55 protein-coding genes and 1 pseudogene (2 of these 56 running past the window's edge) are annotated in these 57,117 nt (G+C 52.4%); 35 read left to right on the forward strand and 21 right to left on the reverse strand.

Annotated elements, in window-relative coordinates; translation table 11 throughout:
• Positions 1-1,839: the 5' portion of a hypothetical protein gene (locus ACXAGD_RS22795; RefSeq protein WP_475214395.1), read on the reverse strand. Its footprint begins 168 nt before the window's first position; 1,839 of the gene's 2,007 nt are visible here — the first part of the coding sequence; the start codon lies at positions 1,837-1,839; its stop codon lies off the left edge, out of view.
• Between the two features lie 749 nt (positions 1,840-2,588).
• Here ACXAGD_RS22795 and ACXAGD_RS22800 point away from each other — a divergent pair.
• The 14 genes from ACXAGD_RS22800 (at position 2,589) to ACXAGD_RS22865 (ending at position 12,178) form a co-directional block, all read left to right on the forward strand.
• Positions 2,589-3,368 carry a DUF4198 domain-containing protein gene (locus tag ACXAGD_RS22800; RefSeq protein WP_475214397.1) on the forward strand — a complete coding sequence of 260 codons (780 nt, stop codon included), beginning with the start codon at positions 2,589-2,591 and terminating at the stop codon, positions 3,366-3,368.
• An 81-nt stretch (positions 3,369-3,449) separates the two neighbouring features.
• Positions 3,450-3,845 carry a hypothetical protein gene (locus ACXAGD_RS22805; RefSeq protein WP_475214399.1) on the forward strand — a complete coding sequence of 132 codons (396 nt, stop codon included), beginning with the start codon at positions 3,450-3,452 and terminating at the stop codon, positions 3,843-3,845.
• A gap of 833 nt (positions 3,846-4,678) precedes the next feature.
• A complete protein-coding gene (gene radC, locus ACXAGD_RS22810; protein WP_475214402.1) occupies positions 4,679-5,593 on the forward strand; it encodes a RadC family protein in 915 nt (304 codons plus the stop codon).
• Between the two features lie 48 nt (positions 5,594-5,641).
• On the forward strand, positions 5,642-6,037 hold the full coding sequence (locus ACXAGD_RS22815; RefSeq protein WP_475214404.1) for a thermonuclease family protein: 396 nt from the start codon (positions 5,642-5,644) through the stop codon (positions 6,035-6,037).
• 272 nt (positions 6,038-6,309) lie between these two features.
• Complete coding sequence (locus ACXAGD_RS22820) at positions 6,310-6,579, forward strand: hypothetical protein (RefSeq protein ID WP_475214406.1); 270 nt, start codon at positions 6,310-6,312, stop codon at positions 6,577-6,579.
• A 12-nt stretch (positions 6,580-6,591) separates the two neighbouring features.
• The gene (locus ACXAGD_RS22825) at positions 6,592-6,900 is read left to right on the forward strand and encodes a hypothetical protein (protein WP_475214408.1); all 309 of its coding nucleotides are present in this window, start codon (positions 6,592-6,594) and stop codon (positions 6,898-6,900) included.
• Between the two features lie 183 nt (positions 6,901-7,083).
• Entirely contained in the window at positions 7,084-7,707 is a 624-nt protein-coding gene (locus tag ACXAGD_RS22830) for a hypothetical protein (RefSeq protein WP_475214412.1), read from the forward strand.
• A gap of 326 nt (positions 7,708-8,033) precedes the next feature.
• A complete protein-coding gene (locus ACXAGD_RS22835; RefSeq protein ID WP_475214414.1) occupies positions 8,034-8,174 on the forward strand; it encodes a hypothetical protein in 141 nt (46 codons plus the stop codon).
• Positions 8,175-8,256: 82 nt separating this feature from the next.
• Positions 8,257-9,417 carry an IS30 family transposase gene (locus tag ACXAGD_RS22840; RefSeq protein WP_475214416.1) on the forward strand — a complete coding sequence of 387 codons (1,161 nt, stop codon included), beginning with the start codon at positions 8,257-8,259 and terminating at the stop codon, positions 9,415-9,417.
• Positions 9,418-9,517: 100 nt separating this feature from the next.
• Positions 9,518-9,970, forward strand: a complete 453-nt coding sequence (locus ACXAGD_RS22845) for a DUF2267 domain-containing protein (protein WP_475214418.1) — start codon at positions 9,518-9,520, stop codon at positions 9,968-9,970.
• A gap of 472 nt (positions 9,971-10,442) precedes the next feature.
• Positions 10,443-10,757, forward strand: coding sequence for a hypothetical protein (locus ACXAGD_RS22850; RefSeq protein WP_475214420.1), 315 nt, complete (start codon positions 10,443-10,445; stop codon positions 10,755-10,757).
• A gap of 321 nt (positions 10,758-11,078) precedes the next feature.
• Positions 11,079-11,399, forward strand: coding sequence for an ArsR/SmtB family transcription factor (locus tag ACXAGD_RS22855; RefSeq protein WP_475214422.1), 321 nt, complete (start codon positions 11,079-11,081; stop codon positions 11,397-11,399).
• Positions 11,396-11,836, forward strand: coding sequence for an SRPBCC family protein (locus ACXAGD_RS22860; protein ID WP_475214423.1), 441 nt, complete (start codon positions 11,396-11,398; stop codon positions 11,834-11,836). The genes ACXAGD_RS22855 and ACXAGD_RS22860 overlap by 4 nt, the downstream gene beginning before the upstream one ends.
• Before the next feature lie 27 nt (positions 11,837-11,863).
• A complete protein-coding gene (locus ACXAGD_RS22865; RefSeq protein WP_475214425.1) occupies positions 11,864-12,178 on the forward strand; it encodes a YciI family protein in 315 nt (104 codons plus the stop codon).
• A 95-nt stretch (positions 12,179-12,273) separates the two neighbouring features.
• Here ACXAGD_RS22865 and ACXAGD_RS22870 read toward each other — a convergent pair whose 3' ends face one another.
• Positions 12,274-12,504 (reverse strand): hypothetical protein, encoded by a 231-nt coding sequence (locus ACXAGD_RS22870; RefSeq protein ID WP_475214427.1) that lies wholly within the window; start codon positions 12,502-12,504, stop codon positions 12,274-12,276.
• A gap of 419 nt (positions 12,505-12,923) precedes the next feature.
• Positions 12,924-13,112 carry a hypothetical protein gene (locus ACXAGD_RS22875; protein ID WP_475214429.1) on the reverse strand — a complete coding sequence of 63 codons (189 nt, stop codon included), beginning with the start codon at positions 13,110-13,112 and terminating at the stop codon, positions 12,924-12,926.
• A gap of 1,200 nt (positions 13,113-14,312) precedes the next feature.
• On the opposite strand from ACXAGD_RS22875, the gene ACXAGD_RS22880 reads away from it, so the two are divergent.
• Positions 14,313-14,834, forward strand: a complete 522-nt coding sequence (locus ACXAGD_RS22880; RefSeq protein ID WP_475214431.1) for a hypothetical protein — start codon at positions 14,313-14,315, stop codon at positions 14,832-14,834.
• A 216-nt stretch (positions 14,835-15,050) separates the two neighbouring features.
• Here ACXAGD_RS22880 and ACXAGD_RS22885 read toward each other — a convergent pair whose 3' ends face one another.
• Both ACXAGD_RS22885 and ACXAGD_RS22890 read right to left on the reverse strand, forming a co-directional pair.
• Complete coding sequence (locus tag ACXAGD_RS22885; protein WP_475214433.1) at positions 15,051-16,259, reverse strand: mandelate racemase/muconate lactonizing enzyme family protein; 1,209 nt, start codon at positions 16,257-16,259, stop codon at positions 15,051-15,053.
• A gap of 23 nt (positions 16,260-16,282) precedes the next feature.
• Complete coding sequence (locus ACXAGD_RS22890) at positions 16,283-17,893, reverse strand: GMC family oxidoreductase (protein ID WP_475214435.1); 1,611 nt, start codon at positions 17,891-17,893, stop codon at positions 16,283-16,285.
• A gap of 121 nt (positions 17,894-18,014) precedes the next feature.
• Between ACXAGD_RS22890 and ACXAGD_RS22895 the strand changes: the two genes are divergently transcribed.
• Positions 18,015-18,905, forward strand: coding sequence for a LysR family transcriptional regulator (locus ACXAGD_RS22895; protein WP_475214437.1), 891 nt, complete (start codon positions 18,015-18,017; stop codon positions 18,903-18,905).
• A gap of 74 nt (positions 18,906-18,979) precedes the next feature.
• Here ACXAGD_RS22895 and ACXAGD_RS22900 read toward each other — a convergent pair whose 3' ends face one another.
• Both ACXAGD_RS22900 and ACXAGD_RS22905 read right to left on the reverse strand, forming a co-directional pair.
• Positions 18,980-19,399, reverse strand: a complete 420-nt coding sequence (locus ACXAGD_RS22900) for a putative quinol monooxygenase (protein WP_475214438.1) — start codon at positions 19,397-19,399, stop codon at positions 18,980-18,982.
• Between the two features lie 384 nt (positions 19,400-19,783).
• A complete protein-coding gene (locus tag ACXAGD_RS22905) occupies positions 19,784-20,206 on the reverse strand; it encodes a TIGR03067 domain-containing protein (RefSeq protein ID WP_475214440.1) in 423 nt (140 codons plus the stop codon).
• 230 nt (positions 20,207-20,436) lie between these two features.
• Here ACXAGD_RS22905 and ACXAGD_RS22910 point away from each other — a divergent pair, with 230 nt between their 5' ends.
• Both ACXAGD_RS22910 and ACXAGD_RS22915 read left to right on the forward strand, forming a co-directional pair.
• Complete coding sequence (locus tag ACXAGD_RS22910) at positions 20,437-20,973, forward strand: hypothetical protein (protein WP_475214442.1); 537 nt, start codon at positions 20,437-20,439, stop codon at positions 20,971-20,973.
• A gap of 167 nt (positions 20,974-21,140) precedes the next feature.
• Positions 21,141-21,884 carry a metallophosphoesterase family protein gene (locus ACXAGD_RS22915; RefSeq protein ID WP_475214444.1) on the forward strand — a complete coding sequence of 248 codons (744 nt, stop codon included), beginning with the start codon at positions 21,141-21,143 and terminating at the stop codon, positions 21,882-21,884.
• A 366-nt stretch (positions 21,885-22,250) separates the two neighbouring features.
• Here the strand turns inward: ACXAGD_RS22915 and ACXAGD_RS22920 are convergent, their stop codons facing one another.
• On the reverse strand, positions 22,251-22,472 hold the full coding sequence (locus tag ACXAGD_RS22920) for a hypothetical protein (protein ID WP_475214446.1): 222 nt from the start codon (positions 22,470-22,472) through the stop codon (positions 22,251-22,253).
• 522 nt (positions 22,473-22,994) lie between these two features.
• Between ACXAGD_RS22920 and ACXAGD_RS22925 the strand changes: the two genes are divergently transcribed.
• Positions 22,995-23,579 (forward strand): rhomboid family intramembrane serine protease, encoded by a 585-nt coding sequence (locus tag ACXAGD_RS22925; protein WP_475214448.1) that lies wholly within the window; start codon positions 22,995-22,997, stop codon positions 23,577-23,579.
• Between the two features lie 165 nt (positions 23,580-23,744).
• On the opposite strand, the gene ACXAGD_RS22930 is transcribed toward ACXAGD_RS22925, so the two are convergent.
• The 3 genes from ACXAGD_RS22930 to ACXAGD_RS22940 all read right to left on the reverse strand — a co-directional run bounded on the left by ACXAGD_RS22930 (position 23,745) and on the right by ACXAGD_RS22940 (position 25,912).
• Positions 23,745-24,176: a hypothetical protein gene (locus ACXAGD_RS22930; RefSeq protein ID WP_475214450.1), complete on the reverse strand. Its 432-nt coding sequence runs from the start codon at positions 24,174-24,176 to the stop codon at positions 23,745-23,747.
• A gap of 300 nt (positions 24,177-24,476) precedes the next feature.
• Positions 24,477-25,118: a hypothetical protein gene (locus ACXAGD_RS22935; RefSeq protein ID WP_475214452.1), complete on the reverse strand. Its 642-nt coding sequence runs from the start codon at positions 25,116-25,118 to the stop codon at positions 24,477-24,479.
• Between the two features lie 278 nt (positions 25,119-25,396).
• On the reverse strand, positions 25,397-25,912 hold the full coding sequence (locus tag ACXAGD_RS22940; protein ID WP_475214454.1) for a YHS domain-containing (seleno)protein: 516 nt from the start codon (positions 25,910-25,912) through the stop codon (positions 25,397-25,399).
• Positions 25,913-26,245: 333 nt separating this feature from the next.
• On the opposite strand from ACXAGD_RS22940, the gene ACXAGD_RS22945 reads away from it, so the two are divergent.
• The 3 genes from ACXAGD_RS22945 to ACXAGD_RS22955 all read left to right on the forward strand — a co-directional run bounded on the left by ACXAGD_RS22945 (position 26,246) and on the right by ACXAGD_RS22955 (position 31,868).
• Positions 26,246-28,810, forward strand: a complete 2,565-nt coding sequence (locus tag ACXAGD_RS22945; protein WP_475214456.1) for an Ig-like domain-containing protein — start codon at positions 26,246-26,248, stop codon at positions 28,808-28,810.
• Positions 28,811-30,281: 1,471 nt separating this feature from the next.
• Entirely contained in the window at positions 30,282-30,611 is a 330-nt protein-coding gene (locus ACXAGD_RS22950) for an Ig-like domain-containing protein (RefSeq protein ID WP_475214458.1), read from the forward strand.
• 114 nt (positions 30,612-30,725) lie between these two features.
• Positions 30,726-31,868 (forward strand): DUF3095 domain-containing protein, encoded by a 1,143-nt coding sequence (locus ACXAGD_RS22955; protein ID WP_475214460.1) that lies wholly within the window; start codon positions 30,726-30,728, stop codon positions 31,866-31,868.
• Positions 31,869-32,381: 513 nt separating this feature from the next.
• On the opposite strand, the gene ACXAGD_RS22960 is transcribed toward ACXAGD_RS22955, so the two are convergent.
• Positions 32,382-33,392, reverse strand: a complete 1,011-nt coding sequence (locus ACXAGD_RS22960; protein ID WP_475214462.1) for a DMT family transporter — start codon at positions 33,390-33,392, stop codon at positions 32,382-32,384.
• A gap of 470 nt (positions 33,393-33,862) precedes the next feature.
• Here ACXAGD_RS22960 and ACXAGD_RS22965 point away from each other — a divergent pair, with 470 nt between their 5' ends.
• Positions 33,863-34,228, forward strand: coding sequence for a hypothetical protein (locus ACXAGD_RS22965; RefSeq protein ID WP_475214464.1), 366 nt, complete (start codon positions 33,863-33,865; stop codon positions 34,226-34,228).
• A 799-nt stretch (positions 34,229-35,027) separates the two neighbouring features.
• Here ACXAGD_RS22965 and ACXAGD_RS22970 read toward each other — a convergent pair.
• The 7 genes and pseudogenes from ACXAGD_RS22970 to ACXAGD_RS23000 form a co-directional block, all read right to left on the reverse strand.
• Positions 35,028-36,440 carry a M20/M25/M40 family metallo-hydrolase gene (locus ACXAGD_RS22970; protein WP_475214466.1) on the reverse strand — a complete coding sequence of 471 codons (1,413 nt, stop codon included), beginning with the start codon at positions 36,438-36,440 and terminating at the stop codon, positions 35,028-35,030.
• 549 nt (positions 36,441-36,989) lie between these two features.
• Positions 36,990-37,522: pseudogene (locus ACXAGD_RS22975) on the reverse strand (Fic family protein); the annotation flags it as partial.
• A 327-nt stretch (positions 37,523-37,849) separates the two neighbouring features.
• Positions 37,850-39,013: an S-(hydroxymethyl)glutathione dehydrogenase/class III alcohol dehydrogenase gene (locus ACXAGD_RS22980; RefSeq protein ID WP_475214468.1), complete on the reverse strand. Its 1,164-nt coding sequence runs from the start codon at positions 39,011-39,013 to the stop codon at positions 37,850-37,852.
• Positions 39,014-39,038: 25 nt separating this feature from the next.
• Positions 39,039-39,692 (reverse strand): DUF1826 domain-containing protein, encoded by a 654-nt coding sequence (locus tag ACXAGD_RS22985; protein WP_475214470.1) that lies wholly within the window; start codon positions 39,690-39,692, stop codon positions 39,039-39,041.
• A 50-nt stretch (positions 39,693-39,742) separates the two neighbouring features.
• The gene (locus ACXAGD_RS22990) at positions 39,743-40,213 is read right to left on the reverse strand and encodes a phosphoribosyl-AMP cyclohydrolase (RefSeq protein WP_475214472.1); all 471 of its coding nucleotides are present in this window, start codon (positions 40,211-40,213) and stop codon (positions 39,743-39,745) included.
• Positions 40,214-40,272: 59 nt separating this feature from the next.
• Entirely contained in the window at positions 40,273-40,539 is a 267-nt protein-coding gene (yidD, locus tag ACXAGD_RS22995; RefSeq protein ID WP_475214474.1) for a membrane protein insertion efficiency factor YidD, read from the reverse strand.
• A 112-nt stretch (positions 40,540-40,651) separates the two neighbouring features.
• Positions 40,652-41,791: a CobW family GTP-binding protein gene (locus ACXAGD_RS23000; protein WP_475214476.1), complete on the reverse strand. Its 1,140-nt coding sequence runs from the start codon at positions 41,789-41,791 to the stop codon at positions 40,652-40,654.
• 76 nt (positions 41,792-41,867) lie between these two features.
• On the opposite strand from ACXAGD_RS23000, the gene ACXAGD_RS23005 reads away from it, so the two are divergent.
• Positions 41,868-42,131, forward strand: a complete 264-nt coding sequence (locus ACXAGD_RS23005) for a phosphoribosyl-AMP cyclohydrolase (protein ID WP_475214479.1) — start codon at positions 41,868-41,870, stop codon at positions 42,129-42,131.
• Positions 42,132-42,341: 210 nt separating this feature from the next.
• On the opposite strand, the gene ACXAGD_RS23010 is transcribed toward ACXAGD_RS23005, so the two are convergent.
• Positions 42,342-43,040, reverse strand: a complete 699-nt coding sequence (locus tag ACXAGD_RS23010) for a DnaA N-terminal domain-containing protein (protein ID WP_475214481.1) — start codon at positions 43,038-43,040, stop codon at positions 42,342-42,344.
• A gap of 373 nt (positions 43,041-43,413) precedes the next feature.
• On the opposite strand from ACXAGD_RS23010, the gene ACXAGD_RS23015 reads away from it, so the two are divergent.
• Both ACXAGD_RS23015 and ACXAGD_RS23020 read left to right on the forward strand, forming a co-directional pair.
• Positions 43,414-44,724 (forward strand): AAA family ATPase, encoded by a 1,311-nt coding sequence (locus ACXAGD_RS23015; RefSeq protein ID WP_267362922.1) that lies wholly within the window; start codon positions 43,414-43,416, stop codon positions 44,722-44,724.
• Positions 44,721-45,776, forward strand: coding sequence for a ParB N-terminal domain-containing protein (locus ACXAGD_RS23020; protein ID WP_475214483.1), 1,056 nt, complete (start codon positions 44,721-44,723; stop codon positions 45,774-45,776). Before ACXAGD_RS23015 ends, ACXAGD_RS23020 begins: the two co-directional genes overlap by 4 nt.
• 35 nt (positions 45,777-45,811) lie before the next feature.
• Here ACXAGD_RS23020 and ACXAGD_RS23025 read toward each other — a convergent pair whose 3' ends face one another.
• Positions 45,812-46,867 carry a tyrosine-type recombinase/integrase gene (locus ACXAGD_RS23025; RefSeq protein ID WP_475214485.1) on the reverse strand — a complete coding sequence of 352 codons (1,056 nt, stop codon included), beginning with the start codon at positions 46,865-46,867 and terminating at the stop codon, positions 45,812-45,814.
• Between the two features lie 334 nt (positions 46,868-47,201).
• On the opposite strand from ACXAGD_RS23025, the gene ACXAGD_RS23030 reads away from it, so the two are divergent.
• The 9 genes from ACXAGD_RS23030 to ACXAGD_RS23070 all read left to right on the forward strand — a co-directional run.
• A complete protein-coding gene (locus ACXAGD_RS23030; RefSeq protein ID WP_475214487.1) occupies positions 47,202-48,158 on the forward strand; it encodes a GNAT family N-acetyltransferase in 957 nt (318 codons plus the stop codon).
• Positions 48,159-49,369: 1,211 nt separating this feature from the next.
• Positions 49,370-50,623: a ParB/RepB/Spo0J family partition protein gene (locus tag ACXAGD_RS23035; protein ID WP_475214490.1), complete on the forward strand. Its 1,254-nt coding sequence runs from the start codon at positions 49,370-49,372 to the stop codon at positions 50,621-50,623.
• Entirely contained in the window at positions 50,596-51,207 is a 612-nt protein-coding gene (locus tag ACXAGD_RS23040) for a hypothetical protein (RefSeq protein WP_475214493.1), read from the forward strand. The genes ACXAGD_RS23035 and ACXAGD_RS23040 overlap by 28 nt, the downstream gene beginning before the upstream one ends.
• A 170-nt stretch (positions 51,208-51,377) precedes the next feature.
• Complete coding sequence (locus ACXAGD_RS23045; RefSeq protein ID WP_475214494.1) at positions 51,378-51,611, forward strand: FitA-like ribbon-helix-helix domain-containing protein; 234 nt, start codon at positions 51,378-51,380, stop codon at positions 51,609-51,611.
• On the forward strand, positions 51,608-52,030 hold the full coding sequence (locus tag ACXAGD_RS23050) for a PIN domain-containing protein (protein WP_475214496.1): 423 nt from the start codon (positions 51,608-51,610) through the stop codon (positions 52,028-52,030). The genes ACXAGD_RS23045 and ACXAGD_RS23050 overlap by 4 nt, the downstream gene beginning before the upstream one ends.
• Positions 52,031-52,042: 12 nt before the next feature.
• Positions 52,043-52,585, forward strand: a complete 543-nt coding sequence (locus ACXAGD_RS23055; RefSeq protein WP_475214498.1) for a hypothetical protein — start codon at positions 52,043-52,045, stop codon at positions 52,583-52,585.
• Positions 52,586-52,687: 102 nt separating this feature from the next.
• A complete protein-coding gene (locus ACXAGD_RS23060) occupies positions 52,688-53,230 on the forward strand; it encodes a hypothetical protein (RefSeq protein ID WP_475214500.1) in 543 nt (180 codons plus the stop codon).
• Positions 53,231-53,691: 461 nt separating this feature from the next.
• A complete protein-coding gene (locus tag ACXAGD_RS23065; RefSeq protein WP_475214502.1) occupies positions 53,692-56,589 on the forward strand; it encodes a cold shock domain-containing protein in 2,898 nt (965 codons plus the stop codon).
• Between the two features lie 271 nt (positions 56,590-56,860).
• Positions 56,861-57,117 carry the start of an IS30 family transposase gene (locus ACXAGD_RS23070; RefSeq protein WP_475214416.1) on the forward strand. 904 nt of this gene lie beyond the right edge of the window, so the window shows 257 of its 1,161 coding nt (coding positions 1-257); its start codon is at positions 56,861-56,863; the stop codon falls past the right edge of the window.

Below are 57,117 nucleotides of genomic sequence, written 5' to 3' on the forward strand. Positions count from 1 at the left end.
CCCACAGAAGCTCATAGATCCACAAGCTCCGTCCTCGGGCACATAGTCTATGCGCCAATCGGTTACCACTACGACTAGCTTAAACCCCTGCCCTTCCTCCTGACCCCGCGGAAGCAAAAGGTGATGCGGCCAACCGCACGTGCAGTATCCATCATAATCTGCGGGGTCTGAGGGGGTGATGATGTCCGTAACGTTGCTTGGATCAATCACTCCGTTAGGAGCGTTCCGATCCTTTCTGATGACGGAAGATTCAGTATCCGCCCGATAAATCATTGAAGTTGTGCCACCTGCGAGTGTCGCCTTGAACTTATCCATCTCGATCCAGCGTCGCCGCATGGCGCGATCAATTCGACCATCTTCCGGCCCAAGGAATATTCGGACTGTTACGTCTCTTTCATCCGCATTTTCGTTACTAACCGCTAAGACGTAGCCAAATCTTTCGTGTTGTAAATACGGATACTTGAAGACTGTCTCTTTGCCATCTACGCCAAACATTTTGAAGCGGCCAAAATTCATATCGGTAAGGAGTTCAGATGTGGTGGTGACTTCATGGTTACTGCCATTATGCACGAACTTATGTGTCTTATCCTCGATTTTATTCGCATCACCGAAGGCAGAGGGCATCCATTCCTGCGGGTCTACATCTTGGAGTTCAGAAGGCATTCCACTTTCTCGGATCAAGGCAACATCCGTAACTGACACAGATCGCGGTGCATCTGAAAATTCATGCGGTTCAATCCGACGCTGATAAGCATAGTGAATATCATCAATATGCTTGTGCCAGCGCCAGAACATAGGGTCGCGCAAATTGGAATGTGTATGCCACACAACGCCTTCGTCCTGATTACCGGTAACGGCTGCTGCGATGATGTAGTGGCCGCCGCCGTGGTGAGAGTAGAACCGCAGGTCGACGGAGTCTTGATTAGGTTCGTTTGCAGCTCCCAAAAGGTCAGAACCTTTGTGGCCCTCTAACTCGATAAGGGTCGCTCCGTTCCTGAGAATACCGGACTCCGCGGCGTCTAGATTCCGATCGCGCCGGCGCTCCAGCGACATAATGTAGCTTAGATCATCGAAGGTTGCATCGGCTGGGCGCTTCACAAACATCTGACCGCCCACCACAAGCTGTCCCGGATCATACCCTTCTGTCATTGCACTGCGATAGTCATCATAGGGTTGCACAGGAGGCAACCCGACCGACGCTCGCTCACAATTGTATCGTGCGAGCATTTGCTGATGCATGTAAAAGAACATTTCGCCCTGTCGGTCCCGAACTTCACCTCCGGGCCATACGGGTCCATTCCCATTTCCGGCCGGAAACCCGTTGTAAACAATGTGCCAATGCTCATGGTGTTCATTCATGAGTGCATCTTCGCGCCACCAGTTAACGGCATTCTCCTCTTCAGGTGTTGCTTTGCTTCCGATTTCGAATTCTCCGTCTACAATCTTGGCGGCATCCGATGGTGCCATTCTGGAGAGCAAGCTGGGCATCGTGTACATTCGACCCTTGGGATGATGGGTCATAAATAATTTCAGTGCATGCCAGACCAAACCTTTGCCATGAAGAGCCGAGAGTTCATCAATCTTTTGGAACAGCCCATCCAGTTCGCCATCACCGTCCTTATCGGCCAAGAGCGCGAATTGGGCTGCCACCTCTGAGGCTTTTCTGTTCGCATCAAGATCGAAGACCGAAAAACTACCGATGCCAGCGCCCGATGCTGCATCGTTTTGTGACAAGGTATTTAATGTTTTTTCCCCGTGCGGTAAGCCTTCAATCTGTGGTGCCCCCACACCCAAAAAAGAGTTTATCTTCGCTTGAACGAGATCAGATTTGTTAGGCATTTGAGAGTCTCCTAATCTATCGAATTTTGAAAACCTTTGATGACGTTTCTACTGTGTTCGTGGATAAGGCATGCGCGTTAAACTATTGAACGCACACTCATGCGAGGTGATTAAGTGTAGTGCATCAGATGTATCTGATTTCGCTGTCTTGAATTTGCAGCGAACGGCTTGAATATCGGCATAAAATTGGATCATTATCCTCCATTTATTACAAAGATTTGTCAATAATACTTGCTGTCTAAAAAAGACATGAAAGTGACCGTATCGTCATTCACGCCGCAAAAAGGTGCGTGCGTGGGATAAGTACAATGACTTTAAGATACTCTCTTTTCCAACCGGTAGCGGGTGGTAGCATGAGGTTGGGTCAGAGGACGTGCATACAAACTGTCTCTGGATTTTCATTGTGACGATGAACTGGACATCCACTTAATTTGGAGTCCTGGAACTTCATAGCCAAAGACTGTTTTGTCTGATCCCTGCAATTTGCTTGCCTCGCAGATCAGGTCGAAGTCATAGCCGAGATCCAAGGATGTTGCAGGTTTTAGTGTGCTCTCTTTTTTAAACGACAAAGAAGCTGACAAAATCAAACTGAGTTTTGCCAGGGGATTGTAACACAAGAACTTTCTGTGAGTGCTAAGCCGTGCCTTCAGTGCCCAAAACGACCCTATTGGCAAAAATGCTGAGGCCTGGTTTCGAATACGAAAACCCGCCAGCGGCGTCGCAACTTTTGGAGCCGAGTCTTCGTATCTATGATTGTTGACTACGTTTCACATAGCTTCAAGTTTCAGGAGAAAAAAGTGCTGGGGAAGAATTCACTTCGAATGAGCCTACTCGCAGGCGCGCTAATATCCAACACTGCCGGCAATGTATCGGCCCATGGTGTATGGATGACAGAACGTTACGGTGCCTACACAATCGTGTACGGGCACGGTTCCGCGGACGACGCTTATGATCCCGCGAAGATCAAGACTCTGAAGCTGTACAGTCAAGGTATGACTGAGATGGGTGTAAAGCGAGTAGATCATTCGACACATGTTTCGTTCGAGCACTCGAACGAAATGGCAATCGCCGCATTTATGATGGACAACGGATATTGGAGCAAAGCTTCAAACGGGAAATCGGTGAATAAGCCTAAAACCGAGGTTGAGGGCGCAATTTCCGGTGGTCACTACCTCAAATACGGCGTTTCGCAATTCGAACCATTGAGTGATGCTCCGAAACCAGTCGGGCACTATTTGGAAGTCGTTCCTCTGTCGGATCCGATGTCCCTCCAGGCAGGAGATACTCTTGCCGTAAAAGTCCTACTTGCGGGCGCGCCTGCGGCCAATGTTCGTATCATCCCTGACTACCTAACAGATGGGCACAATCGTTCTATCAAAACTGACGAACAAGGCATCGCTGAATTCTCTATCAGAAACGACGGTCTGAACGTCGTATCCGCGGTTTTCAAGGAAGAACTCGTTGAGAAGACACTCGCCGACACGGCTGAACATCTCGCGACCTACTCCTTCAACCTATTCATCGAATAGTCCGGTCACGCTGCCTGCTCAATAAGGCTAAATATCTGTGTTCGCCCCTATAGATGGGCCATTTCAAAGAGGAGCGTGAATATGCCCTATTCGACCTCATGGCGACAATGGATTTATCCAAGTCTCAAAGCCTTTGCGGTGACATGTGTTGGCGGCATAGTTCCTCTTTTTAACCCAACCGCCGCGAATGCCCATGCGCTGAGTGTATTCGTTACTCTAGACTGTGCATCCATTGTAGTCGAAGCTAAGTATTCCAACGGGAAAAGAGCGCAAAAAGGAACAATCTCGCTGTTTGATGACAATGATATTCTCTTGAAAGAACTGCCGATAAGCTCAGGCAGCGCTACTCACATACAACTTGGGATACCACTTGCCAGTCGGGGTTTCAGGGTCGTAGTCGATACCGGTAGTCACGATGACTATTGGATCGTGACGCCCGACGACCTTAACGACAGCTGCGGACCGGGTGAGTTGTAAGCAAAACGGAAAGTGACCTGGGAAGCCACTCGCCCAGACTTTTATGAGTTCACACGGTCGGCGGGTATGACGGTTACACCAGAAATAGGAAGGGGGCTTGACCGCCGCAATCGCCGTTTCCGAGCTCTGTCAATCTGCCTGTAATATGAACACTAACGTGATGGGTGGAGCGAGGGGCTGGACGAGGGGGTAAAAGCCAGCCCCACAATCCTGGGGTTTGCGGAGTTGTGTGTGCTTACTCCGTTAACCTAAAAATACTGAACTATACGGGCTCACGAAATTGGGGTTTCCCCGTATTCCGTAGAATTAATCTTCCAGACACATTTCAGACAGAGCTGGAAGATACCAAGAGGACGCGGCGCGCCCTGAGGGGATTAGCGATTTCAACGAGGGGGTACGAGTTGGGCGCGTCGTGCAATATACCCGACCAGTGTTCGTTTCCTGTCGGCCTTACCTTTGGGGCGAGAAGTAGGAAAATTCTGAACAAGAAAGACCTGCTGATTTTGGCTGCAAATCAATGTTTGTGCCCTGCAATAGCAGAGCAGAAATCCGTCTTACAGGGATATTTTTCATAAGATCAGACTGCGATGTCTTGCCCATCCACGCCTTCAAAAAGAGTAAATCCGCTTTTGTTGGCTCTCATATTTTGAACAGTGTAAAAAACCGAAAAGATAGCCTCTTAGTATATATCAGCGACCAGTAAACCCGACTTTGCTGGATTAGTTTCTTTGTGTTCTTGGCGCTCTTTACTACTCGTTAACCAAACCGCCGTCATTGTCGTTCCAGACAGGAACGCAATCGGTGCGAAGATGAAAAACCAAATATTGGAGCGAATGAAAGGCGTGATAGCGGGGGATCCGAAGAGGTTCGGCAAACTGGTCAAATACGACGGGCAGGACGGGTTCTCAGAGGATGCGCTGAAAGGTTTGGAAGACTTGAACGCCCGGATGCCACCACCTGATGCAATAACTGAACCCGCGCACCAACCGTCCTATGTGTATCGTGACCGGTTATCGCCAAAGAACGCAGCGGGGGGCGGTTTAGTCAAAGATGATGATGGAGCAAAACGCCCGCATTACTGGGGGCACCGAGAGCGATTGCGGCAACGGTTCATCAAAGGTGGGCATGACCCGATGCCCGAATACGAATTGCTGGAACTGCTGCTATTCAATGCAATTCCGAGGATCGACGTTAAACCGCTGGCTAAGCGACTTCTGGCGGAGTTCGGTGACTTGAACGGTGTTATTGCAGCCTCAAAGCACCGGATTCTGAAAGTTGAGGGGGCTAACGATTGGGTCTACTACCACCTACGTGTTGTTGAAGCCTTCGGACACCGGATGGCGCAAGCCCAAGTGATGAAGCGGGATGTGGTGTCGTCATGGGACGCTTTAGTGAACTACTGCCGCACCGCAATGGCGCATCGTGAAATCGAGCAATTCCGCGTTTTGTATCTCGACCGAAAAAACGTTCTTATTGCTGACGAGGAACAATCGAAGGGTACCGTCGACCACGTGCCGGTGTATCCGCGCGAAGTTGTCAAACGGGCCCTGGAACTGAACGCTAGCTCGTTGATCCTGGTTCACAACCACCCTTCGGGTGATCCGACCCCAAGCAACTCAGATATTCTCATGACCGAACGCATTCAGGATGCCTGTAATACAATGGGCATTCTTATCCACGACCACGTTATTGTCGGGAAGAAGGAAGAATACTCTTTCAGCGCAAATGGGTTGCTAACGCGAGTTTAGAGGCCTAGCTCAATAGTGAGCCTTTCTTATTGAGCTATGCCCTAATTGATGAAGCACATTCTTGCCGCTGTAACTTTTGTCCTCGCCACATCCTCCGCTGCCGGCACCCTTCATGTTCGTGATGCTGACACCATTGTTGTTGATGGTACGCCTGTTCGCCTAAACGGTGTCGATGCCCCCAAGTTAGGGTCCAGACCCGGCCAGAATGCGAAGCGCTGGATGGTCAATTTCCTCCGAGGCAAGTCCATCGCCTGCGAACTGAACGGAGAGCGCACCTATGACCGATGGGTCGGGATCTGCTACGCAGATGGTCAAGACGTAGGGGCGGCTGTAATTGCTGCGGGACACGCGTTAGACTGCGCGCGGTACAGTGGGGGCAGGTACAGGCATTTGGAGACCCCAGCGGCGCGGTCCCGGCTCAAGCGAGCAAAGTACTGTAAATGATAAATAGGGCAGTCATGAAGAATCAAAGGTTGGCTGTTTGGACTTGCCATTTCTTGGCTATATTAGCGGTCCTGATATTGGTCAGGTATTCCTTGCCACTAAGGTTTTTCGAAATCGAAGTCCTGGACGTCGATTTCTTGCCTAAGCCGTTTGTATCCCACGGGGATTACGTCCGTTATGTGTTGATAGCTCTAGTGATCGTTTTAATGCTGCTGCGGAACCAAATACAACGCGACGGCTAAGTTGAAGTCGACAAATAGGAGGATTTTGATTTGGAAGGTTCTTCAGGCACTCTCGGCCATGACATCATAGTCTTCGTGCTGGCTACGTCGGTTCCAATTGTCTTGTTTTTTGGGCTGAAAAACCGAAACCAAGGCGATGGCAAGGGGATCGGATGGAGTTTCATCCGTTTCATAGTAATCGCCTTGTCGCCGCCGATTGTCGCAATATTGGGGTTGAACAACGCTTTGGACGGTACGGCTTCAACACTTATCGCCGGTGCAATGGGTTATGCCTTCGGTAAGGGTGAGAATTCACAATAAGGAGGCGAGAAGATGTCATGTCGCAAGTCTTCGGACGCAAAGGTTCATCGCGCTGTCGTCACTGCTTCAATCGAGACCGTGGCGCTGTTCACATATCAAGATGAACGCGGAGAACCGGCGATTGATGTGCGGGTCAAACTCGGGTCCGACAATGGGAACTATGAGAGCGTATTGATTCCGATCTACGACTTAGATGTCGAGATAGAGGGCGCGATTTACGAGGAATCCTTTGAGCAACAGCGTGTGGCTGTGGCAGAGGCGCTGCGCGATCTGGCTGACAGTATTGAGCGGGGGCAGGCTGACAGAAAGTTCCCGGAATAGCGCGCGTTTAGCGCCAATAGTCCTGCAAAAAGTAGCCAAATCGGCTAACCACACTTTCACCTTCGACTTTACCGCCGGCTGTCTCTAACCGTTTTTCCAACACTCAGGATGAAACTTGAACAGAGCGGTTTTTTCATTATTCTGGCGTGCTCGATAGAGCAACCAAATGGAAAGTATTGCAAGATGACCGTGCGCTCGATTTCTGATCTCTCCGACTTTCTCCACGATTGGTATCATGACGATGAGCTGGGTTTGCCGTACCTGTCGGGCAGGGCTAGGAGATGCGCTGCGCCTCCACTCATTGAGCTCTGGCAAGCCGTCGGACGCTTGACATTACCTTATGAACACGGTCGGGTCGGCCCTTTGGCGAAGCAAAATCGGCTGGTTTCACCGGGCCGGCTTGAGCAGCAACATGGCTATATATTTTTCGCTTACGAGAACCAGCATGTTTCGCGTTGGGCCTATCGAGAAAATGACCAATCTGACAACCCAATCGTCTACTATGACAGCTTTCGGGGTGACTTTAAGACCGCCGGAATTAGGTTGTCAGAATTCCTTATTGAATTCGTTTTGGACGAGACGGTTTTTTTTAGTTGGGATGACGATTTGACCGGAGATGAACAGAAAAATCTGTACCAGTCATGTGACAAAAATTTACTCGATCGGAGTGACTTCTACCGCACCAATGCAGATCTGACGGCGCTCTTGTATGACCATTCGCCAGACGAATACCTCTTCATTGGGCAGTCCGAACGAGCGCGAAAACTCTGGAGCGTGATTGGAAGTCGTCTTTTACAGCAAAACTAAAGTCACCAATTCGATAGCCGGCGACCGGTTCTGTCGCAAATTCCTTGGCAGGCTGAGGAGATGGCGAATGTGGGTCTATTATCCTGCCAGTTCAACAAACTGCTGAAACGTAGAGAGACCAGGGTTCTACATGGCTCTGGGGGGCGCGAACATGTGCGCACGTTCTGGCGGTTTGTTCAGCACTTGCTGCACTTTACTTTTTCGTGCGCGGGATTGGGGCAGTCGCCGATTTAATTGACACCGCCACGACAATCGGAGGGGCCAACTGCCAAGGTCAAATCGGGGGATGGTGATTCTTCTGTCAAAGTTAACAATAGGGAGCAACGATGCGGTTTTTGGTGTTCATCATGGCGCTGGGACTGTTGGCAGAGTTCCGGGCGGACGTGAACGGCAAGCCTACCGTGATCGGCTGCTACTTCCGAAGCTTAGATGCGGTCGATGATGGCCTCTGCAAGAGTTCACAATAAGGAGCGCCAATGTCCGGTTTGCGGGGCGGTCTCAATGGATCGACGCAACACTTCACTTCGAGAGCAAAGATGGAGTGTTGGAATGGCCTATCGACGTCGAATTTATTTTACAGAGCAGCAAAGGGCGGAGATCTGGGATCGTTGGCAACGCGGAGAGTCGATGAGCTCGATTGGTCGACTGTTTGATCGGAACTCCTCGTCGATCTATCCGCTGCTGGCACGGACAGGTGGTATCCGCCCGCCGAAAAGGCGGCGTTCACGACTGGCGATGTCGCTGGCTGAACGTGAAGAAATCTCTCGGGGTCTGAAAGCCAGGCTATCTTTTCGTTCCATTGCCCGTCAGCTTCGTCGAGCGCCATCAACGATCAGCCGGGAGGTGCGTCGTAATGGCGGGCGACGCGTCTATCGTGCGGCCAGCGCAGACCTGGCGGCCTGGGATCGGGCTAAGCGGCCAAAGCTCTGCAAGCTGGCGGGGCAACCGCAGCTCTGTCACACAATAGCAAAGAAGCTCGAACGCAAATGGTCACCGCAGCAAATTGCAGGTTGGTTGAAGCGCGAGCATCCCAACGACGAAGGCGCGCGCGTGTCTCACGAAACGATTTACAGAAGCCTGTTCATCCAGGCCCGTGGTGTTTTGAAGAAGGAATTGCTTGCACATCTGCGCGCTACACGTGCCATCCGCCGATCCCGGCATGCGAGCCTGAAGCGCGATGGGCTCGGTCAAATCAAGGATGCGATCTCGATCCGGGAGCGTCCGGCCGCGGTCGAGGACCGCGCGATCCCCGGCCATTGGGAAGGCGATCTCATAGCGGGCTCAAAGAACAGCTTCATCGCGACGCTGGTAGAGCGGCGCACGCGCTATGTCATGCTCGCGAAGGTGGGTGGGAAAGAAACGCAGACTGTCGTGGCTGCGCTGACCGCTCAGGTCCAGCATCTGCCGAGAGAGCTTCGCCAGACTCTGACTTGGGACCGCGGCAAGGAACTGGCCGATCACAAGAGCCTGACCTTGGCCACCGATATCGACATCTACTTCTGCGACCCGCACAGCCCCTGGCAACGTGGCACCAACGAGAACACCAACCGGCTTCTGCGCCAGTACTTCCCGAAAGGTACTGACCTCTCCGTGCACACCCAACAACATCTCGATGCCATAGCTCGCGAACTCAACGAGCGGCCCAGAAAAACCTTGAATTACTTCTCACCGGCAGAGAAGTTCCAAGAGTGTGTTGCGTCCATCGGTTGAATCGGCAGGCAATGCCGCCGTGGGTTATTTCGACAAATCTTACAGCTTTCGATAAAGATGTCGGTATTAGCACTGCCAAAGGAACCAACTAGCCATGCCAATGCCGTGGACCTATCGGCACGCCTCTAAGGAATGGCGCGCTTTTCTCAACGATGTGAAAGACCGCATGTGCCTAGAGTCAGATAACATGGCTTACACGGCCGTTGATGCGGTGTTTCAAGTTTTTCGGCGTCGTTTGAACGCTCAAGAGGGTTTGGAATTCGCAAATGTCTTACCGAGCGTGCTTCGCGCGATTTTTGTTCACAACTGGGATGTTTCGGAGCCTCGCGCGGCATTTGAAAACCGAGAGAGGCTCATATCTGAGGCCAAAGCGGTACGTGTGAACCACAATTTAACACCGGACAATGCAATTGAGGCAACGGCGTGGGCAGTCCGTCGCTGTACCAATGGAAGGGACTTTGACCGCGTTTTGGCGAAACTCCCGGTTGAAGCACGCGACTTTTGGCGTGTCGATGTTGGCGATCCTACTGAGCTGGAGCAACGGATCGTCTAGCTAGGTTGCAGTATCGGGCTGTTCGGGCTCGAAGCAGTCATTAGAGTTAACGACGCTTGGCGAATATCGGCTTTGCGAAGTTTACTGCGTGGCCGTGAATGCTCAGAACTCTTCGTGGTCTCGCATTGGGTTGTCGAGTACACGGTAGCTAACCGTACAGGTTACGAACAACCCACCGCAAACCTCCATCTGATGATCACTCGGATGCGTCACGCTTAGCCGCATAAGATCATCAAATGCGCCTCTTGTAGGCTGTATTACGTTTGAGGAATAACTTGGGCTCATATTAGAATTAGCCGTTGGCAACGAGTTGATCGCTCTTTGCGCTAGCGTACATAACCCAACCCACTTATTTTTTTAAGTTTGGCTGAACCGGGCAACAATAGCACTAAAGTTTCGAGCCGCTGCAACCATAGATTGTCGGGCCCCGTATAGTGATCTGTGACACTGCAGCAATCAGAGCAACAGTTTGATGCCTGAGACAACGCTCAACGGCGAATCAAACTATTCCAATTGGAGAGCTGAAACAAAAAGAGGAAATATGAACGTCTTGTTTTGCATAAGCGGAAGTGTCGTTGCGAAAAGCGGGACAGGCATCGTGCCTTCAGTCGGCACGGAAGCCACCATACGGATGGAGACCTATAAAGAAGGGATGGAAGCGGGGACTGTTTTGAAATTTACCGTCAGTGAAGATTTTCCTCCGCACTACGATTACACGGCCGACGCGGTGTATGTTAACTTGATTGATTGGGATATTCATAAATTTCCCGAGGATGCCGACGATTGATCAAACGGAGGCGAAACGGGGCATTTATCCCTTTCGATAGCTATGCCGTTGAAGCGGTCTTGTTCGGTGGCGTTGGCAGGCAGCACTGATCTGCAAGCTACGCGCGTACCTTAGTCAGTTTGCTTCCCGAGAGTGTAAAAGCATCGTTTCCAGCCTTAGGATTCGCAATGACCTACGCTCGCTCTTGTTTGAAAGATTAGTGCGCAATCAACGTCCTTGTCTGGATGCTGTGAGGTAGCAGGTGAGATGAAACCAAAAGGCAGTCTTGGATCGGACGAAACAGGCTATCTTTCATTTAACGAATCTGCTAAATGAAAATTTATGAGCCATGTGTCATCCTTATTTGCAGCATTGAGCGATCGGTGTCGTCTTGAAGTGATCGAGGCGTTGATGCGCGACGGGGAAAAATCCGCCGGAGACATATGTAAGATGTTCGACATTTCCGGTCCCGCCATTTCGCGGCACTTGTCCGTGTTACATCGAAACGGCCTGGTTAATCGGAGAGTTGCAGGGAAGCACCGCTTCTACTCAGTCCGGCCGGAGGCAATACGGCGCGTGGCAGATTGGACACTCAACCATCGTCAATTCTGGGAGTCCAGTATGGATCGCATAGAGATTGCCCTGCGTGAGGACAACACATGACCGACGTTGTCCGACTTGAACGAGTCATGCCCGCTTCGGCTGTCCGGGTTTTCGAAATGGTCAGCCAGCCGCAAAACATGGTCCGGTGGTGGGGGCATGACGATATGATTGTTCCAGAGCACAATCTGGATTTTTCAAAACCTGGTCCGTGGTACGCGATCATGGAGGCATCGGACGGAACGCGTCGGCAAGTATCTGGAGAAGTGACCAAGATTGAACCACCGCGGTTGATCGCCTTTACCTGGGCGTGGCACGAAGGTGGCCCTGGTGGGCCGCGCGGGATCGAAACTCACGTAACCATCGAAATCGACGCCGTCGATGAAAACCGCGCAAAGATGGTGCTCTGCCATTATGACCTCGGGACAGATTCAGCGCGCGCCGGTCACACAAAAGGCTGGCTGTCCATTTTTGAAAAACTCGAAAAAGGGTTGGCATGACGCCGCCTACAATTAGGAGAACCTCAAATGCCCAACTTCGTATTTGCTTATCACGGCGGCGGAATGCCCGAAACGCCGGAAGAAGCTGAGAAAGTAATGGCAGCCTGGCATGCCTGGTACGGCAAGATGGACCAAGCTGTTGTCGATGGCGGCGCCCCGGTTGGCATGTCCAAAACCGTGACGGTGTCTGGCATCGAGAACAACGGCGGATCAAATCCATTGTCCGGATATACAATCGTTAAAGCTGACACGATTGAAGCGGCCTGTGAAATGGCTCAAGGCTGTCCGATCCTTGATGGTGGTAAAGGCACAGTGGAAGTGGCACCAATTCACGAGATGTAAGCTGCTGACATCATGACTGGGCCAGCGTCAAATCGCTGGCCCTATCATTGCGACGTTACTTTATTGAGGGCCCAGACGATAAGCGTGCTTGTTCACTAAACCCTGACTGATGCGGGTGAGCTAATATTGCCTTGTTCGTCGGTGTTTACAAAGGCGACACCGCGGCGATTCAAGAAGGTCCCGCCATCTTTTTCACCGGATTTGACGTTCAGTTTCAGAGATTGAGTTGCCAATGCTTGATCCTCGTTTTTGAGTGTTTCGATGAACATGGAAGAAACAGACATAGAGAATTTGTCCCTTGGCGAAGAATTAGTGGCCAAAGTCATGTTCCGCTTTCTCAGTCAGTTTCTGTTTTGTTAAGCGCACAAAGCGCGGGTTTCGGCGTTGCGCATTCCCTCTTGTGTGGAAGTATCAATCGCAGCCATTGCTACGTAAATCTGATCGGGAACAACTTCCAGCAGCAGACTCAGCATTCGCTAGACGCCAATCGCGGCAAGCCTCCACTGCTTGTTACTCGGCCTCATACCTAACACCCAAAAGTCAGCATGCTTCGCCTTTTTGTGGTGCAGGTTTCTGCATTGGTCATTCCCCCTACTTCGACTTTGGTTTCGGATCGGGGGGCAAGCCGGGCAGTTTCGTGCCCAGATCCAACACATTTTCGAATTCGTCAGGTTTGCGTCGTTTGAATTGCGAACAGTGCGGCGTATCAGGTGTTCGCCCCGCCAATCGTATGTGTCTTGGTTGTTTATTTACCGCCTGGTGTTTTCAAAGCTTCGGTCTGTTGCGCACTGTCCTCAAGTGAACTCAAACCCTTGTCGTTGCTCGCCATGTTAGCAGCCTCGTCCAATTTTGCGTCGTTAACACGGTCAATGTGTTGGCGCAAAGTGTCCGGATCTAAACCGGATAGCTGGGCGCTTTTGTCGATACCCTTCATGCTGTCTTCTCTTGCAGTGTTTCAGTAAAATGTCCGCACCTGGCTGCAAGCGAGCTTGGGCCGGGAAACGGTCAAGCCGTTTGGGGTTTCAACCAATTGGCTAAAAACGCTCATTTCATCCTCCGTTCAGTATCTTCTGAGTGAAGAAACACCGCTTCGTAGTCTTCTAGTTGAATTGGGATATACGGGAACCGGTCGCCGTGAGTTGCATGACTTGTTGGTCTATCTGCTTGATCGGCAAGTAAGGCGTTGAAAGCAAAAGCGCGTGCTGAAAACTGAAAAACAGGTTTTGAGACAGGCAACCAAAGATAGCGGCGGCTGGATTAGTCTCTCGCGGGGACACGGTCCTGGCCGAGTGGCGCAGGATTTGCCCTTACCGTCCATATTCAAGTTGAGAAGAAACAACCAGCAAGCGACGGGCAGAAACTAAACTCGACGTTCAAAAAAACCATCTTTTCTCAGCAAGCCTGAAGCTACGTCAGTTCCTGAAAGAAATGGAATAGTGAAAGTTGATTTTGGGTTTCAAGTGTTGGCAGTTGCTACAGCACATGCGCACAGGACGAGAGGTGGACGTTCTCTGGGACGAAGACGCAAGCGCTGTAGCAACTAACCTTGGTTGTCAGGCCACTCCCTGACACACGCATTAGTAGAGTTGTGAGCGAGTAAGCACAAGGTAACCGGGAGCACCGGTGCATAACGTCTTCGTGTGCGAAACTGCCCGGCCGTGAGCTAGAGCAAAAGAAAAGAGCGGCTTTCGCGGCCCTGCCCTTATTTACTCTGTGACGCCGTCGTTGTTCGCTGATGGCGCAAATGTCTTTGTAAAGCGCCTCGCCAAGGGAACAATCGGTCCGCGTTCGTTCATGGTGAACCTCCCGGTGTATTGGGAAAGAAGAGCGGAAACCACCGCTCGACTGCGTCCGGCGGAAAAGCAAGCCGGAGGGGAGCACGATGGCTCGGAGCCACGAGCATCCCCTGTTTCATGAGTGCGGATGTGACCTTGCGGGCAGCGCGCTCCTCAAAGTTCGTGAACATGGGGATCTGTGCGCGTTCCACTTGCCCGGCGAGTGCGGCCTTCCGAAATAGGTCATTTTGCAGAAAATAGAACTGACAACGGTGCCATTCGCAAAGAAGTCAGCTTGGCCAAGGTTTACGTTCTTAGCTCTGCTGCTTACAAAACACGGATAACTAAAAGCTGGTAAAATGAACCACCGTCTAACCACCGCGATCCGAATTGCCAAAGCTGCAAACGGCATCCTAGTCAAATCTCGAAAAATTCCAAGTCCTCATGAAACTGAGCATTGGGATAATGACGGCTTCGATCATAGCGGTGTCGAACCCATGCTCTTGGCTTTGGCGATGGAATTGGCTTTGAAGGCGTGGTTCGTCTTCGACCACAACAAACCAAAAGCCCCTAAGGTACATAACTTGGACAAGCTTTTCGAAAAGCTAAAGCCTGAAACGCAACATAGACTGAACCAAGAATTCAAACGGTCTGTAGCGCCATTGTATCCAGACTTTTCTTTCGTGGATTACGATCTTCGCAGCGTCCTCTTTCAGCACCAAGACGCTTTCATAGATTGGCGTTACATCTATGAGGTTGAAAAAAGCCTATCATTCAGAAACGGGACTTTTGATGCAGCGGTTGAGATGGTGCTGACAGAGTTTCGTAAGCTTTACGTTGAAGTACCAATACCGGTCCTTGGTAACCGAAGATCTAGGTAGCGTGGCCAGAATACAACGATAGTGAGCTGTTAGGCTGCATAATCAAGGCAAGTCGAGAGCCCACCTTGGTGCTGCTAGTTGCCTAATTCCCGGACAGCGTCCTAGTCGGACTGAATGGCGGCTCAGGGCTCTTTTGACCAATCGGGGGCACCGAAGAGGATGGCTGCATCGAGCCCATACTAGCGAACAATGCGCCAAGCGCGGATGTCGGTTCTTTCAGACAAGCATCGGCTCGCGAACCATGTTCAGGTGCAGTTCAGAGCTTGTATAGGGGTTGGTGCGGATGGCCTCGTCGTTGAGCTCAATGCCCAGACCCGGCGCGCTTGGTGGGATGACATATCCATCTTCCCAGCGGAAATCGGTTTTCACGATGGACATGTAAGGCCCGTCAAATGTGCCGATGCTTTCCAGTATCAGGAAATTGGGCGAACAGGCCGAGATCTGTATATTTGCAGCCGCAACAATCGGACCATTGTATAGATGTGGTGCGATCTGGGCCTGACGGGTTTCAGCCATGGACGCGATTTTCTTGGCTTCCAACAGGCCGCCGACGCGCCCCAGATTCATCTGCAGGATCGAGGCGGCTCCCACCTCAAGAACACGGGCAAATTCGTGTTTTGTACACAGGCGCTCACCGGTTGAGACGGGGATTGATGTGTAGCGGGCAATCTCGGCCATATCAGCAGGGTTTTCCGGCGTTGTCGGCTCCTCGAACCAGAGGGGCTCGTATTTCTCCAACCGCCTCGCCATCCGTTTGGCACCGGATACGGTGAATTGACCATGGGTGCCAAACAGAAGGTCAGCGCGGTTGCCCACGGCATCGCGCAGGGTACGGCAGAAGGCTTCGCTGCGGTCCAGATCCTTCAGGCTGGGCTGGTGGCCATCGTAAATCGTATACGGGCCTGCGGGGTCGAACTTGACTGCCGTGAACCCTTTTTCCAACGCCTCCAGCGCAATGTCGGCAGCGATATCGGGGTCATTATAAACATTGGGGGTGGTAGGATCGGGGTACACATCCCCCGATGTGGGATAGAGATAAGTATAGCTGCGCAGACGGTCGTGCACTTTGCCACCCATTAGCTCATAGACCGGTTTGTCCGCTGCTTTGCCGATAATATCCCAGCAGGCCATTTCCAACCCGCTCAGAACGCCCATGACCGTTACATCCGGGCGCAGAGTGTAGCCAGCACCATAAGTGCGGCGCCAGAGCTTTTCGATATGATGCGGATCTTCGCCCTGGAAATGCCGCTCAAATGCATCCAAGGCCATGGCAGCACAGAGATCCGGTCCGAAGGTGGCGTTGTAAACTTCACCAACGCCGGTGACACCGCAGGCGGTGGTCAGGCGCAGAAAGATGAAATAACGCCCGCCATGGCGCGGAGGAGGATTGCTGACAACGAAAGTTTCGATTTTGTCCAGATACATAGTATCAGCCCCTTGCTGCAGGATCAGAGTTGGCCTGCGTCTTCGAGAATGAGATCAGCGGCGCGCATCGCCAGCATGATGGTCGGCGCATTGGTGTTGCCCGAGGTGATATTGGGAAAGGCCGAGGCATCCACGACTCGCAGGCCGGAAACCCGATGCACCCGCATCCGGGCGTCCAGCACGGAATCCGAGGCGTCATTGCCCATGCGGCAGGTGCAGCTTGGATGATAGTTCGTCGTGGCGCGTGCGCGAAAGTTTTCCAGCAACGCATCGTCATCCATCGGTGCGATATCCGGCGCAACGGGTGCCTTTGTGACCCGTGCAATCGATGGCGCGCGAGCCAGCTGCTGCAGCAGGCGTCCGGCGCGGATGACATCGGCCCGATCCTGTTCAGTTGCCAGTGAATTCGGTTGGATCAGCGGTGCGTCGTTTGGGTCAGCCGAGGTAATGGCAATGGAGCCGCGGCTGGTCGGGCGACAGGGCTGGATGCAGAGCAGAAAACCGGGATCTCGGTTCATCACCGGGGGCTTGCCTCTTGGGATTTCGTATTTGGCGGGGTTGCAGTAGATTTGCATGTCGGGAACAGGCTGATCGCTGCCGGACCGTACAAAACCGCCGACGTTGTTCAACGGCACGCTAAGCGGCCCCTTGCGCGCCAGAAAATACTGCAGGCCGGCCAGCCCCTGACCGATTTTCCAGCCCAAGGTCGCGTTCAGCGTAGGCTCGGTGGCCTCATAATAGTGACCGATTGTCAGGTGATCCTGCAGGCCCAGGCCCACATGGCCAAGATCCTGCACCACGGGGATACCATGAGATTTCAAGAGCTCGGCCGGGCCGAGGCCGGACAGCTGCAGCAGTTGCGGTGAATTGGTTGCCCCTGCGCTGACAATGACCTCTCGCCGGGCCATCGCGACAAACTGCTGATGCCCCTTGCGATACCTGACACCAGTTGCGCGCAGCCCATCGAAAGTCAGCCTTTCGACAAGGGCATTTTTTTCCAGCTTCACGTTGTTGCGTTTCAGCGCCGGGCGCAGAAATGCATCCGCCGCTGACCAGCGCCGCCCATCACGCACGGTGCTGCGAAAAAAGGATAGCCCCTCGCCGGTTGCGGCATTCATATCTTCGTTTACGGGCCAGCCCAGATCCTGCCCGGCTTTCAGGAAGTAGGTTCCAAAGGGGTGCATTCTGTCTGAGAGATCCGACACAAAAAGCGGGCCATCGCCAGTTTGGATCCCTTTTGATATTCTGGTCTCCACTCGCTCAAATGTCTTACGAGCACTTTTCCAGTTCCAGCCTGTTGCCCCGGCGGTTTCCCAGTCGTCAAAGTCATGGGGCAAGCCACGCACATAGGCCATCGCGTTAATCGAGCTGGAACCGCCAAGAGTGCGGCCGCGCGGCCAGTAGATGCTGCGCCCGTTCAGGCCGGGATCTGCCTGTGTGTAATACTGCCAGGTCACGCTTGGGTTGGAAAAGGTAAAGGCATAGCCAAGCGGCATCTTGATCCAGGGATTGTTGTCGGCCCCGCCGGCCTCGACGACCAGAACTCGAAAGGATGTGTTCTTGCTCAGCCTGTCGGCCAGAACGCTGCCGGCAGATCCTGCCCCTATGATGATATAGTCGAATTCCATCGCCATACTGGCTCCTCTTTACAGAGGACAGAGTGCAAGCAATTAAAGCATTAACTCAATTTATTGTTTTTAACCCAAAGGGCATAATATACTAAACTCTTATTGAGAAGACCAAGCGGAAGTCCTGATGACAAAAATGCCTCCAGTCTCGTGGCTGCGCACCTTTGATGCGGCGGCCCGCAACAGCAGTTTCGCTGCTGCGTCGGATGAATTGGGTCTGACGCCTGCTGCTGTCAGCCAACAGATCAAGGCTTTGGAACAGCACCTTAAAACGCCCCTGTTCATCCGGCAGCCGCGCGGCGTCGTGCTCACGGATGCAGGGCATGCCTATGCTCAACCGGTCGCCAAATCCTTTTCGGATTTGCAGGCCGCAACCAGCGGTTTGTTTGATATTGACCGCAAGCGGATCATACGGGTGCATTGTTCGATCAGTTACGCCGCATTGGTCCTCGCTCCTCGCTTGTCCGAGTTTCATCGCAATAACCCCGATCTGGAAATCCACATTACCACCGCAGTGTGGACCGATCAGGCCACATCCGACAGCCATGATCTTGAGATCCGCTTTGGACACGGCGACTGGCAGGAACAGAATATCTGCCATTTGGGCAACCGCTATGCCCATGTGGTCTGCCACCCGGAGTTCGCGGCGTCTTTCGGTGCGGATCTCAGCTTTGAGACACTGGCCAAACATGCGGTTTTGATTATTGGGTCCGAACCGGATTGGTCGCTCATGGCCGAGCAATACGGACTGGAACTACCACCGGTCATAAATGGGCCCAAAGCGGATTCAACACTGATTGCGCTTCAGATCCTTGCAGGTGGCAGCGGGGCCGCCATTGTGGCCGAAAGCTTTTCTCGAGGAAGCATCGACCAAGGTACGTTGATTTCGCCGTTGGACTTTAGGTTGCTGTTACCGCGCGGTTTCTTTTTAGTTGCGCGCGACAATGCGCTCCAAAAGAAAGAGGTCCGCAGAGTTCATGAGTGGCTGCAAGAGCATGATCGTCTACCACCAAGATGAACATTCGCGGAAATTTCAAAGCGCTCTACGTGCTTTTGAGGAACCACGAAACGGCATCGCACCAACCCTAGATCTTAGCGAGCGAAGCCGCTGATCTGCGGCATGTATGTAGGCGAAAACGGCGCAAGCACTTCCTTCAGATCCTCGCCTGCCGGCCCATACACAGTGACGGAAGTGATCGAGAAGGTCTGCAAAAACTCCTCTGCGAAGTTGGCACCAAAATTCTCCATATGCGCCATCGCTGCAGCGTTGTCGGCGTAGCGTTCAGAAATGTGCACCTGATCCCCGGAGCCCATGTAGTCGTAGATTAACGCACCCGGTTCGTTCTCCTGCGTTGCTGCAACCATCCGATCCAGAAGCGGCTTCACAGCATCGGCCTGGCCAGCATTAATTGTCATTGTAACGTGCCAATGCACGTCATCCGCACTTTGGTCTTCGGCCATTGCTGCTCCTGCGGCAACGGTTGCTACGGCGACAATAGTAAAAAATTTCATAGCAAGATCCTTAATTGTTGATCTAGCAAGCTTGGTTCATAAACCTAGACAATTCAACTTTTGCAGTTCGAGCTATTGGGCACCCAGCGCTCGCGGAGCTGTCGGCCGCTACAGCTCAACCCAATATGCCATGAGGAAGACACGGGAAGACGAAAACAGACTGCAGCGGCCTTTAGCAGTGTCATACTGCTAGCTCACAGGACATTGGGTAGAACAGTAAGTATTTGTAAACAAGTTGGTACAGGACACCAGTAGATAACGTGTTCGTGTGCGAAGATGCCAGCCGCGCCGACGCGTGGGGCTCAAGTCCGACCTAGAGAGCAAAGCTCCTCCCCCACGGCGCGTCTAACAAAAATGGCCTGCTCTGCGGACAAACCGGCCGACCTAGGATTCCATCTTATCCGACTGCCTCCCCGAGTAATCCACACGAAGGAACTCTCGCATTGTCAAACCTGCCACCGTTTTGAATTGCGTCGGACGTGGTTCACCTTCATCCGCAGCGATGAAGCGGAAAGTCTTGTCCGTCAGCTCGTAGATTGCGGGAAGTGCCTTGCCTGCATCTTCACCGATTGAATCCACCCATGTGATCGCTTTCGGTGTCGCTGTCGCATCCAGCTCAAAAGCGCCTTTGAGCAACAGTGTGTTATCAGGTGTAACGACCCTAAATTCATTGCCCTCAATAATGCACACCGCACCCGGTGCTGTGTGCTCGTCATTTGGTGGCTCGATGACACCGTCTGCCTCAAGATAGGTCTGTGACCACACCCCTTGGAGTTTATCAAAGTCAGCTTGGCTAATCGGATTCATGGAAGCTCCAGCGGGAAATTTACTACTCAGAAATGGGTTAGCACATTGCTGGCCGAATGTCGTTGATGGGCTCGCACCACACACTGCGCAACAACATGAGCGCTTGCAATTCTGCATCTGAGTTGAAGCCTAAAACGGTTGAGGAACCGTATATCTAATTCAGTAAGAAATTACCGAAAGAAAGTTGAATTGAGATGCGGAACTGGAATACGGGCGACCACGCGACAGACATGAACTTGCAAGCGCTTGAAAGAATGCGCCATTGCACGCAACACACCGACGCTAAAAGCGTAGTAGACCTGGTTATCACTTTGATTAATGTAAGTGAAATGATGCCTGAGCGTGTGAGGCAACATTTCAATTTCCCAAATCTATACAGTGGTTCCAGTGCCTACCATTGGTGCGCTGAACGGCGAGCCAGTTTTCTGAGGCAAGTGTCCGAAGCAATCACAGATGGTTTGGCCCGTGCGGAAGCTGATAGCAGTTTGACGAAAGGCGGCGGTGCTGACCTTAGCGATCGACCACAAAGCCTGGGCGAAGTAATCTTGAAGGCTTTAAAGGCCTATTCTAACACGAGATCAAAAGCTAACCTGGACAATCTCAAGATGGCTGTTGAAAGCACGCACCTGAGGCCCTGGGTGCACAGATTGGAAATGTTATCCAAGCGCTCTTATCCTATCGGAGACGAGACGCCCGAAGCGGCTTTTATGAACGATGTCATAATGCTTGAAATCGAGGCTTCCCGAATGCACTTCATCAAGGCTTGACGGTCGTTGATGCAGTGTCTCTTGGCTAACCCTCTCGGCACGGGCTTTCGCTGCAACTGGCACGAATGCCTATTTTGCGTACAAAGCCGCCGTTTGCGTTCTGGGCCAGAGGACGGTTGTCTCAATTACTCCTTGTGTTATCGATCCGTTGATGTGACGTTTTACGCATGAAATTCGCGGTGTTAGCTGACATTCATGGGAATTCGGATGCCTTGGAATCGGTCCTTGAAGACATGTCGAAACTTGAGGTTCAGACTGCTGTAAACCTCGGCGACTTTTTCAGCGGCCCTCTTAACTCGGCAAAAACCGCCGACTTACTTATGGAGCACGATTTTGTTTCGGTTAGAGGTAATCACGATCGCAACCTGATTGAACAAAATCGGTCAGAGATGGGGCCTTCCGACCAAGTTGCATTTGATCAGCTATCATCCAAACACTTAGCCTGGATAGGTAGTCTGCCGCCAACGCGCATCGTATTTGATGATGTTTTCATGTGTCATGGAACGCCGGCTAGCGATTCAACTTACTGGCTTGAGCATGTCCAAAAAGATGGGACAGTTCGAGCCTCTACTTTGAACGAGGTCAGGCAGTACGCGAACGGTATCACCCAGAAGCTTATTTTATGTGCTCACACTCATATTCCAAGATGTGTTCGGTTGCCGGATGGTCGCACAATACTAAATCCGGGCAGTGTTGGCTGCCCGGCTTACGACGATAAGGCGCCTGTCTACCATTATATGCAAACCGGATCACCAAACGCATCGTATGCTATAGTTGAAAAGTTGAATGATGAATGGGCCGCCACTTTCCGGTCCGTTCCTTACCCGGCACAGCAAGCCAGCGTATGCGCTAAAAGAAATCAGCGTGAAGATTGGGCGAGGGCTTTGGCGACGGGATGGTTCGAAAAATAGCCGACGGGTAGACGTTAGAGAATGGGGGTTTGATCCTCTTTCTTCTTTCAATACGGCAGTTCATCCGCTTTTAGCATCACAAAACAAGGGCTCGAACCAGACATTGATTAGTTGTCCCACGTCGGGAGACGTACGATCAGTATATGGCCGAAAATTCTGAAAAAGGGTGTCTTTAATACTAAAAGATTCTTCGGTCGATCAATGTGGATAGCATGAACAGGGGCAGGCAAACGCTGGGATGCAATCGATGGACAAGGAGCGTCAGTGGTGTTCGCACGATACCCGCGTTTAACTTTCCAATGAAAAGAGTTTTATTGCGGCCAATCCAAGATACGCCAAGAGCCTTAAACTAATTGTGCTCTCCGTTTAGGGGAACTGTTCTTTGAGTTGATCATCTGCCTCCCCGAGCGCAAACAACATGTCGGAAAAGGCTTGGATGTGCTGTCGACCAACTAAGTTCGAGGCGCCTTCCGCAATATCTTCTACAGTCAAGTCAGTCGCCACCCAAACAGCAACGACCAAGTTAAAATGATGCGCCATCAACTTTGGAACATCTTCCTCCGAAAGCGAGAAAAAACCTTCTGCCAAAACTCAACTCCCTGTCATGAACTCTTTAATTTCGTTTGAAGGCCCTCGAATGTATCAACGGGGCCTGCCACCTCTTGCTCCCGGTGATCCCTATCAACCCATGTTTGAGTGGATTGTTCCTCAACGCCAATCCTGGCCGCGAAAAAACCTGGCGCAGCAGGGGTTGGCACCACATAAACCCTCTTGTTGCTCAAATAAGTCGCTATGTACGATGGAGCCAACACGACCAGGGCCATCAAGTTGGCTGCTCTAGATTGAGTAAGACACAATAATTTTCTCCTATCCGTTATCATCTGTTTGATCGACCTTCGTGTCAGAGCGCTTTGTTTTATCCATGCTGTTTGTGAAGGATCGGCTGGCCTACGCAACATTAACACGATAGCAGCGCTTTGCTGCAACCATAGCGTGCACAGCTTCGTATTGTATACTGTAGCACCCCTCTCAAACGGGAATTATATGGTTGAGAATGAATAGCCTTGGCACTTTTTTAATCGTTTTCAGCTAAAGAAAGACTTTGTGTAGATGGGAGAACGAGCAAACAAGGGCGTTGTTGGTGATCGCATTAGAGCGTTGATCATCTTCATAGCTGTAATTTGGGTGATACAGGTCATCAACTGGCTGGTGGACTACCGTTTGAACGTGGCTTTCGGCCTGATCCCACGGCAAATAGGCGGAATTGATGGGCTGATCGGAATGCCAGTTTTGCATGCGAGCTTCTCTCACATCATATCGAATACGCCACCACTTGTGTTGATGGGCACATTGCTTGCTTTGACTGCAACGCGCGCGTTGCTATTGGTGAATGCTGTTATTGTTGCCTTGGGCGGCGCGCTTGTCTGGGTATTTGGCAGTAACGCGATCCATATCGGTGCGTCTGGTCTTGTATTTGGATGGTTCGGATTCCTTGTTGCGCGCGGTGTAGTCGACAGGTCACCAGTAACACTGGGGGCCGCACTGTTGGTGGCGCTCGTCTATGGATCAATCATTTGGGGCGTTTTGCCCGGCCAACCCGGCGTTTCGTGGGAGGCACATCTGTTTGGAGCCTTGGCTGGGGTCGTAGCGGCACTTTTAATCCGCACCCATGTGCACTTACCGCGTATTGTTTGACGTCCAACAACAGCTTTAGAAATCTTTCGACTTTGACCGTTTTCAGCATCTCAAACATGGCAGTGTGTCAAAAGACACCTCGACCCCAAGGCATGGGCGAGACAATTCCCATCACAACGGGCTATAATCTCTTACTACGAGAGGAAATAGGTTTCCGGGGAGCAATCAATTGCCATGGTCGTATCTAATTCTTGTGTCATAGACTTGAAACAGCATGTTTTTGGGGTCTGGCCACCTCCGTCTATCAAAATAGATTGGGCTGATTTCAGCGGTAGAAACATCCCGGGCACGATCATCATCACAAGACAACGCTACTGGAATTAGAACTCCTGTCATTTCGTTCTGCCACTTAAAGTCAGTCTGAAGCTCACAGCCGGTCAGGAACCCGTTCGTGAAATAGACAGTTCCAAAGTAGATGCTGCCAATGCGGCCTTCCTTCGACTCTGTCAGCAAACCACCTCGCGTCTCAACGATGCCGGGGGCAGTTTCAGGTGGCAGATTAGTAAACGAATCTTCTTCATCACTTGGCCAGAGAACCTTGAGGCACAGGAACAGCAACGCAGCGGTTGCGAAACCAGTCGTGAATATTTTTGTCATATCACCTCACGGTTTTTCGGCTCGCATGTGCCATACCCCTCATCGCTGTAATGGAATGACGAGAAAGCTAGTGCCCGGAGCGGTTTGCGGACCAAGCCAAACTCTGTCGCTAAAAAGCAGCTTATTTTCTTTTGTTTGAAACTCTTCTTTTTTCATGCTGAATACATTCTCAAGTCTATTGCTGCGAGCGGCACATTTTGTGAACATGTGGTAGTTTTTTATCATCACAATCAACGACTTAACTGAAAAACAGCTGAAAATCTGTTTCGTCTGACAATTGCATTGGGGTCGTTGCGTCCATCACTCGTCTACACCTGTGGTGGAGCGCGGCCTGCCACGCAAACGCAAGCCGATTCCTGCGCTGGAAAACGTGTCGGTGGTTAAACCGTTCTTGGCCAGCCTAATAGCATAAAGGTATGCGTCTTCTCGTATGCTAGGCAAACCATTGATCGAGGTGCTCTGCCCATCCTGTGTCGCAATAATGACTGTTATATTTTTCTCAGTATGCCCGGCTATGAAAGCAAGGTAGGTTTCACCTGGCTGAGTATCTTGTAGACCATTCATGTTGCGCACCCAGTAGCAACCATAAGTGCCACGGTTGAGCTCATCAAACACGAGTTGAAATTCATTGATGGGCACTATCGGGCTAATTGGACTATGCCATTCACCCTTCAAGTTGTAGCTTGCGTCAGGGCAATCATCGAGTGCCCAAGCGCTTGTTCCATTTCCAATCAGCACCAACAAAAAAACGGGTAGAGTACCCTTTTCAATTGATGTGAGCTTTGAAAACATACTTCTTGAGCCAATACTTCCCATGTTTTTCAGCCAGTTGTGATTTATTGGCAGTTCTGTTGTGAGGTAACGCGGATATTTGTGTTGAACTGGGCTGTAAAGCTCGGCGTCTCGCTCACTGGAATGCAGGAGCTCCCGCTTTTTGCTCAAAGGCTCCCAGTAAAGTCACCTAAGCCAAGGCGCTAGCCTTGTGGGCAGATTGCGAACAGGGCTGGCGGCTATGAAGTACTTGTCCCGGTCTACTGCGAAATCACTCGCGAATAGATGGAGGGACGTCTCACAGAAAGGCTGCACTAGCAGTGGTCCACCTGCCTGTCCCTCGACGATACATTCCAATGGTCTTCTTAGTTTAGGTTTAAGCGCTCAGATTGTGTATCCTAGGTAAAAGCCCGGCCATCCGAGACCGGGCTTTTGAGCGGCAAGTGTTTTCAGTTTTTTATCACGCCTTGCGAAGACCATTTAGGAATTACGCTAGTGGATGCTGCATCAGTCTCAATGCCCGGCCAATTGCCTTGCGCTAAGTTGATATTTCCAGGAACGTCTTCTTCCCAAAAACCGACAACGACATCAGTGATATTCAGATACAGCTTATCATCTACGATGCGCCACAGATTTGGATTTGCAGGAACCTTGCCCCCTTTGGCTACTCCATAAGAGCAATGACCGTCGTATTGTGGCGCGTAGTAGGCAGGGTTCGCAACAAATGCAGCACGGTTTTCTTCAGTGGCGAATGCCCAGGTGGCACCGTTATACTCTGCTGTTATATCTGCGCGGCCTCTTGAGGGCTCGGGCTGGGACGCGCCTACAGGAGCTTGATCTAAGCTGCGGTATGAAACCACGTCATATCCGGACACTGCGAAGCCTGTTCCGTCTACATATTGATCACCGGCAAAAGCAGGCGTTACAAAAGCCGCTGCGGCGATAGTCGTTGCTAAACGTTTCATTTTGTTTCCTTTTTTTCGGATCTAGATAACTGATCTTGGGCCTTCGCAGGAACTAGAAGACCTTTAGCTTCAAAGCGGCGATCACGTCTCTTCGACTTCAGGTGAGCCTGTGGCCGTACAGCGATCATTGGCTCAACGACAACACCTCCGTCTCGCTGAGTGGGATGGGCCTGCGGAAACTCTGCGCCGGAACGGGTATGGGTTGGGAGGGGCTGTGATGGTGACGGGGTGACTCGGTCGCAGGGCGGAATGGGAAACGCTGAAACTTTTTGAGGCAATGGGTCGTTTCCTGTTTTGGAAGAACTCTTTTGGTGACCGGGCAGGTGGATTGAGATGGTTGTGAAAGTTGTAGATCGCGCATCTGGCGCGGAGCTGGATGTTGTTCAGTCCGGAGGTGTCGTCGAGCTGTCCGGGCCGTCTGATGTCCAGCTGGGGCTCAATGTCGGTTCGGTCGAGAGCCTTGTGCGCAACGGTGATGACCTTGTTGTCACTTCCAGCGGTGGAGGCACAACTGTCCTTGGTGGGTTCTTCGGGGGCGGTGAAACCGGTCAGGGCAGCCGGATCTTTGTGAGTGGAATGACTGAGGTGACCAGCACGGTGCGCCGGGGCGACGACATGATCGTGCGCCTTGAGAATGGCGACACGCTGGTGATTGAGAACTACTACAATAAGAACACCAATACAGGCGAGGCTCCGGTGGCGGATGATGAAGCTCTGTTGGCCGGTGTCGGTGCACCAGTTCCACCCTGGTTGCTGCTTGCAGGAGGCGTGGCCGGGGTAACGGCGGTTGCGGTCGCGGCTTCTGGAGGTGGCTCCACTGGCGGGGGCGACGACACGCCGCCCCCGCTTCCGCGCATTGAACAGGCAAGCGGATCCTTGATCACCGGCACGGCGGAGCCTGGCTCCACGATTGAGGTGGATGTTAATGGGGACGGTGTGGCTGACTTCACCGCAGCGGCAGATCCGGTCACCGGGGAGTTCAGCGTTGTGATCGATCCCGAGCTTCAGAATGGTGACATGCCCACGGTGCGGGCGCGGGATGAGGCGGGCAACGTCAGTGAAGAAGTCCCGGTCACAGTGGATGTGTTTGACCAGGTTGTGATCAACCCGACAAATGGCACGGAGATCACCGGCACCGCAGAGCCCGGCGCCACGATCTTGATTGACGTTGAGAACGGCGATCAGATTATTACGATGGCGGATCCAGTCACCGGGGAGTTCCGTGTTGAGCCCATGCCTGCTCTTGATAATGGCGTCTCCTTCACTGCGACCGCGTCGGATGCTGCAGGCAACGTCCGTGTGAGTGAGACGATCACTGTGGATGCCACACCACCTCTGAATCCAACCATTACCCAAGCGAATGCCAACGAGATCGTTGGCACGGCGGAGGCTGGCTCCACGGTTGAGATTGACCTTAATCAGGACGGGACGATCGACTTAACCGCGACGGCAAATGCGGACGGAGAATTCAGAGCTGTTGCCGACGCCGACATGCCTCTCGGCGATGCTCAGCAATTCAGCGCGACCGCGAAAGACGCTGCAGGGAACGTCAGTGGGGAAGTGACGGAAGCTGTGGATGGGATCGCCCCGACGATGACGATCTTGGGCAATGGGGGAGGCACCGGGGATATCACGTTCCGCTTCAGCGAAGAGATTGATGCCTCTACGTTCACGGTCGAGGACATCAACGTCGAGAACGGGGAGATCGTCGCGGGCTCGTTTGCGCAGGATACCGACGACCCCACAGTCTTTACGATGCGCGTCGATTCTGACTTTGGCCCAGGCCTTCCTCACACCAATGTCGCCGTCTCCGTCGCACAAAACTCCTTCACTGATCTGGAGGGCAACGCTGGACGCGAAGGAAAGAACGAAACCACGTTGGACAATCTGTTCAGTAGCGGCAACACCCCCCCACCGGACATCCTCCCAGGTTGGGACACCTCGCAGGCGGCAAGTGCTGTAGGTATGTTTTTTGCCAATTTTACTTTCAACGAGGACATTAGCGGCTGGGACACCGGGAACATCACGGATATGAGCAACATGTTCCTTTTCGCAGGCGCGTTTAATCAGGACATCCGGAGTTGGGATACAAGCAATGTGACGAGCATGGTCAACATGTTTGATGGCGCAGAAGTGTTCGATCAAGACCTTGGGGCTTGGGATATCAGTAGCGTGACGGACATGGACAATTTTTTTGGGGGCAGCCTTAGCCCCCCGGGCATTTCCGTCGCGAACATGGACAGCACATTGAGGGGTTGGGCCAAGCTGGACAGAACCACTGGCGAAACAGCAATCCAGGATAGTGTGTTTTTGGATACTTCCAACTTCTCTGATATGACCGCAGCACAGTACCTGGTCGATACGTATCAATGGGTTATAAATACCGATGGTGTCCGCAACTTTGGCGTCGACCGTTTCGTTGGCGCGACGGCCGGAGACGCCGTGAACGGCGATACGCTGACCGTCGGCGACACAGATCCCACGATCGTCCATGGCCTGGGTGGAGATGACACTATCACTGGCGACGACAGAGACAACTTCCTGGTCGGGGGTGCTGGGGATGACAGGCTCACTGGCAGGGGCGGCAGCGATACATTCGACTACGGCTTCGAAAACGCAGGCAACGATATCATCACCGACTTCAATACAGCAGAGGGTGACATCATCGACATCAGTGATCTGCTGATCGGTTTTGGTACTGACAGCACCGATATCTCAAGCGATATCTCGGACTTTGTCACAGCTGAAGATGGTGGTGCCGGTAACACGATCCTGACCATCGATCATGATGGCACAGGCATGCTGGACCGGGAGGTCACAATCGACTTGCAAGGGGTGATTCACACCGATGGCCTGCTGGATACCCTTATGGCTACCGGTAACCTTGTAGCCATGTGAGGTGAGGGGCGGGTTTTTGGTGCGTGAAGGATAGCAGAGCGATGTTGGTTTGATTGGGAAAGGTGGAAGCGCCCTGCCCCACTCATGACCCTCTAATGACAAAACTTTTCAACTCCTTTTTAAAGTCGAAACCTGCGGCTGCTGAGCGACCTATTGAGCCGATTGGACGTGGTCGATAGTTGTGTCTACCCGTTCCCAGGGCTGAATGGCGCCATGGATTGAATGCTTTCCATGCCTTCAGTCTTGCGCGCGAGCGATAACTGAAATTCCATCCATCTCAAATTCGAACACAGGTGAGACCGCGAAATTCACAGATACCGCGTAGTCAAAATAGTTGCGCCGTAGCCATTCATCGATTGTGAAAGCATGCACCTTTTGTGTGAGCTGAGACTTCACACTGAGATTTAGCTTTATAGAGCCCTCAAGCTGCATGTTATCTTGCATTTAGCTATAGTGTATTACTTGGCTTTTGATGCGGAGGTGCTGTTTTGTTCATCGAAACCGGTGGTCGTCGTTTTGCTACTGGAACCAATTTATCGTGGGCTGAACATCCACCCAGCAGTGTTTAGAGCCTTTGACATGTCTGACAACGAGTTAGTGGGCACCTGACATATTCGGAATACTATGCATTTGTCAGTACGTAGTTCATTAGTATCCGCACTCACTCCTTCTTTTGGTGGATTTCATTCCCGAAAGAGTCTCCCCCGGCACCACAGCGCTGACAGCGATGAAAGGGAGTGCCCGCACCCCATCGAGCGCGCCACCTGTGGCCAAAAATTCGACAAATAAGTCTTTTCAAAACTGGTACCTTGCCTGTCAAACCCTCAGCAAGAGGTTGTAATGGAACCCACAATGATTAAACAATCCGTCGATTTCGCTTACTGATACACAGATACGCCTCACGACTGCTCAGTCCAGTTTTCGTTCTAAAGACGAGGGGCAGGTCTTTCGATTTTCGCGCATTCACCAGGTCTTTGACTTAACAACAACTTTTTCTCGACCTCTGTACTTCTAGAAGAAACTGCAAACCGACGGAAAAATATCCACTCTTGCTTTTGAGAGCTGTCAAATTCAGAAGATCAGCTGTTGAGTATCACCCCCAACGCGGGCGCTCCTGTAATGCGCAAAGATGCAGATATTACAACGAAAAGCATGATCATTGGCGCGCGTTGCGAGAACTGGAAGGAAAGTCGAAGTCCATTGAAAGCCTGACTAAGCCTCTCTCTGCACAAGCAAATCCCTCCGAGCTCAATAATGGTATCCCGCTAGGCGGAATAGTTCGTCAGAAAACTTCACCTTGAATGAGTTTGGGGTGGTTAGGCTACGCCGGTCACAAGGTGGTTATCACGCCAAACGGCATTGGAAACGCCGAAACTTTTTTGCGCGATTTGTCGTTTTGTTTCACGGAAAACTTTAGGGATCTGCACTGCGCCATGAGCGGATTTTTAACAACCGAACAAGGTGAAATGGGATGATCGCTAAATCTGTTGATCGCGCGATTGGTGCGGCCAAAAAAACGGGATCTTTAGCTACAGCAATTGACCGAACTGATGGAACTCAGATCACCGGCACGGCAAACCCCGGTTCCACGATTGAAGTTGATATTGACGGGGACGGTAAGCCGAATTTCGTCGCTGCGGCGGATCCGAATACAGGGGCTTGGCGCATTACTCCCAACCCCGCTCTTGTGGATGGCCAAGTTTTCAAGGTGACAGCAACCGACGCGGACGGGAACACCAGTCTGGGAACGACGGCAGTAGTGGAAGAACTGACGATGCGCATCAACCACACCGTCACTTAAGCGAGCCTGACGCTTCCCAGTGCTTTTCAGACAAGCACATGTAGAGCTTCACAGCGAACTAACAGCAATCAAATTTTGGCTGAGTTCAAACAATCGAATTCTTTGAGGGGAAAAATGAGCGACATCCGTTCCGAGTTTTACAAAAACCTGCCGCTGCTGCATGACTTCACTCAGCTGGCACACCCTACAAGTTTTACTCCGGTACCAGATGATTGGGTGCTTGGAGTAGCAGATATCATCGACTCGACGGGTGAGATCTCGCGTGGGCGCTACAAAACCGTGAACATGGTAGGGGCGGCAGTTATCTCGGCCATGATCAACGAGATGACGGGCGAACTGTTCCCTTACGTGTTTGGCGGTGATGGTGCAGGCTTTGCAATTCCGCCCTCTGCAACGGAAAGAGCACACAGCGCGCTGGCAGACCTGCGGCGGTGGTCGGAAGAGGAATTTTCGATGCCCCTTCGCGTTGCGCTTGTACCCGTGACTGATCTCCGTAAGGCAGGCAAAGACCTGCGTGTGGCACGCTTTGCTCCTTCGACTGGTGTGGACTACGCGATGTTTAACGGAGGAGGTTTAGCCTGGGCAGAAACTCAGATGAAGGCAGGGCATTACTTGGTTCCCCCCGCCGATCCAGGTGCACAACCTGACCTGACTGGACTGTCCTGCCGCTGGTCCAACAGCCCGGCCCGACACGGCCAAATTGTATCTCTAGTAGTGCAACCCACGACAAGCGCGACCGAGATTGACTTTGCCAATCTGGCTCAATCTGTTTTGGCTGCTTCAGAACGCTTGGAACGTGCAGGGCATCCAGTGCCCGAATTGGGCCCCCCGATGGCCTGGCCATCGCCCGGTATTTCTCTTGATACGCATGTCTCGCGTGCTGGCCAGCGCTTTTTTCTACACAAGCTTAAGCTTCTGGGTCAAAACCTTCTGATCGCACTACTGTTCCTGACAAAAAAACGCTTAGGCAATTTCGACCCCGAGCACTACAGAGTCATGGTTAGCAAGAACGCAGATTTCCGAAAATTCGATGACGGTTTGAAAATGACGCTGGACTGCGATCCCGCAACGCTGTCGCAAATTAAATCCATGTTGGAGGAAGCACATCGGATGGGCAAGGTTCGATATGGGCTACATGCGCAGGATGAGGCGATGATGACCTGCTTTGTCCCCTCAGCGACGCGCGACGATCACGTTCACTTCGTTGATGGTGCCGCTGGCGGTTATGCGCAAGCAGCCGCGACCCTCCGAGGTTGAAACGCTGGCGGCTTTTCAACGTTCTGAAATGGCCAAGGCGATTGTAAGAACTTGCCCCTTCTATTCCCTTAAGTCGGAAGTGGTTTTGGATCAGAAAGTAATCTGCTCCTGGACCGCTCCGGTTTGGTTGATGGTAGCAAGAAGGATATCTATACAAGCGAGGTTTTCACTACCCATATTCGAAACCTCAACAGGTTCCTAGTTTATGGATGATGAAAAGTGAAAACGGTAAAAAAACTCCGAGTTAGCGCTTCAATCAGCCCCGGATGAACGAGGGAAATGCATGGCGTTTCACCAGATCAAACACTTTGCTCCAAAGCGTTGGCCTTATCAACGCTCTTGGCGAAACAAAGAGACAACAAGAAAACATTTTAGTCCCAAGGTCACGATCACTGACAGAACTCACAACAAATATACTAGAGGAGAATGCCAGGCCTAATTTTGAATATCTGGTAGAGGCACTTTGCGGCCTGGCATCCCGACACCAGATTTATCGCTTTACGTATAAAGCCTTCAGTTAACTTGTCTTGCATTGGGACGAGCTGCAGCAGGCGTACTCTTGGGAGCCACCACGTTTTTATCCTTTTGACGCTCTCGCAAATAGACAAACAGCCCGGACCCTAAGATCAATACAATACCAATCGCAACAGGCAGGTTTGGGAGCTCTCCCCATATGACCCATCCCCAGAGAATTGCCATTGGCAGACCGACATATTCGAAAGGTGCCACTGTGGCGGCATCTGCCAAACGGTAGGCTTGGCCGAGGCAATACATAGTGATTGCAGAATTGAACCCGAGCCCAACAAACAACCAGCGATCTGCGCCTTCTGGCCAAACCCAAGCCCGCAACAGAAAAATCATGCTTTCGTTTTCAATGCCATTTGCGAAGCGCCCGTCCCCAGCCACAGACCAGAACAAAAAACTAACGACGATAAAGCACGTCTGGAGGTAAACAGCCATCGCGGAGGCTTTGGACTTTGCGCCAAGGAACCGGGTGAGCACATTAGTAAGGGCATAGGTGAAAGCCGCAACAATCGGAAGGACATACATCAACAGACTAACGTCACGATCCGTGCTGACTGCCCATGGGCGTGTCATAATCACCACTCCCACAAATCCCAATACGACCGCACCAATCCGCATGGGACCAACTTTCTCACCAAGCAGTGGGATACTAAGCAAGGTAATCATCAAAGGAGCCACAAAGAATACAGCAGTGGCTTCTGCCAAAGGCATTACTGCCAAAGCAGTAAAGAATGTCAGATTGGCAACGACGAGTAGTGCACCGCGCAGAAGGTGCAGGCCCGGCTGGTCAGTTTTCAGAATACGCCAACCACCTTCCATGCGCATATGGGCCAAGCCAAACGCGATACCGATCAGTGATCTCGTAAACACCATTTGATGCAAAGGATAACCACCCGACAGAAATTTGATCAGCATATCATTGATAGAAATCGTCAATATTCCGACCAAGATGAAAGCAATACCGGCTGTCGGGTTTTGCAATTGTTGTTTCGCTGCCATGGGGTGTCCTTTCGGGTGGCAGCTAACACGGAGCACTTTGCAGGTCACCCCTATCTCAGTACACAAACTCGTTTGCAAATCAGCTAATCCCGTTGTCGACTTTAGTCGACTAGTATTTGTTTTTATTGCATTTTCTAAAACCTATCGGCGGTATTTCGTGTCAAATAGAAGGAGTGTTGAGCTTCGGGTAGGGGCGACACACGATACTGTGAAAACCTAAGACAAAAGCCCTATGTCGGTCCTCTGCCCTGACCAAAGTTTACTGCTACCCAATTATAACGTGTGATTTTCGCGAGTTGGTTACAGTGGTGTCTGAGCCCGGTAACAACATGTTGCATGGGCTAGCGGTCGCGCTCGCTTGCGGGCTCCGGTAAGACAGATTTGATGCAATGGTCGGTGGATGTACGTATAACCCTGGCTCCCCACGAAGCCGGTGCAGTCAAAACTCAAGAGTGATACGAAGGAAAACCATGCTGGCAAAATACTGGGATATCGGCCTAATAGTTTTGTTAATGGGCGGGGGAGGCTTACTGCATCTCTTCAGGCCTGAAATTTTCTTCGGCTTTATTTTCCCACCATTCCCACCCAAAGCGACTGTTATTATTTCGGGTGTTTTGGAAATCGGCATCGCCATTCTCGTCTTGATCCCGTCGACGCGCTCGTTTGGCGGCCTTCTTTTTGCTCTTCTATGCGTTGGCTACATGCCATTGCATATCTGGGATCTGCTCCGCGATGACCCAGTAATATCACCCCTGTCCCTGGCAGTTGCCCGTGTCTTCTTACAAGTCTTCTTTATTTGGGTGGGGTGGACGCTTTGGATACAGCCACGTTTCTGAACCTCATTTCAAAAAAGCGGATATTGGCAAAACCTGCAGTATTGTTGTGTAAAGACGAATGGCTGTTTCTGGTCACGGTCCAAAAAAATCACAGTCTCCAGTGAAATGATCGCTTGCCCCTGTGCATTGGGATGGCAGGATCTACGCTTTGTGTTTTATTGACTTAGGTCTGAATATGAGGCTTGTGCTACTAGTGTAGGGCAATAGCCAAGCCGTAATCCACAAGTGATAGAATAGATCAGCGCCCTCAATTCTTGAAACTCTGTGCAATGCATTGGAGGTAAACCTCCTAGCTTTGCCAATGGCTAGCCTGCTTGTGTCCCAGGCTTTAACAGTTTTCGGCGAGCGCACCGGTCTTGCTTTCTTCGACGGTAGGCGGGACCTTCCGGAAGACACGTACGGTACAATCAGCCGTATCCTCATTTACGTGGCCTTATTCGAAGTCACTGCGATCCTTAGGCCGGTACTAAGTACTCTCTTAAAACTTGGCGCATCATCCATTTCGAATGCCAGTTCGGCTTGTGGGGATCCAAACCTGAAACACTTGGCTCTACATACAATCTGGCCTGAATGTTGTACGGGGACTCCAAATTCCCGGTTGCCAGAACGTTCGTCGCAGTTTGCTCGCGCTAAGGATATCCACAATAAGGGACACTGACATTCCTTCACCACCGAACTCGTTCAGACGGAGTACCCTCGACCGAGGCCGAGCGTTGGCTGAGTCCTTTCTAGTCCTTCTGATAAGAGAGGGCCTTAGCTCATGTCGCCTGTCCGAAGACCAACGTCGGTTTTTTTGTGGCTACAAACCCTGGATCAAGAGTTGGTAGTATTGTACCGCTGACACCAGATTCTCGATCGAGATGCGCTCATCGGCGGCATGAAGCAGACCTACATCTTCTGATGTGGCGACGAAGGGCAAGAACCGATAAGAGTTATCCGTAAGCACGGCGTAGTGTGAAGAATCTGTACCGCCAACCGTCAGGCCAGGCACGACAACGATATCTCCAAAAACCTGTCTTGCAGTGTCCGCCAAATGCGCAAATTTGTCATCATGGCGTTCAGCCACAGGACTCGCTTCACGCACGGTCATAACTTCAACTTTGAAGTTCGTATCTGGCAAATGGGTTTTAATGTGCTCCACAACCGTCTCTGCTGAATCGCGAGGATGTAGTCGGAAATTCACAACCACACTTGCTGCCTGAGGAAGTACATTTTCCGTTTCCGATCCTTGCAACATTGTCGGCGCCGTCGTTGTGCGCATCAAGGCGTTGGTGGTGTTCGTGCCTGATAACACTCCTTCCAGAACGGGGTCGAACAACCACCGATTAGCAAAGAGCAACCTTTCAACAAAACCCATGTGCGGGGCGAGCGTATCGAACATATCTTCCGTCAACCCATCAAGCCCGCCAGGGACTTGGTTTACCTGCAAGGCTGATATCACTTCGGCCAATCTAGTGATCGCATTGTCGTTCTGAGGCATCGAGCTATGCCCCCCATCGGCCAATGCTGTGATCCGTACCGTCACATAACCTTTTTCGGCGAGATTGATCATGGCGATGTCACTACTGACTCCGCTGATCATGTCCCGAAGTACGAAAGACCCTTCGTCCAACGTCCAGTCAATCTCAACGCCCTCGCTTAGAAAATGCTGGGCAACCGCAGCCGCTCCGCCTTGGCCACCAATTTCTTCGTCCTGAGTGAGTGCGATGTAGATATCGTTTTGCGGTTGAAATCCGGATGCTGCCAGTTGATCCACTGCGCGCAACATAGTGACCACGCCGCTTTTCATGTCCAAAGCGCCGCGGCCCCAAACATACCCTTCTGCAATCTCACCAGCCCAGGGGTCCCGTGACCATTCGCCTTCGATTGGCACTACATCGTAGTGCCCGCTCATCAGGATTGCACCGGAACCTGGGTTACTGCCTGCCCAACGGTAAATGGGGGTGAATCCACTCACCAACTCGCGGTCCATCGCGGATGTTGCATGCGGGAAAGCTGTGTCCACCCAATTCAGGAAATCCTGAAAATCGTCAGGCCTGTTCGGCGCGTCAAGAGGATGCGAGATTGTTTGAAATTGAATTGCCTGACTCATCAGCTCGGAGACAGCAACCGCGTCAACCTCAGGAAGTGTAACTTTGGAAACGGCAGATCCTTCGGGGGACAGACGCATAGCATTTACCAGGAGAACGGCAACCAAAATACCAAGCGCCAACCCAACCCATTTTATAGTCCTAAGCATGTGACCTCACCATTTTTTGCAGACCCTAGCTTGCATAGTTTGAGATAGAAACGGTTACGCTAGGTCAGCGCAGCATACCTTCAGGCGGAGCTTCTAAATGACTCTATCAGAGGAAATAAATTCAAAAATTACAATTATTTAGCACAAACCCAAAGCTTGAGCCACCGATTGCCAGTGGATGTCATAGGACAAGCTTCACACAAAGGTGCTTTGGCAGCCTGGATACGGCTCAAACCGGAATTCGAGCTTGTAACTCATCGCGGCAATGCAACGTTCCAAACGCAAGCATCTAGTTAAAGCCAACAATCCGGGCCCAAGTGCGGCCTGTTCAAACGGGCGGCCGAAGCAGCCCGAGAAAGACCTCATTTTGACTGAGACATATGCGCCCGTTACTCGGCCTGTCGCTCAATCATCAAGCACGGATACTGTGCCAGCGGCTGAGCAGCGGCGTCGAACGCAACAAGATCTTCTGGCGAAAGGATAACGGAGGAAGCCCAGGTGCATTGTCAGCGGCTTCGTCCTTCAGCCCCCCTGCCCTTCCAACTTTAGCCAATAGCGTGTGTACCGGAGCTCACCCGTTCTGGTCAAAGCGCCTTTCTTTACCAGATCCTGTAAATCTCGTGTCGCGGTGGCGCGCGACGTTCCCGTGATTGAGATGTGGTTCGCGGCACTGAGCCGCGCTTTGAAACCACCCAGGCCAGCTTTGAACAAATGGGCGATTACCTTTTTTGGCGGGCGTTAAACTGATCACGATGCTGGTTGTAGAAGTGCGTCTTGGCAACAAAGAAGCCGACCTGCTCAAGCGTCACCTGCTGTGCTTTAAGGACTGTTTCGGCAAACCAAACAAGCCATTGCGTGACGTCCTGTGTTTTTTGGAGGCCTTCTAGTTGATCGTAGTAGGCCTTACGCACTCGCTCAATCGTGAACGCAAGCGCTATAAGGCTCGGCTGCCCTATAATCTGTGCCAGGGATTTTTCAGCCAGCGCCCTACTCAACTGTCCATTGCCATCTTCAAAGGGGTGAATGCTCTCGAAATACAGATGGCTCAACCCGGCCCATACCCGACATTGATCGACCTAGTTGACGCTGCAGTGCAGCTTCTCCGAAGCAGACATTGACCACCATCTGCAGCACTCAAATTCGCGAATGACCTACACGCGGACATTGCCGTCACTCGATTTTCCACCATCGCTGACGCAGCATCCGTTCGCAATCGCGGCACGCCCTGCACTACGATACAGCGCGTTTCGCCGAAGCAGTTGTTCGAAGGCGTCGACTTGACCTAGACAAAAGCTGCACTTTCGCCGCAACTCTATTCACCAGTTTTGCCTCTGCGACCGAAGAACTTCCCCGGTCACAGAGGTGAGACTACCTATTCGGTTCTACTCAGAGACCAATTTCCCGGGCAGCGAGTTGACCGTCATCGTGTCATCTGGTCGGAAATGGATCACGGACCGAATGGATTCACCTGCCTTTAAGAGGTCAAATGCGGTGTTGATCTGGTTATGGTTCATGTGATGCGTGATGTAGGGATCAACGTCGAAGTCGCCGCGCAGCCATTCGTCCACCATCCCCGGAAGTTCGCTCCGGCCCTTGACACCACCGAAGGCTGTGCCACGCCAGACTCGGCCAGTGACCAGTTGGAAGGGCCGGGTCGCAATTTCCTGCCCGGCACCGGCAACACCGATCACCGTGCATTCACCCCAGCCTTTGTGGCAAGATTCGAGGGCGGCCCGCATCAGGTCTACGTTGCCGACTGCCTCGAACGTGTAGTCGAGCCCGCCACTGGTCATCTCCACCAGCACATCCTGGATCGGAGCGTCATAATCCCTCGGGTTGATGCACTCGGTCGCGCCGAGAGCTTTTGCCAGCAGGAACTTGGACGGGTTGACGTCGATGCCAATGATCTTTGAGGCGCCGCTCATGACCGCACCCTGAATGACCGCCATGCCAACGGCGCCCAGACCAAACACGGCAACGGTAGAGCCCGCTTCGATCTTGGCGGTGTTGCGTACGGCACCCATCCCTGTCGGAACGGCACAGCCCATGACTGAGGCCTTGGACAGAGGTGCATCCTTTGAGATTTTGGCCACTGAGATTTCAGGCAACACAGTATATTCGCTAAATGTGCTGGTGCCCATATAGTGCAGGATCTGTTTGCCTTTGTAGGAAAAGCGCGACGTCCCGTCTGGCATAACACCCGCGCCTTGGGTCTTGCGGATGGTCTGGCAGAGATTGGTCTTGCCCGACTTGATATAGGGGCAATTCGGGTCTTCGGGGATATAGAGCGGGATCACGTGATCTCCCGGCTTGACCGAGGTGACACCCTTGCCGACCTCTTCCACCACGCCGCAGCCCTCATGGCCAAGAACGCAAGGAAAGAGTCCCTCTGGGTCTTCGCCCGAGAGTGTAAAGACATCGGTATGACAGAGGCTGGTCGTGACGATCCGTACAAGGACCTCACCATCCTTGGGACCTTCAAGGTCAATCTCTTCGATTTCAAGGGGGCGGTTTGGCTCCCATGCAATGGCGGCACGTGTCTTCATTTTAGGTCTCCCTTTTGACTAAGCGTTAGTGCATGAAATGTCTGTTTGGTTTTTCTGAAGGGTTCTCGACCGGATCGAGTACGAGGACGAGCCGTGCCTCTCCGGTTCCCTCGATCGGAGGTGAACGATGCAAAAGGCCTGAAATAGGTGTCTCGGGCCAGCGAGTGCCGCGCAGAATGATCGGAGACCCCGTTGGAACCGTCGAGACATGGCATGGATCATTGCCATCCGTTGAAATGCCGTATTGCGTGCCGGTGCCACGATAGGTGCAGACCAGTCTGGCGGTCACCGCGTCGATATGGAATTTGCGGCACGCATTGTTGTTGGTAACGTCGAGGCGCAGCCGCAAATAGTCCACACGCATCACATCGGCAAAGATGGCGGCAAGGGCCGAAACATCGTCGATAAGCAGGTCTCGCCCCGACCCTTCCAAGAGGCCGCTTGCGTGGGTGATGTTCAAAAGTGCATCGCATACAAGTTCCGGTCGCAGAATGATCCGGGCACTCGGCAGATGCTCAGGGCCAAGACTGTCGATCCAGGATTGAAACCGAGGCAATGGGCGGCGTTCCCAGATCACTGCGGCGCATCCAGATTGCCGGATTGCAGACAGACCGTCGGGCGAATCGGCGTTGACGATGCCAGTGTCACTGGCGTCCAAAGCACCTTGAGCGAATGCCATGATGTGTCTCCTTTCCGCTTCGACGAATTCTGTGTCCGCCATTCTTTGCCTTACGGTTCATAAGGCAGCGATGAGTGATGCAGCACGATGCGCAACACGCCGTCAGTGTGCTTTTTGTAGCCAAAGCTCTTGTCGACCTTGGTGGTTTTGCCGTCCTTGTCCGTCAGGCTCACCCAACCCATCCACATAGCGATATCGCCCTCGACGAACTCGGCTGAGGTCACGCTCTCCATGGCGCGCCAACCCTGGATCGCAAACCCGGCATCGAGAGGGTATTCGTCGGAGTGCCCGCAGAAATAGCCAAGTGCCCCGGCTTTGGTCGGACGAAAGGTCTGTGCTCCGCTCGCCATCGTCGGTTTGAACAGCACAGGCCCCAGATTGTAGCCATAAACCGCATCCAGATGCGCCGAGGCGGTCTGACGGGCAGCCTCGATACCACCTTCCTCAAACGCTCTTGAGATGGCAATTTTCCCGTTGCCCCAAGCAGCCCGCGCGGCGGCGAGGTCGTCTGATGTGATCAACTTTGTTCTCCATTATTGTGTTCGATACGCTGCTCGGGGTGGGTATTGGCTGACATCACTCATGCCTTTCTCTGCAGACGTGCCGGTGGCTTACCTTCGGCGGCAAGGGGCACCGGGTCGCAACCGCAACCACCCCAGGGGTTACAGCGCACAAGACGGTGGATCGTTAGCCAGAGGCCAGGCAGTGGTCCGTGGATTTCCAATGCCTCGATGGCATAGGCAGAGCAGCTTGGCTCATATCGGCAGGAGTGCCCCAGCCAAGGCGATAGCAGCAGCCGATAGGCCCGAATGGGCAGGATCAGCAGCCAAACCACAAACGCCCTCATGCGCGCACCTGCCCGAACTTTTCGCAGAATGCGATCGCAACTTGTATCCAGGTGTCTGGCGCGACACGTGGCTTGAACTGACGAGCCTTTGAATAAAATGGCCACGGCATGGCTAAAAAGGCATCTCGGTTGTGTGGGCCATCATGCCTTTGGCTCCCCGAGCATCTTCCTGTGGCCCGATTTGCAGGGTTGCCAAGCTGGCCTCCAAGTCGCTCTTGTCGGTATCGCGCGCGATGACCACGACCCGGCTGGTGGTGTCTTTTCCAGACCAAGATTTCAGCGGCACCGGCGCGTCGAAGATGTGCTGGACCCCGTGAAAGACAAATGGCCAGTCCATGTCTTCGACATGAACGATGCCTTTCATGCGCAGAATATTGGGGCCTTTGAGCGCGATCAGCGTGTCGAGCCAGAAATCGAAGACATTGGCCGGTATTGGGTCTTCAACCTCGATTGAGGCCGAATTGATCCGGTGATCATGCTGCGCGTGTGGCGCAGTTTGCGTCGAGGGCAAGGCAGAGGGTTTGCTTGGTCCGGATCCAAAACCAGAGATGCCAGCCAAAGGATCGGGTTTCGGCATGCTCAGACCGAGCCAGTCCGAGATATCACCGGACGAAGCGCTTGGGCGCATTGCTGACAAACCGAACAGAACTCCGGCTGGAACGCACCCGTGTTCGGCTTGAATCCGCCGCGCCGAGCCATTGATGTCCGCCAATTGTGCTTCGAACCGAGCAAGCTCCTTCGGTGTAACCAAATCCGTCTTGCTCATGACCACAAGATCAGCCATTGCGATCTGATTGACCGCTTCAGTCTGATTCTCAAGTGTTTTTGACCCGGTTGCAGCGTCAGCGAGAGTGACGACGCCATCCATTCGGAATCGAGGCGCGACAATGTTGTCTACGACCAGACTGTGCAGGATTGGGCCAGGATCCGCGATCCCTGTTGTCTCGATAATCACACGGTCAAAGGTCAAATCGCCATGATCTCGCCGCGCGATAAGCTTACCCAGCGTTTTCAGAAGATCGCCGCGGATCGAACAGCAGAGGCACCCCGATTGCATCAGAATGGTCTCTTCGGTCGCTTCCTCGATCAAATCATGGTCCAGCCCGGCGTCACCGAACTCGTTCATGATCACAGCAATACGCCCCGCTTCCTGATCGCGGATCAGGTGGTTCAAAAGCGTGGTTTTACCGGCACCAAGAAAACCGGTGAGCAGAGTTACCGGAACCCGGGTGTCTTCCAAATCCATCGTCATGTCGCCCCCTTTTCATTGCTGCTGTCCTGCGCGAAGAGTTTCTATGTTATGGTATAACATGTCACAAGAGATGATGATGATCCAACTTGAATTTCACACGCGCAATTCGGTCGAGCAGGTTGAGGAAGGTACTGACCTTGCGCCAAAATTCGGCTCCGATGGGCTCTTGCCCTGCATCACCACCGATGCGCAAACGGGCGATGTCCTAATGTTGGGCTGGATGAATGCGGACGCGTTACGGCTGAAAAACGAGACCGGCGAGGCCCCTTTTTTCAGCCGCGCGCGGCAGGTACCTCTGGTACAAAGGGGCGACATCCGGTCTGACCCAAAAGGTAGTTGAGGCCCGGATCTTTAAGACTGTTACCGAATCCTGAACTGGAAGCTGCGCTGCGCCGGGACTATGCCGTGATGCAGGAGATGATCATTGGGGATACCCCTTCGTTCGATGAAATTTTGAAAACGATTGGCATGTTCGAGACGGGCTTCAACGGCTGACATCAGCCTATTTCGGGTCTCAATGGACAGCGCTCGGACTTCAAAAACTGGATTGCTAATCGACTAAACAAACCTTTTGAATTCCTCCAAACTCAAGCTGGATCGCTCCAAGTAAGGGCTTCAAATGGTGAGACTGAATATATTGCGCGATGAACTTGCTGGGTGCGCGCAAGGTGATCGTTTGATCTTGCGTTTCAACAAATTTGAGTTCGCGATACCAACTTTCAAACAACAATGCTTCAGATTCTGATAGGCGCCGAAGCGCCCTGCCCCACGGATCCTGAAGGTCTTGTCCCTCATGTTCAACAGCTACTGGTCTTTCTTGGCCAAACTGAACATGAACAACCTTTTCGGTTGGTTTTGGGGTTTGTGTCTCCATGCGCGATACAAAATCAGAACCAACATTTTGCCAAACCGGTTCGCTCAGACGGTAAATTTCCGCGTAGTTGAGTCGATACGCTGCAACGCGGCCCCTAACCCCGGGCCTAAGCTGGAGAAGTATATTAGAATCCGTCAATCGCTTAATTTCTCGCTTGACGGTTCGTTCGTCGACGGACCAGAGGCGCGCCATTTCTTTTTGCCCGACTGTCAGCTCATCAGTGCGCCAGTTGTATCGGGCCGTTATCAACGCAATGAGCCGCATCATTGAACATTGAAAACCGGGTGTGCCATTTAATCCCGCAACAGAGATTGCAGTCAAAAGATCGTACTTCTGAGAGCCGGCCTGATATCCTGTAAATCGCTTTATTTCCATTTTGATACTGCCACTGTGCCTCGAGCGGATCGGTTTCGCTGACCGATTCCATCAATTGGGTTCAGTGTGATGAAATCCCGTAGTTTGTCAACGGGCTTTGAAAAACAGGATGACTACCTCTTTCTTCAAAATCAAAAGAAAATTCGGTTAATAGGTAATGGGTGACACTGTACTGTCACCTTATTGGGGGTCGAGTGTCACCATATATCTGGTAATCGATCGCAGCCTGTCACCAAAACACAGTTGCGCTTTCGAAAAACCTCCCGTTTTTACCGAGTCTGAGGCGAAAAAGCCGAAATCCCATTCTTTACGTTTTGCAGTTTTCCAAAATCGCGTTATTAGAAGACATTCGTGATATAACAAGAGCAGTACCATGCGTGACCACACCGACCTTCAAGCTATGAACGAACGAAGCCTGGCTCAACAGGCTGCTGTCCGCCGCGCTACTTTCTCGCCCGCTGACGAGAAAGTGCTTCGACCATTCTCAATCTGGGAAATTAGCCAGTTCATGTTTGATGTCCCGGCGGACACCTTGAGAAAGAAGTTGGCCGAAGACCCGTCTCTTCCGCAAGGTGCGACTGAAGATGATGGACGGCAAAGATGGTTTTCTCTGGCTGAGATAAATGAGTTGAGACGGCGCCTAAGATTTAGAGGTAAAAGCCTTCTGCCCCAAAGGCCGGCAGGCCGGGCTATGAGAGTAGCGGTTTCGAACTTTAAGGGTGGTGTCGGTAAAACTGTCGTTGCCCAGCACTTGGCGAATGCGGCCGCGCTTGATGGTTACCGTGTTCTGGTGGTGGATTTCGACCCCCAGGCGACACTCACGCATTCAATGGGTCTGGCTGAAGTTAGAGAGTGGAATACTGTCTGGGGCATTATGTGCCGCGATCTCTGCCGCGAGGCGAACCGGATCGCGGACGAATATGATGATCCCGCAGATTGCCCCTACCCTACTGCCGACGAGTTGCCTGAAGATGTTCAGTCGATTGGCGCGCAACGTGTACAAGACTTCATTCAAAGAACTTCATGGTCGACGATCGACATCATCCCGAGCTGTGCGAACGCGGCCTTCGTTGAATTTGCGTCCGCTCAGTACAGGTCCATTCATAAGGCATGGAGTTTTTTTGGATGCGTAGCAAGATATCTCGATGAGTTGCCTGACGACCAATATGATTTGATTGTTTTCGATTGCCCGCCGGCAATTGGATACCAATCTTTGAACGCGGCCTTTGCTGCTGACATCCTCTATATTCCGTCTGGTCCTGGTTATTGGGAGTATGACAGCACAACGAGTTATCTTGGTCAGCTTGGCGATGCCTTGGAAGACATAACCAGCGGGTTCGAACGTATTGCACAGGATGCCGGTATCACGCTTCCTAAAAGGTTCGATGACATACGTGTTCTCATGACTCGCTTCGAGGCTAGCAACTCTTTGCACGTCGCGATGATGGATGCTTTCAAAAATGTCTTCGGCGCTGATGTCTGTCAAAATCCCATCGAAATGACACGTGCGGTCGAGCAATCTGGTAGGTTCCAGATGTCTGTTTACGAGCAGGACTACAGACAGATGACTCGGGACACATGGAAACGAGCGCGTCAGTCTTTTGATAATGCATACAGCGAATTCAAGGATGTCGTCCTGAGGGCTTGGGAGGCGCGTACTAAAATTGAGGAGCGGGTAGAATGAGCGGTAACAAATTTGGCTTCACTCCGATTGATGAAGATGACCTCAAGAAAACACGTCGCCGCGAAGTGGGTCCGATGGGGGCTGCGGTACGCGAGACAGCAAACAGCTTAAACGAAAGCACTGAGAACCGTGTCGAACAGCGACGGCAAAATGCCTCCGATGCTAAGGAGTATCGTAAAGCTCGTGATGAGGGGCGGGTCTTGGTTGCGGTCGGCATCAATGAAATTCTTACGACAGATTTGCCACGAGATCGCTTGGATCTTTCGGCTGTCGCAAGTTCCGACGAGATGGATGAACTCAAGGCTTCAATTCAGGAACGCGGCCAGAAGGAGCCCATTGAGCTTTATAAGGATTCAGATGGACGCTTCCAGCTCAAAAAAGGTTGGAGACGAGTAACTGCTCTCAAGCAGCTTTACGAGGAGACAGGTGATGAACGCTTTTCCAGTGTTACGGCGCGAGTTGCCAAAACCCAGAGTGATCGCATCGACCTCTATATTGACATGGTTGAAGAGAACGTTGTTCGGGAGGACTTGACTTTTGCTGAGATGGCGCAAGTGGCAATTCTTGCTTCCAAAGATTCAGAATTGGGGGCAGGGGATGCAGAAGCGCTGGTCGGAAGGCTGTACTCATCCCTGCACAAGATGAAGCGCTCTTACATTCGCAGCTTTGTTTACCTGCTCAATGAACTTGAGGGTGCGTTGCCGTTTCCAAAGAGTGTCTCCAGAAACCTTGGTGTTGAGGTTGCGCGTAAACTTCGAGCGTCATCGGGTTCGGCTGCTGGATTAAGAGATTTGTTAGTGCGCGCATCCACAGCCGGAGAGCAAAACGAGGCGCTGGATGCTTTCTTGGCAGATACTGGTGCTGAACCGCGTAGTGGCGAGCGGCGTGAGAAAGTCGAGAGCGTGAAGTATGAGTTCCACGTGGGCGCTTCAAAAATCACTGCGCGAAAAGGAGAGTGCAGGATATTGTCTGGTCAAGACTTTAGTTCGATTGAGCGGTCAAAGCTCCAGAGAGCGGTTGAAGCTTTCGAAGCTGTTTTGAACGAGGAGTAACCCGCGGGTTACCGCCTTCTTCGTTTAGCGCCAGCTCACCCCAACATATCCGCCGCCGGGTTATCCGCGATATCGACGTCATCATAGTAGCGTTGCGCCTGTGCCAGCGAGCGGTGCAGCGACAGGCGCATGGCGGCCTGAATCGGAGCGCCGTCGAGCGCGGCCTGGGTCAGAAAGCCTGAGCGCAGCCCGTGGGGTGAGGCAAAATCTTCGGGCAACCCGGCCAGTTTCAGCCGACGTCTGACGATCTGCGCAATCGCATCCGGGGAGAGGCGACGTTTCAGCACCCGATCCGCCTTCGAGATCGGCCGGAACAGCGGACCATCACTAACCTGCCCCACCTCGATCCAATGCACCAGCGCCTGCGCGGCGCGAGCTTTCAGCACCAGTCGCGGCGTTTCCCCCTTGGCGGTGGTCTTGGTCTCCAGCAGGGACAGCCAGACGACGCCGGATGTGTCGAACTCTTTCAGCGACACGTCCTCGCGCATGAGCCCGGTGATCTCGGACCGTCGCCGTCCACCGCTGGCCCAGCCCAACATTAAGATCGCCCGGTCGCGGCAATCCCGGCGACTGCCCCGGCAGGTGGCCAGCAGCTGTTCCAGCACGTCGCGGGTGATCGGATGGGCGGATTTCGGGGCAGGGGGCCGAGCAGCGGCGCGACGGGCTTTGGCGCGGGCCTGTTTCACTTGCGGCGAGTCAAATGGGGAAGGGAGGTTTTTCATCCGGTGAAAGGCCAGCCACGACGCGATGCGCCGGTCTAGGGTTGACGGGGCAGGGCAGGTGAGGGACTTGCGCAGCCCCTGCGCGATCAGTGCCTCCGCGGTTTGACGCGCAATATCCTCCCCAGGTTCATCGCTGAGATCACGGGCATGGTCGAGAAGGAAGGCCAGTGCCGTTGCTTCACTTTCGGGCCAGTCCAGCGCCGCGCCGAAGCGCGCTATTTTCCAGGCGGTGATGTAGAGCAAGTCACGTTCATAGGCGCGCAGGGTGTTGGCCGGGGTGCCGCGGATATAAAGATCGGTGAGTGCTTCCTGATCAGTGTCGGAAAGGGCAGGGGAGGGGCTGGGCAGATAGGGCGCAGGGGCTGTCATGGGGGCCATTCTGACGGGATATGCCGCTGAAATCAATAACACCTGATAAGGGATACTTATCGGAGGTAATACTGATTTGAACATGTGACAAAGGTAACGCTCAAAAATGCTGGTTTTTGAGCGTAAAGAGAGAAGGGGGTTTGTATACGCATACTGTTGATGACTGTGTCGCAAACATTTGGAACGGCCAAAGGGGGCTTTGTCGCAAGCTTCGCCCCTACCTGCCATTTCGACTGCATTTCTCTGTTCGGTTCCCATAGTCCCGAATTGCTGCGACGACACGAATGTCTGCAATCGATGGACATCACAGCTTAGATAGTTGTACTATACAACTATGACCCAAGCACTTACGACTCCCCGCATCGACACCATGCGTACCGCAGCCCGGCACATCGTGCGTGAACTTGGCTTTACGCAGAAGGGTCTTGCGGGTACCGATCTTTCGCCCTCGGCGGTTCATACGATCATTGAACTGGGGTATGGCACTGTTAACACGGCCACCGACCTTGGCACACTCCTGCATCTGGAAAAATCCAGCGTTAGTCGCCTTGTCAAAAAGCTGGAAAAGGACGGTTTGATCGCCGCACAGCCTGACCCGAGTGACCTGCGTTCGCGGACTCTATCATTGACTGAAGACGGCTACACTCTGCTGCACGAGGTTGAAGACTTTGGGCGGCAGCAGATAAAGTCTGCGCTCGACAGTCTGTCGCCTAGGGCCGTCGCTCAGATTGAAACTGGCCTCAAACTCTTCGCACTGTCTCTGGGAGCGCGCGATCAGCAAGCAAAGGCCGTTGCGCCTCCAATTGACGTGCGTGAAGGATACTGCACCGGGGTCATTGCCTCGGTCGCTCATCTTCATACCACTTTCTATTCCCAACACTACGACTTCGGCGCGGTATTTGAGCGCAAGGTTGCGACCGAAATGTCCGAGTTCATGGGGCGGATCAACAACCCTCACAACACCACCATCTCTGCATACTTGGGGGATGAACTGATGGGTTCCGTCTCTATCGATGGCGAGAACCTTGGGGACGGTGCTGCGCATCTGCGCTGGTTTATCGTTAGCCCAAGCGCGCAGGGTCTCGGCATCGGGAACCTGTTGCTCAGCAAGGCAGCAGCCTTCGTGGATGGCGCAGGTTTCGATCACACACGCTTGTGGACCTTCAGGGGCCTCGATGCGGCACGTCATCTTTATGACAAACATGGCTTCGCACTCGTTCATGAAACACCAGGCAACCAATGGGGCACGGAGGTGTTCGAACAAGAGTTTCTGCGTCAGTACCCTGCTTGATGCAGCGGTGTCTTCCGTATCTCGCAGAATCTTTCACGGGAATATGGGAACCGAACAGAGAACTACACTCGAAATGGTTCTCGCCCTGACGCTTGTGTAGAGTGCTTTGGATTTATTGACGGTCGCGAAAAGTGGACGTTCGTGAGATTGCCTCGAAGGCCCGCTTCGTCCCGCGTTCCGGACCTTGTTCGTTAAACGCTAGGCGGGTGGGGATGCCGTTGTTGTCCCTTGGCGCCTGGGGCTTGCACCCCACACGCCTGCACGACTGGTCGCTCCGCTTGGGGCCGCCAAGGCGGCCGACACATCCGTCACGCACTGCGCCAGGGAGCAATCGGGCTGATTGAGATTGGCCGTAGTCTTTTCCGCGAACTCTCTCCGCTCCCCCTGGCCCGACTGTTCGCTTCCTCAAGGCATATCGGGTTGAGCTGCAGCGGTCGTAATCTCCACTCCTTTCTCAACCGTTGCTCGTGTAGGGCAAATCCTGAGCCATTCGGCCCAGGACCGCGTGCTAGGCTTCAGCCGGCTGCACCGGCTTACGCCCCGAACCAACCAAGTACATTCTCCCTGCGCCCCGAGAGCGATGAAATCTGTCTCATCCGAGCCACCTGTCATCGCGGGCGCAAGTCGCCTGCACATGTTTGTTTCGGCCCTGCGGGTAACGCCCGCTTGTCCATTAGGCTTTGGGGATCCGCGCGGGGCGCGCGGCTCACATTGAGTATTGGACAGGGCAGGGAACTCGACGCGCTAAAGCGCGCTCACCCCAGCACTGACATTTTCCATTAGTGGGGCTGTTGCGACCGGCAAGCCGGTCACACCATCCCGATCGCATTCGGTTCTATTGTATCAAACTCCGCTGCCTCTCGCCTCTGGCTCGAACGCGGAGTCCGATAACCAACGAAAGTCGATCCGAATACGCTCTAATCCGCCCGCATCCTGCGTCGGCCCGGTCAAGGGGCAAGCGCCGCGCTGCGCGCGTCGTCTCCACGTCGAAAAACCCGGTTCCTCCCACCCGCAAGCGCGCGGGTCCCTCCCATTTTTTCGCCGCTCCGACCCCATGACAGTTCCGCCTCAGGCCACAGGCCGGGCTTCGCCCTTCCTGTTCTGCCAGCCGAAAGACGCGGGGTCTTTCAGCTAGCAGATCAGAAGGCCGCGCCCATTAGCGGATAGCCGAGAGACATCGGTGACCGCATCGCCATGAAAAGGAAATGAAGATGAGCAAAATTGAAACATTCACCGCACCGGAAACCATCGAAACCGTTGAGCTTTCCAACCTGTACCTTTCTGATATCAACCCCCGCCACGAAGTGGCTGACGAAGGCATTGCCCTGCTGGCCGAAAGCCTCGCCACGTGCGGCCTGATCCAGAACTTGAGTGGTTTGCGCGATAAGGACGGTAAAGTGGGCATCGTCGCCGGTGGTCGCCGTTTCCGCGCCCTTAATATCGCAGTGACAGAACGCCCCGATCTGGCGCAGGTGCCAGTTAAAGTCACAGATAACCCCTTTGTGGCCGAGCAATGGGCCAATGCTGAGAACACTGCCCGTGAAGAACTCGACCCGATCGATGAGGTTCGTGCCTATGGCAAGATGGCAGCGAAGTCCCTGTCTGTCGGCAAGATCAGCAACGCATTCGGTGTGACCGAAGCGCATGTGCGTCGCCGCCTCGCTCTGGCTGATCTGCCCGATGCTGTCTTGGACGCTGTGAAAGCCGGGGAAATCAGCCAAGGTATCGCCAAGGCTATGACCATCTGTGACGACGAGACCAAAATCCTTGAAGCATTGGAAGGCGTGAAAACCGGGCACTTGTACAATGAATACTACGTGCGCCAAGCCCTGACGCCGGATACCGTGCGCAGTACAGACCGCAAAGCAAAGTTTGTTGGTCAGGATGCCTTTGAAGAAGCTGGTGGAACCGTCACCACTGACTTGTTCCAGAACGAAACCCTGTTCAACGATCCTGAATTGTTGGAGCGCCTATTCACTGAGAAATTGGCCGAAGAAGCAGAGAAGTTGCGTGAAGCCGATGGCTGGGCATGGGCCATGACCACCGACGACAGCAATCCATGGTTCTTTGAGGTTCGGGACGAACATGGGGTTGCGCAAACATCAGCGATTGAGGGTGTTTTGACCGAAGAACAAGTTGAGCGCTTTGATGAGCTGGCCGAGCTTGAGGACAACGACGCGCTGGACGAAGCTGGACAAGCTGAACTGGACGCTCTGCAAAAGGTTCTGGATGGTGATTATCAGGCCGAGCAGAAAGAACTTGCCGGTATCATGGTCTTATCAAACCAGAGGATCAGGCAGCGGCCATCGAACAGGGGTTCATCGAAGCCCCTGCAAAAGCCACCAAGTCCAAAGCGTCGGACGCTGCAAAACCAGCGTTCTCGCAGAAGTTCATTGACGACATGGTTGCGATCCGGCTGGCCGCTGTTCAAACGGCTATGCTCGACAAGCCTGATTACGTTCTGAGCCTGTTTGCCTTCTATGCGACACCGGCATCCGGTCACTATGGCAGCATTTTCGGGTTCGGATACGGCGGAGCAGAGAACAACACGCCCGAGATTGACGACCAGTTTGATCTTGATCCGCGTCTTGGCGGTGAGCGGGATGAGGCGGCAGAGGAAGCCTACAACCAGTTTCAGGAAATGGCCGGGAAAGGCAGCGTTGAAGCGTTCAAGGCCTTACGCGATCTGGGCAAGAAAACCCGCAACGGAGAGATCACGGCGTATCTTGCCCGTCGTTTCAAGACCCAGAAGACTGAGTTCATGGCCGAAATCGCGGCTGATGTTGGCGCAGACATCCGGTCAATCTGGACGCCTTCGGCTGCGAACTGCTTCAAGCGGCTCAAGGGTGTGCAGTTGGATGAACTGTACAAAGACCTTCTGGATTTGCACATGGATACCGACGACTACCGCGCGTTCAGCAAGTCCAAGAAGGGCGAGAAGAACGAAGCGATGCACAAGCTGTTCAACGATCCAGAGCATCAAAAGGCTTTGCGCGTCACCCCCGAACAGAAAGCCCGCATCGACGCTTGGGTTCCCGAGTGCTTCTGAAACCAGCGGGGTAGGGCGCAATGCGCCCTGTCCCCAGCAGGGATTTAATCATGACGTAATCCCGCATGGTGATTACTGAAACGTAATGAAGGAGTGATAGCATACTTGATATTTGCTTGCACTGCTATCATATCAACGGCATGCTATCACTATCAAACATGGAGGATGAAATGGCAAATCTGACGGTCAGAAATCTATCTGATGACGTTCACAGTCGCGTTCGGTTTGTCGCGGCAGAACGTGGCATCAGCACCGAGGAAGCCGCTCGGCAACTTCTCGATGAGGCGTCGCGGCCAGCCGAGAAGGTTGGCGACGTGATTGTTGAATATGTGCAGGGTCTTAATGCGTTCTTGCCCGATATTGAACGTAGTGACGACAAAGCAGAACCGGCGGACTTCGGGTGATTATTCTAGACACAAATGTACTGTCCGACCCTATGAAGGAAAGCCCTTCCAAGGCGGTGATTGGGTGGTTGAATGCGCTGCATAGCGCGCAGTTTTATACCACGACGATCACCATCTTTGAGGTTCGTTACGGGATCGAATTGTTGCCTGACGGCAAACGGAAAGCTGCGCTTTGGAAGGGGTTCGACTTTACGCTTGGCCGTCTGTGCGGCAACCGGATTTTGCCATTTGACCGTGCGGCTGCGGAGGCCCTTGCAACCATGCAAGCCGAAGCGAAAGCCTATGACGTAAAGTTGGCAGACGCGCAGATTGCGGCAATTGCAAAGACACACGGTTTTTCAGTCGCAACCAGGGACGTGAAGCCGTTTCAGTTCTTAGGCGTCAATGTTTTGAATCCTTGGGATCACCCATCCGATTGAGGGACTGGAAGAATGACCAAAGCCACCACCCCAACAGCACCAGAGAGCGCCATTCGCCGCGTCTGGAAGTCCGCGCAGATGTATATTGCGTTCCACAAGGACCAGAACAAACGCCTGCGCAACGAACCGAAGTTTTGGTCACCAAAGAACGGAAGCGCGTCGATCCATGGTGAACCTGCCGATCAAGAGGCTCTGGTGATTGTGAAAGCAGCCGACCCAGAAGACACGCAGGACGTACAAATCAAGCTGCATCCCAATCGGATCGTTGTGCGCCGTGATGCTGCAATCTGGTGGCAAGGCGTCGCCGTCGGTGATCATTCCATCACCGTCCGGATGGCCGACAACACCGTTATCGAAATCCACCACGATGGTTCCATAAAACGCCGTGCCGCTGAAGATGAAACCCATGTCGAAGCGGATGGCAGCATCTTCAAATGGACTGAGTACGCCGAGTCCACAATGACCGGTGACGGGATTGAGATGACCCGCCGCTCTGAGAACCGCATTACGGCGATCACTCCTGATGGCGTTGTGGATCGGGCGCGCAACCGATAGCGTTAACGAACCTCTTTGAATTTCCTCTCATGGCGAGAGATACTGGCCCGCTTCGGTGGGCCTTTTTTCTTACGTGAACGCGAGACGAAGGGAAACCAGTACATGTCTGGTTTGAGCCCAAAGCTACCTCGACTTGAATGCATCCAACCAAGGCGCTCCGAGAGTGAGAAGATTGTGCCGGTGTCGTTTGGTGAGTTAGAGTTGTATAGTGGCGAGATACCAGAAGAGATGAGTATGGCTCCTTCAGTTAACGAATTAGTTGGCAGCAAGCTCTCAGATTATTATGTCGAGAAACATGAGCATCCGTCCGGAAGCAAAATGATTTCGGAGTTTCCCGTTAGAGTTTGGGTGGTGCCCGATGCAGAAGAAGACGCAGTCGAAATCTCTATTGGTCCAGCAGGTTGCAGCATTGAAGTTGCGACCGGAAAACCTCATCCAGTGGACATGGCAGAGTATGGGCGGACGCTGATATTGCCGCAGTTTCTTGATGATGGCATCCGTACGCAAAGTGTTGTGAGAGCAAGCATCGAACCTTCTCGCCATGGCGAAATACTGGTGATGCAACTCTCAGATGGCTCTGAGCTGTCTTACGCATGCGATGGCGACGACGAACTTCGACCTTCGATTGACCAGTCGCAAATCTAAGGTATGACCGCTGTCTCAAATGGCAGCTTTGTCCGCACAGCGGACCTTGGCACCTTTCTTGGAAGTCTCTTCTGCCAACACTGATACAGGAAAGGCTGGGAGGCAATGTGTGGTTTGAGCCCTTACCAGACCTTCGCAATAATTTGAGGCTTCGCTCGTGCAGCATGTCGCAACCGGCGCAGTCCGGACATTCAATTCGGCGGAGTCAAGCGGAAGGCGTGTGACGAAAAGGACCTCTGCGAGCTTATCATGAAAGTGGTTAGAGGCGGGCAACCAATCCCGCTCGAAACGTATTAGACACGACCGACGTGGCGTAGAGCTGCAGTTTTCTTGCGCAGAAGCCCTGCTCCTAGATAGACATCGACTTCCCATAGAAAGGAAAAGGCCATAAGCATTGAATGCAGTATCGCCGTGCACAATTTCCACTTTGTGCGAGCATTGAGAATGTAAGAAGAAATTTCATGGAACAGCTCGATATTTCCGAGAAAAAACTGGACGAAGTCGCCGCGTTTTTTCAAGAATCCAAAGATCAGATCCTGTCTGAAGAAGATGCCAAGGTAAAACTAATCAACGAGGTTCTTTTTGAAGTACTCTGCTGGGCGCCCGCAGACTTGAATCTAGAAAGACATCATCCTAGCGGGTATTCCGACTATATTGTTGGCCGCCCAGATTGTCCTGAGTTTGTCATAGAGGCCAAGAAGCTAAACCTACTGGACTTGGAACTCACGCAAGTAGATCGGCAGCGATCGCTAAAACTCTCAGGGTCAGCGTTTAAGAAAGTTCGGGCTGAAATTACGCAGTCAAGAAGTTATGCAGACGATAAAGGCTTGCCGTTCGCCGTCTTAACTGATGGAAACGCTTGGATAATTTTTAAAACAACGGTCCCAGGAAAAAATTATCTAGACGCTGAAGCATTTGTATTCCCATCGCTCAAAGCTGTACAAAATTCGTTTAGTCTTTTCTTTGACTTACTTTCCAAGCCACATGTTACTTCAAGAACTTACAAACAATGCTTCGATGAAATCCATAACCCACGGGTTCTCCTAGAGCAGGAACTGCTCGCTCCGTTCGAGGACAGTGAAGTAAATCTAGCACGAAAGTCAGACCTGGCTTTTGACTTGGATAGGGTGTTTGACAAGTTCTTCGGGAAGATGCGGGGTGACGATGATCCAGACCTCTTAATTGAGTGTTTTGTAGAAACGCGTGAGAGTCGAATTGCGGATTTTTCCTTGGAGAAAATTACCGCGCGGATACTAGGTAACATTCAGGCCGAGAGTGGAACGGTTGATGAAAGGCTTACCAAACTTGTTAAGGCAGCTATTGCGATTGATGAAGGGCAAACCGTTTTTATCGTCGGGCCGACCGGATCTGGGAAAACCACGTTCATTGATCGGTTCTTTCGTAAAACGCTAGACAGGACCGTTAGGGACAACTGTGTTGATGTTCGCATAAGTTTCCTTGACGCGGGTGGTGCGGACTCAGGGATAACAAGCTGGCTCATTGAGGCTCTCATAGAGGCGCTAGAGCAAAAGCTATATGAGAACGGTCACCCTGACTATGACGATCTAAAAGGTATGTATTACAGAGAGTACGCGCGCAGAAGAGACGGAACAGGTGCCGCTCTCTACAGATCAGACAAGGGTGCGTTCCAAGTTGAGTTTGGGAAATTTCTCGATGAAATGGTCGAAAAAGACAGAGAGGGTTACCTAAAAAGGCTTTTGGCCGATGTAGCCAAAAATCGCGGAAAGCTCCCAGTGTTAATCATTGATAATCTGGATGAGTTCAGCCCAGAACAAAAAACCTCAATTTTTCAATTGACCCAAGCACTGAGGCGCCACGTCGAACATGCTTTGGTTATTTTCCCGATCACTGATAAAACGGCTTGGAACTTCAGCAAGTCTGACATCTTCGGAATTTACAAATCTAAGTCGTTTTTTTTACCCACTCCTTCACCCAGAGACATCCTGGCTAAACGAATCGAATACCTTCGCCGTCAATTGAAAGATCAGCCCTCCCACGGAACTCAAGGAGACTATCTTCTGTCCAAGGGCATCCGGGTCTCGATCGAAGACCTTGATGGATTCGCGAGTGCCCTAGAGGCTGTCTTCATTGGTCAAGAAAACACCGCCAAAACCCTAGGCGAGTTGTCAAACTATAATATCCGCCGGACGCTAGAGCTCGCTCGTCGCGTGATGACGTCCGCAGTGTTTGATATCGATGAACTGGTCTATTCCTACGTTTCCGGACAACCGATATCCGCCGACTACAACCGGTTCTTGGTGGCTCTGATGAAAGGGGACTATCAACTCTTTAGGCCGAAAGATGAGCACAGCATCCTTCCAGTCTTCCAGGTGGACTCCAAGTTTCGTCAATCACCCTTGCTAGCTCTGAGAATACTAGCTTTGCTTGAAGCGACTTCCGAAGTCGGCAGAAGCATTGATGACAAACACTTAAGTTTGCAGTCCATTGTTGACTACTTTGATGTTCTTGGCGTGGCAGAGAGTTCAGTAAATGTTTGTCTGAAGTTACTCCTTGATGCCAAGCTTGCAGAGCCATTTGATATGTCTGTATCAGAGCTGGAAGGCGGATTGAGTATTGCGATTACCCACGCGGGCAAAGCGCACCTGAATTTAGCACTTACCAGTGTTGTATTTGTGGAGCAGATGGCGCTAACAACCGCTATCGTTGATCAGTCAGTCGCAGACGAAATATCGGCAATTTACCTGAGTAGCGCCAGTATCTTCGAGAGATTTAAGAAAATTCGTAGGGCCTTCATCGATTACATTATTCGCGAGGACAGTGTTTTTGTCGGTAATATTCCCGATGAACCTAAGTTTTCTCGCCAAGCTGAAGTAACGGCTCGGTTGCTGACTTTGGTGGAAGGTCGGCGGAATGGAGGATTTGCAAAACCTTCATGGAAAAACCTGACGGGATTGGTGGATTGGTTTGATGAAAGAAAGGGATACGGATTCGTCGACGTTTCCGGCGTAAGTGGGCAGGTTTTTCTTCATGCAGAAGTTTTAGAAGCCTCAGGGTTTGCATCTATTTCAGATGGTGATGATATTATCTGCGATGTAGAAAGGCAGCCAAAAGGGCTCGCTATCTCCAAAATTCACAAGGTTAATACTGACCCTGATGTCGTTAGGGTGTTTCGCTGCGAAGTGGTCAAAATCATCCCTGAGCGCGGTTATGGATTCGCCGCAATTGAAGGGTATGAGAGGGACGCGTTTTTTCACTACTCAACACTAAGCACCAGCGACCTCAGCCAGTTAAGTGATGAAAGCACTTTTGAAGCTGAGGTCAAAATTAGCGCTGATGGAAGTACCGGGCAGGTAAGGAAGATACTTCGGTTTCTTTAATTGTACTGCCTTTTGGATTGCACCGGTTATGGTCAGCATACTGCCATTTTGTGTTAGTACCAACGTTTCGCAGGGTTTGCGGTGTCTGCATTCCTGGCATTGCTGCCGTCTGGGGCGATCCATGCCGCAAATGTAGCGAACGGCAGCTGTGTGGCCTTTTTATCCCCTGCATTGCCCAGAAAATTGCGGCCGCAGCGAAAGTCCGTTCTGTCCGGCGGTCTCAATGGATCGACGTAACACTTCACTTCGAGAGCAAAGATGGAGTGTTGGAATGGCCTATCGACGTCGAATTTATTTTACAGAGCAGCAAAGGGCGGAGATCTGGGATCGTTGGCAACGCGGAGAGTCGATGAGCTCGATTGGTCGACTGTTTGATCGGAACTCCTCGTCGATCTATCCGCTGCTGGCACGGACAGGTGGTATCCGCCCGCCGAAAAGGCGGCGTTCACGACTGGCGATGTCGCTGGCTGAACGTGAAGAAATCTCTCGGGGTCTGAAAGCCAGGCTATCTTTTCGTTCCATTGCCCG

The organism is Ruegeria sp. ABF4_144 (assembly GCF_056160045.1).

What these genes read in the sequence shown, in the direction of transcription:
- ACXAGD_RS22805 (WP_475214399.1), top strand. Translation starts at nt 3,450, where the DNA reads ATGCCCTATTCGACCTCATGGCGACAATGGATTTATCCAAGTCTCAAA.
- ACXAGD_RS23015 (WP_267362922.1), top strand. Translation starts at nt 43,414, where the DNA reads ATGCGTGACCACACCGACCTTCAAGCTATGAACGAACGAAGCCTGGCT.
- ACXAGD_RS22925 (WP_475214448.1), top strand. Translation starts at nt 22,995, where the DNA reads ATGGGAGAACGAGCAAACAAGGGCGTTGTTGGTGATCGCATTAGAGCG.
- ACXAGD_RS22955 (WP_475214460.1), top strand. Translation starts at nt 30,726, where the DNA reads ATGAGCGACATCCGTTCCGAGTTTTACAAAAACCTGCCGCTGCTGCAT.
- radC (WP_475214402.1), top strand. Translation starts at nt 4,679, where the DNA reads ATGAAAGGCGTGATAGCGGGGGATCCGAAGAGGTTCGGCAAACTGGTC.
- ACXAGD_RS22835 (WP_475214414.1), top strand. Translation starts at nt 8,034, where the DNA reads ATGCGGTTTTTGGTGTTCATCATGGCGCTGGGACTGTTGGCAGAGTTC.
- ACXAGD_RS22950 (WP_475214458.1), top strand. Translation starts at nt 30,282, where the DNA reads ATGATCGCTAAATCTGTTGATCGCGCGATTGGTGCGGCCAAAAAAACG.
- ACXAGD_RS22910 (WP_475214442.1), top strand. Translation starts at nt 20,437, where the DNA reads ATGAACTTGCAAGCGCTTGAAAGAATGCGCCATTGCACGCAACACACC.
- ACXAGD_RS23025 (WP_475214485.1), bottom strand. Translation starts at nt 46,867, where the DNA reads ATGACAGCCCCTGCGCCCTATCTGCCCAGCCCCTCCCCTGCCCTTTCC.
- ACXAGD_RS22985 (WP_475214470.1), bottom strand. Translation starts at nt 39,692, where the DNA reads ATGGCATTCGCTCAAGGTGCTTTGGACGCCAGTGACACTGGCATCGTC.
- ACXAGD_RS23045 (WP_475214494.1), top strand. Translation starts at nt 51,378, where the DNA reads ATGGCAAATCTGACGGTCAGAAATCTATCTGATGACGTTCACAGTCGC.
- ACXAGD_RS22845 (WP_475214418.1), top strand. Translation starts at nt 9,518, where the DNA reads ATGCCGTGGACCTATCGGCACGCCTCTAAGGAATGGCGCGCTTTTCTC.
- ACXAGD_RS23060 (WP_475214500.1), top strand. Translation starts at nt 52,688, where the DNA reads ATGTCTGGTTTGAGCCCAAAGCTACCTCGACTTGAATGCATCCAACCA.
- ACXAGD_RS22815 (WP_475214404.1), top strand. Translation starts at nt 5,642, where the DNA reads ATGAAGCACATTCTTGCCGCTGTAACTTTTGTCCTCGCCACATCCTCC.
- ACXAGD_RS23040 (WP_475214493.1), top strand. Translation starts at nt 50,596, where the DNA reads ATGCTCGACAAGCCTGATTACGTTCTGAGCCTGTTTGCCTTCTATGCG.
- ACXAGD_RS22890 (WP_475214435.1), bottom strand. Translation starts at nt 17,893, where the DNA reads ATGGCGATGGAATTCGACTATATCATCATAGGGGCAGGATCTGCCGGC.
- ACXAGD_RS23035 (WP_475214490.1), top strand. Translation starts at nt 49,370, where the DNA reads ATGAGCAAAATTGAAACATTCACCGCACCGGAAACCATCGAAACCGTT.
- ACXAGD_RS22865 (WP_475214425.1), top strand. Translation starts at nt 11,864, where the DNA reads ATGCCCAACTTCGTATTTGCTTATCACGGCGGCGGAATGCCCGAAACG.
- ACXAGD_RS23065 (WP_475214502.1), top strand. Translation starts at nt 53,692, where the DNA reads ATGGAACAGCTCGATATTTCCGAGAAAAAACTGGACGAAGTCGCCGCG.
- ACXAGD_RS22860 (WP_475214423.1), top strand. Translation starts at nt 11,396, where the DNA reads ATGACCGACGTTGTCCGACTTGAACGAGTCATGCCCGCTTCGGCTGTC.
- ACXAGD_RS23005 (WP_475214479.1), top strand. Translation starts at nt 41,868, where the DNA reads ATGATCCAACTTGAATTTCACACGCGCAATTCGGTCGAGCAGGTTGAG.
- ACXAGD_RS23055 (WP_475214498.1), top strand. Translation starts at nt 52,043, where the DNA reads ATGACCAAAGCCACCACCCCAACAGCACCAGAGAGCGCCATTCGCCGC.
- ACXAGD_RS22870 (WP_475214427.1), bottom strand. Translation starts at nt 12,504, where the DNA reads ATGACTTTGGCCACTAATTCTTCGCCAAGGGACAAATTCTCTATGTCT.
- ACXAGD_RS23030 (WP_475214487.1), top strand. Translation starts at nt 47,202, where the DNA reads ATGACCCAAGCACTTACGACTCCCCGCATCGACACCATGCGTACCGCA.
- ACXAGD_RS23010 (WP_475214481.1), bottom strand. Translation starts at nt 43,040, where the DNA reads ATGGAAATAAAGCGATTTACAGGATATCAGGCCGGCTCTCAGAAGTAC.
- ACXAGD_RS22885 (WP_475214433.1), bottom strand. Translation starts at nt 16,259, where the DNA reads ATGTATCTGGACAAAATCGAAACTTTCGTTGTCAGCAATCCTCCTCCG.
- ACXAGD_RS22800 (WP_475214397.1), top strand. Translation starts at nt 2,589, where the DNA reads ATGATTGTTGACTACGTTTCACATAGCTTCAAGTTTCAGGAGAAAAAA.
- ACXAGD_RS22875 (WP_475214429.1), bottom strand. Translation starts at nt 13,112, where the DNA reads ATGAAGGGTATCGACAAAAGCGCCCAGCTATCCGGTTTAGATCCGGAC.
- ACXAGD_RS22945 (WP_475214456.1), top strand. Translation starts at nt 26,246, where the DNA reads ATGGTTGTGAAAGTTGTAGATCGCGCATCTGGCGCGGAGCTGGATGTT.
- ACXAGD_RS22895 (WP_475214437.1), top strand. Translation starts at nt 18,015, where the DNA reads ATGACAAAAATGCCTCCAGTCTCGTGGCTGCGCACCTTTGATGCGGCG.
- ACXAGD_RS23000 (WP_475214476.1), bottom strand. Translation starts at nt 41,791, where the DNA reads ATGACGATGGATTTGGAAGACACCCGGGTTCCGGTAACTCTGCTCACC.
- yidD (WP_475214474.1), bottom strand. Translation starts at nt 40,539, where the DNA reads ATGAGGGCGTTTGTGGTTTGGCTGCTGATCCTGCCCATTCGGGCCTAT.
- ACXAGD_RS22940 (WP_475214454.1), bottom strand. Translation starts at nt 25,912, where the DNA reads ATGAAACGTTTAGCAACGACTATCGCCGCAGCGGCTTTTGTAACGCCT.
- ACXAGD_RS22930 (WP_475214450.1), bottom strand. Translation starts at nt 24,176, where the DNA reads ATGACAAAAATATTCACGACTGGTTTCGCAACCGCTGCGTTGCTGTTC.
- ACXAGD_RS23020 (WP_475214483.1), top strand. Translation starts at nt 44,721, where the DNA reads ATGAGCGGTAACAAATTTGGCTTCACTCCGATTGATGAAGATGACCTC.
- ACXAGD_RS22825 (WP_475214408.1), top strand. Translation starts at nt 6,592, where the DNA reads ATGTCATGTCGCAAGTCTTCGGACGCAAAGGTTCATCGCGCTGTCGTC.
- ACXAGD_RS22880 (WP_475214431.1), top strand. Translation starts at nt 14,313, where the DNA reads ATGAACCACCGTCTAACCACCGCGATCCGAATTGCCAAAGCTGCAAAC.
- ACXAGD_RS22960 (WP_475214462.1), bottom strand. Translation starts at nt 33,392, where the DNA reads ATGGCAGCGAAACAACAATTGCAAAACCCGACAGCCGGTATTGCTTTC.
- ACXAGD_RS22915 (WP_475214444.1), top strand. Translation starts at nt 21,141, where the DNA reads ATGAAATTCGCGGTGTTAGCTGACATTCATGGGAATTCGGATGCCTTG.
- ACXAGD_RS22905 (WP_475214440.1), bottom strand. Translation starts at nt 20,206, where the DNA reads ATGAATCCGATTAGCCAAGCTGACTTTGATAAACTCCAAGGGGTGTGG.
- ACXAGD_RS22965 (WP_475214464.1), top strand. Translation starts at nt 33,863, where the DNA reads ATGCTGGCAAAATACTGGGATATCGGCCTAATAGTTTTGTTAATGGGC.
- ACXAGD_RS22830 (WP_475214412.1), top strand. Translation starts at nt 7,084, where the DNA reads ATGACCGTGCGCTCGATTTCTGATCTCTCCGACTTTCTCCACGATTGG.
- ACXAGD_RS22855 (WP_475214422.1), top strand. Translation starts at nt 11,079, where the DNA reads ATGAGCCATGTGTCATCCTTATTTGCAGCATTGAGCGATCGGTGTCGT.
- ACXAGD_RS22900 (WP_475214438.1), bottom strand. Translation starts at nt 19,399, where the DNA reads ATGAAATTTTTTACTATTGTCGCCGTAGCAACCGTTGCCGCAGGAGCA.
- ACXAGD_RS22980 (WP_475214468.1), bottom strand. Translation starts at nt 39,013, where the DNA reads ATGAAGACACGTGCCGCCATTGCATGGGAGCCAAACCGCCCCCTTGAA.
- ACXAGD_RS22850 (WP_475214420.1), top strand. Translation starts at nt 10,443, where the DNA reads ATGCCTGAGACAACGCTCAACGGCGAATCAAACTATTCCAATTGGAGA.
- ACXAGD_RS22840 (WP_475214416.1), top strand. Translation starts at nt 8,257, where the DNA reads ATGGCCTATCGACGTCGAATTTATTTTACAGAGCAGCAAAGGGCGGAG.